The sequence below is a fragment of the Enterococcus sp. DIV0213h genome, assembly GCF_051711285.1.
GTDB classification, from domain to species: domain Bacteria; phylum Bacillota; class Bacilli; order Lactobacillales; family Enterococcaceae; genus Enterococcus_D; species Enterococcus_D casseliflavus.
The window spans coordinates 3,455,001-3,512,671 of record NZ_JBIOMH010000001.1 but is presented as its reverse complement, the minus strand read 5'-3'; the positions used below and the strand labels follow the sequence as shown (position 1 = coordinate 3,512,671).

The following is a 57,671-nucleotide window of genomic DNA, read 5'->3' as shown; positions in this document are numbered from 1 at the left end:
CAACTTTGGGGGGTGACGGAATGAAATTAGCAGTTGAAAAGCTCAATCTGACGATCGGGGATCAGCAGATACTAAAAGACATCTCCGTCCAAACCGCACAGGGGCAATTTGTCGGCTTGATTGGGTCCAATGGCAGCGGCAAATCTACATTGTTAAAAGCTATCTACAAAACGTTGAAACCTGACAGCGGCGACATTTATTTGGGTGAGATGAATATTTTGAAAAGTTCCGAAAAAAAAGTCGCCCAGCAAGTCAGCGTCGTCAGTCAATTCAATGAGTTGAGCTTTGATTTAACAGTAGAACAGATGGTGCTTTTAGGCCGCACGCCCCACAAGGGTTTGTTGGAACAAGACACCAAAGCCGATCATGAGCTGGTCACTGAAGCCTTAGCCAAAACAGGGTTAAGTGCCTATAGAAAACGCAGCTACCTCTCATTATCAGGAGGCGAAAAACAGCGGGTCGTCCTTGCTCGTGCCATCACCCAAGAACCGAAATTTATGATTCTCGATGAGCCGACCAATCATTTGGATATCCGTTACCAGCTGGAAATCTTAGAAACCGTCAAGCATCTGAAGATTGGCTTGTTGGCGGCGCTGCACAATTTGGAACAAGCAGCTAACTATTGCGACATCATCTATGCCTTAAAAGATGGTCGGGTCGTAGGGTATGGCGAACCAGAAACGTTGCTGACAGAAGAACTGATCGAAGAAATCTATGGCGTGAAATGCAGTATTTACCATCATCCGATCACAGGCGGATTAGGGTTTCATTATTATTTTGAAAAGGAGCAAACAGATGAATAAATGGGGAAAAATGATTGGGATAGGATTGGCAGTCTTTACATTAAGCGCTTGCGGCAATACGAAGGATGAAGGAACTTCGGCTTCTTCCTCACAGGCAGAAAGTACGTATCCCTTAACCATCAGCAACTACACCAAAGCAGAAGGCGGTACGCAGTGGACTGCCAAGGACCAAACCTTTAATGAGGCACCGAAAAAAGTCGTAGCCAACACACGACCAGCAGCGGAATTGCTGCTGCATCTCGGCCTTAAGGATCAGATTGCGGGTGTCGGTGCAACCTTTGGTGCCGCCGATGAGGAAGTTGCTGCTGATTATGCAGAACTAAACGACCTGGGCAGTGACTATATCAGTAAAGAAACGGCGCTCAGTGTGGATCCAGATTTTATTTTTGGTCGCGGGGGACTTTTCGATAACCAAGATTGGGGCGTCGGCACCGTTGATTCCTTGAACGAGATGGGTATTCCGACTTACGTCCAAGAAACCTCTGTCACTGGGGCGACATTTGATTCCGTTTATCAAGACATTGAAAACCTTGGTAAGCTCTTCAATGTCCCTGAGGCAGCCGCTACTTTTGAAAAAGAATTAAAGGATCGCCAGAGTGCCTTGGAAGAAAAAGTAGCAGACAAAGAAGAGCAAACCTTTGCCCATCTCTTTATGTCTGATCCAAGTGTGGTCAGTGTCTATGCCGCTCAAGACGAGTCTTTTTTCAACAGCAACTTTGATATGATCAAACTGAACAATGTGTTTCAAGACTATTCAGGAGAAGTCAGTGTCGAAACCTTGATCGAAACGGATCCCGATGTCTTGATCGTCGGCGACTGGTCAACGATCGAAGGCAGTGTTTCTGGTCAAGAAATCATTGAAGGCTTGTACAAAAATGACAAACTCTCCAGCATGAAAGCCATCAAAAACAAACAAGTCTACAGCATGGACTACAATTATCTCTTTGGCTACGGCTACCAAGCCTTGACTGGATTGGAAGAACTGGTAGAGCAAATGGCACAATAAGCACCTCCTATTGCATAAAAAGGAGAACCAACTTTTTATATAATAGAAGAAAACCAACGTTTCACTGGCCGATCGACCACAGAAACGTTGGTTTTTTGTATTTGGGAAAAGCAACCTTTGCCGCTGCCCGTTCCGCAACAAGTAACCCGTTAGCTGTTTTTTTCTGTCACGTGGTCCATTTGATAGCGAGACAATAGCTTCTCTTTGTGTTTTTGCATGATCGTCTCTAGAGAAATATCGTAGTTATCAGCGAGAATAAATAAGTTATCCAGTACATCGCCCAATTCTTCCGTCAGGTTTGCCAGTTTTTCTTCTGGCAAGCCTTCTTGTTCATCGGGACGGTCACGACCGATCTCCAATGTTCGAATGGCACGGCTCACTTCCCCGACTTCTTCTGCTAAAAAATTCGCCCGAATAAACGGATCGTACTGATACCAATTGCGGGCTTTGTAGAAGTCACTGATAAATCGTTGATACTCCTCAATGTTCATAAATTTTTTTCCATCCTTTCCCAGAACCTTTATCAGAATCATGATATACTATTTCAAAATGATTGAGAAGGATGATGGAGAGTTTTATGAAAATTGCAGTCTATTGTGGTGCCAGTGTCGGTAATGAACCTAGTTTTGCAACAGCCGCTCAAGAATTGGGGCAGTGGATCGCTTCACGGAAAAATACGCTGGTCTATGGCGGCGGAAAAGCGGGCTTGATGGGCGTGCTGGCAGATGCTGTCTTAGAAAATGGCGGTCAGGTGATCGGGGTGATCCCAACCTTTTTGAAAGATCGGGAACTAGCACATCCTGGATTGACCGAACTCCATGTCGTCGAGACGATGTCAGAAAGAAAACGAAAAATGTTCGAATTGTCGCAGGCCTTTGTCGCACTGCCAGGTGGTCCGGGTACGCTGGAAGAAATCACGGAGATGATCTCGTGGTCAAGAATCGGTCAAAACCCGAATCCTTGTGCTTTTTATGATGTGAACAACTTTTACCGCGCAACGAGAGCCTTGTATGACAACATGGTGGAAAATGAGTTCTTGACGCAAGCCGATCGCGAAAAAATCGGCTTTGCGCAAACAACTCAGGAGCTTGAAGCTTTTATTCAAGCCTACGAACCGCCAGTTATTCGGCAATATTAAGCGTCTGTTGCAAAAGAGCAAGGCGAAGCACCGGCGGGTGTCGTCTTGCTCTTTTGCTTCTTTGACGCATTCTTAGTATAATGGGGTTTGTTTTGCAAGTGGGGGTCATAAAAGAAGATCCTTGGACAAAGAAATGGAGCGTAAATCATGACAACAAATTTTTGGGCTGAATTGCCGAAGCCTTTTTTTATCCTAGCACCAATGGAAGATGTCACCGATGTCGTTTTTCGACATGTCGTTCAAGCTGCCGGCGCACCAGATGTTTTCTTTACGGAATTTACCAACTCCGATAGTTACTGCCATCCAGAAGGACGCGACAGTGTGCGGGGACGTTTAGTCTTCACCGAAGATGAGCAACCGATGGTGGCACACATTTGGGGCGATAAGCCAGAGTATTTCCGTGAGATGAGTATCGGCTTAGCGGAGATGGGCTTTAAAGGGATCGACTTAAATATGGGCTGCCCAGTGCCGAACGTTGCTGGACGAGGCAAAGGCAGCGGCTTGATCTTGCGACCAGAAGTTGCTGCTGAGCTGATCCAAGCAGCCAAAGCTGGCGGTCTGCCGGTCAGTGTCAAGACTCGTTTGGGCTATACCGAACTAGGAGAAATGGAAGCCTGGTTGACCCATGTCCTGCAACAGGATATCGCCAACCTTTCGATCCATTTGCGAACCCGCAAAGAAATGAGCAAGGTCGACGCCCATTGGGAATTGATTCCTGAAGTGGTTGCCTTGCGGGATAGAATCGCCCCACAAACGAAGCTGACGATCAACGGCGATATCCCTGATCGTACCAAAGGTTTAGAGCTAGCAGAAAAATATGGCGTGGACGGAATCATGATCGGTCGGGGTATTTTCAAGAATCCCTATGCCTTTGAAAAAGAACCGAAAGAGCATACCTCAGAAGAGCTATTAGGCTTGTTGCAGCTGCAATTAGACTTGCAGGACCATTACGCCAAAATGGTGCCGCGCTCGATCGCAGGATTGCATCGTTTCTTTAAAATCTATGTCAAAGGCTTCCCTGGAGCCAGTGATTTGCGGGCAAAATTGATGAATACGAAATCAACGGATGAAGTTCGGCAACTGCTGTCAGAGTTTGCTGAGAAAAAGAACCACGAGGAAAGTATTGAAGCGTAAGTTTCAATGCTTTTTTTGTTTTTGGTTGCTGTACCCGCTCTCATTGTCAATCCTTTCTTGACAATAGATAGGTACCTATGTAAAATGGAGAGCGGACTTTTAACTAGGTACCTATCTAAATAGTGAAGAGGCGAAAGGAGCTGAAGGTCGATGGTTTCCGAACAAGAAATCGTGGAACGATTGTTTGAAGTGTATAAATTAAATCGGCGGTATGCGGAACAAAAATATGGGCGTTTTATGCCAGGTCGGGGACAGTTCAATTGCCTACTGGTATTGGACGAAAAAGGGACGTTGACCCAAAAAGATCTCGCCGCGTATTTAGCGATCCGTTCGACATCCACTGGCGAACTACTAAAGAAACTGGCTGAAAAAGGGCTGATCCAAAAAGAAGTCGATCCGAAAGATAAACGCAGCCATCTGATTTCGCTGACGGAAGCAGGCAAGGAAGAGGCACAGCGAATGAAAGAAAAACGCAGCAAGGCGCACCAAGAAATGCTGACCTATTTGACGGCAGAAGAAAAACAAGCCTTTGGTCAAGCCTTAGCAAAAATCGAACAGTTTTATCTTGAGAAGGAGGCGGACGTTGATTGAGTGAAACAGTCCAACGAACGGAACGTCAGCGGACACTGATTTTTATTAATTTAATGATTACATGTATTGCCGTATCCATGTTGGCGACCGCCTTGACGACGGCTTTACCCGCCATCGTCACTGACCTGCAGATTTCCGTCACTACGGGACAATGGCTGACTAGCGGTTATTCCTTGGCGATGGCGATCGTTATGCCCTTGACGGCATATCTTATGAATCGTGTGCCAACCAAAAAGCTGTATCTCGCTGCCTTAGGAATTGCGTTGGTGGGCTTGCTGCTTTGTGCTGCAGCGCCCAATTTTCTAGTCATGATGCTTGCTCGTATTTTGCAGGCCGTAGGCAATGGAATCTTGACCGCAATGGCGCAAGTGATCCTCTTATCGATCTATCCGATCAATCGTATTGGTGTCGTGATGGGCTGGTATGGACTATCGATCACCGCGGCACCCGTGATCGCACCGACTCTTGCTGGGGTGATCGTGGACCGCTTGAACTGGCATGCGATTTTTTATATCGTTGCCGTGATTGTTTTGATTTCACTGATTTGGGCCATAAAGGTTTTTGATGATGTGTTGCCAGTAAGCAACAGCAAATTTGATCAGACCTCTTTTGTTTTGAGTGCCTTCGCCTTTGGTGGGATTACTTTAGGCTTTGGCAATATCGGCAGCTATGGCTTTTTCAGCTTACCCGTTTTAGGAACCTTAGGGCTCGGTTTGGTAGCAGGGATCTTCTTTGTCTTCCGTCAGTTAAGAGCGGAAACTCCATTTTTGGATCTGCGGGTCTTAAAAACAAAAGAGTATGCCATCAGTGTCTTTGGCAGTATCATGCTTTACTTGGTCTTGATGGGTTCGGCGATGCTGATGCCGCTATACGTGCAGTCGATTTTAGGCAAATCAGCGACGATCTCGGGATTAGTCGTTTTGCCAGGCTCTCTGGTCTCGGCTTTCTTAAGTCCCGTGGCTGGGCGAATCTATGACAAAGTCGGCATCCGTCTGTTGACGCTTTTTGGCGGCGGTTCACTGGTCTTGAGCAACATCGGCATGTATTTTATCCATATGCACACGGGTATTTGGGTAGCAGTGGTTTTGAACATGCTGCGCTGTGCCGCCACAGGTTGTTTGTTGATGCCCTTCGTGACATGGGGAAATAAAAATATTCCGCCGCAGCTGACGGCGCATGGAACAGCGTTATTGACTTCTTTGCGAACGGTGGCAGGCGCCATCGGGACAGCATTATTTGTCGGGATCATGAATAGTGTGGCGCAAAAAAGCACGACCTTAACAGGAACAAGTGCACTGCTTCATGGGATGAATGTTTCTTTCTTATTGATGACGATCGCTTCTGGACTGCTGTTTGCAACGGGGCTATTCTTGATTCGTGATCAGAAGCCAGAAGCCGTTTGGCTAGAAGGGGCAGAAGAACCACTGGAATAAAGTGGGGCACCTTTCTTTGAAGGGTGCTTTTCTTGATTTATTTCATGAAACTCTATGAAAAACCAAAAAATTCGATATAATAAGATAACTTATGGTTTAGGAGGAGTATTTTTTTTCATTAAAGACTTGTTTTAATGGAAAAAAATCAGGGAGAAAATGAAGAATAAAGGCGTTTATTTTGGGTTGTCTGCCTATGTCTTGTGGGGCTTGGTCACACTATATTGGAAAATAATCGTTGGGGTTTCGCCATTAGCAACGATGTGCTACCGAATCGTGTGGTCCTTTGTTTTTATGGTGTTGTTTATCGTGCTTTCTGGGAAGAAAACGCAATTTTTACAAGAAGCGCGTCTACTATGGAAGAACAAAGCATTTGCTGGACTGATCGTTTTAGCTTCTGTGCTGATCTCCATCAACTGGTTCACCTTTATCTTCGCGGTGAGTGCGGGCCACGTGATGCAAGCCAGCTTAGGCTATTATATCAATCCGCTTGTCAATGTCTTGTTAGCGACCGTTTTTTTGAAGGAACGTCTTAGTCGTACTGGCATGCTGGCGTGTCTGCTGGCAAGTATCGGGGTGATCTTATTATCGATCCAAACAGGAACGATTCCTTATGCCTCACTGATCATGGCCTTTTCCTTTAGTACGTATGGCTTGATCAAAAAAAGAATCCCCATTAGTTCGGTTACTGGGTTAACGATCGAAACGATGGTGATTTTCCCCTTTGCCCTCGTGTATATTTTAGGATTTTCAACCGTCGGCTTTATGAATTATCCCTGGCAAACCAATCTCTTATTGGTGGGTGCTGGGATCGTGACGGCTATTCCGCTGCTGCTGTTTGCGGAAGCTGCGAAAAATGTTTCTTACATTACGCTTGGGTTTATTCAATACGTCAACCCGACGATCATGCTTTTGTTAGCCATCTTTTTGTTTCACGAAACCTATTCACTGGCCCAATTTTCCGCCTTTGCGTTTATTTGGCTGGGGATCGCGGTCTTCACCTATGGTACGTTAGGAACGGCGATGAAAGAGCGGCGCATGGGACAGCAAAGAAAGCAACTTTGATACATCAGGAATGGCTGCAGCTGGGCCGTTCCTTTTTTTATTAAAAAACAAAGCATTTTAGGTAGTGAAGGATGTTGCAAGGAGAACGCTTCAATGGTATAACAAAGGAAAAACCCGTTGTAGAAATTCTGCTTGAAAAGGGTTGCATCTGCCACAGGGGTGTGTTATTATTCTTTCAGTTACAAGGATTGTTACTGTTCGGCAGGCAAAACCAGAATTGACCGCAGCGCGCTAACGGGGAGATTCTAGGTTTTTTTATTTTGGAGTGAGGGAAAGCGATGATTATTGGAAAAATTTTAAATAATAATGTCGTCATCTCGACCAATGATGCCGGTCAGGAAGTGATCTATATGGGTCGCGGCATTGCGTTTAAGAAAAAAGTCGGCGATCCAGTGGATGAAGCCTTTGTCGAAAAAGAATTTGTGTTAAAGGATACCTTTACTGCAAATCAGTTTCAGCAATTGTTTTCAGACATTCCTGTGGAAGAAGTCGAAGCCGTCAAGCAAGTGGTGGATGATGCAGAAGCATCCTTGGGGATCGAGCTGTCGCCAAATATTTATTTGACCCTGACCGACCATATCCATTATGCGCTGGTTCGGGCACGTGAAGGCATTGAGCTGCCGAATCCATTGTTGTTTGAGACCCGCAAGTTTTATCCGAAAGAGTATGCGGTTGCAGCAGATGCCGTTGCTTATTTTGAAAAAGTCTTCGGGATTACATTGCCAGAATCGGAGATCGGCTTTATCGCCTTTCATATTGTCAATAGCGAACAAGCCAATGGCACGATGGAAACCACGATGCAAGCGGTAGAAATCGTACGTGACGTACTGGCGATCATCAGTCGCTTTTATGGACGAGTCTTTAACCCAGATTCCTTGAATTATCAACGGATCACCACGCATTTGCAGTATTTTGCGCAGCGTTATTTAAGCGATGAACTTTCGGGGGAAAAAGATGAATTTTTATTTGCCCTTGTGCAATCGAAGTACCCTAAAGCGTTTCAAACGGTCCAACGGATCAACGAGTACTTGATCAAAACCTACGACAAATCGATCGGTGAATCAGAAATGATCTACTTAACGATCCACATCGAACGTGTCGTCAATGATCAAACCAATTAACATTCAATCATTAACGGATTGTTACTGTCAGGCAGGCAATACCCAGATTGAAAAGACAACAGTCAGCGAGGAAAAAACTCGTTAGACGGTCGTTTTTTCAATCTGGGTTTTTTTATTAAAAAAAGGAGTGTTGAAAAAATGAGTTCAAATAAAGAGATTGCCGTTCGCGTCCTTGATGCGGTGGGCGGCAAAGAAAATGTCAACAGCGTGGTGCATTGTGCGACCCGCTTGCGTTTCAAATTAAAAGATGAGCACAAAGCGGATACGGCACGCTTGAATCAAGACGACGATGTGATCCAAGTCGTTCAAAGCGGCGGACAATACCAAGTGGTGATCGGCAGTCATGTCAGTGACGTTTACCGTGAATTGAATGGAGTAGCGAACTTTGATGGCGAAGCAGACAGCAAAGGCGACAAAGGCAATTTGTTGAATCAACTGGTGGATATTATTTCGTCGATCTTTACGCCATTTTTAGGCGCAATGGCAGGTGCCGGGGTCTTAAAAGGATTCTTGACGCTGGCAGTCACCTTGAATTGGTTAGCGGCTGATTCTGGGGTCTACACCGTATTGTATGCGATTGCCGATGGGTTATTTACCTATTTACCAGTGATGTTGGCTTTTACTGCAGCGAAGAAGTTTCGTACCAATGAATTTCTAGCGGTTTCCTTAGCGATGGCGTTGGTTCATCCAGACATCACCGCTTTAGCTGGGCAAACGTTGAGTTTCTTAGGCCTTCCGGTCATTATTGGTGCGAGTGCTTATACGTCTTCCGTCATTCCGATTATATTAGCGGTCTTTTTACAAAGCTATGTGGAGCGTTTCTTTAAAAAAGTCATTCCTAGCTTCTTACAGATCATCTGTGTGCCTTTAGCGGTCTTCTTGATCATGGCGCCATTGACCTTTATTGTCGTCGGTCCACTAGGAACGATTTTAGGAAACTTGTTAGGTAGTGCCTATGACAGCATTTACCACTTCAGCCCACTGATCGCTGGCGCTGTCATGGGTGGTTTATGGCAAGTCTTTGTGATGTTTGGCATGCACTGGGGCTTTGTACCGATCATCATGTTGAATCTCAGCCAAACTGGTGTCGATACCATGGTACCAATGCTATTGCCAGCTGTCCTTTCTCAAGGGGGTGCAGCGCTAGCAGTGTTCTTTATGACAAAAAATGTGAAATTGAAAGGCTTGGCCCTTTCTTCAACAATCACCTCAATTTTTGGGATCACAGAACCGACGGTGTATGGGGTGACTTTGCCATTGAAAAAACCATTTATCGCCGCGTGTATCAGTGGTGCCCTCGGTGGTGCCTTCATTGGCTTCAGCCAAGTCGAAAACTATACCTTTGGGTTAGTCAGCTTACTAAGTCTGCCGTCCTTTATCCCACAAGATACGAAAGATTTAAGTGGTCTGATCGCAGCTTCGATCGGCACGGCTATCGCTTTTGGCGCAGCGTTTGTCTTGACCTTCTTCTTACGTTTTGAAGATCAGCCAGCAACTGATGCCAGTGTAGCACCAGCAAAAGAGCCAGCAGCACCCACAGAGAGTTCGTCTAAAGAACGAGTGATCCTCAGCAGTCCGTTAGAAGGCAAAGTGGTTCCCTTAGCAGAAGTCAAAGACCAAGTCTTTTCTTCTGGTGCATTAGGAAAAGGTATCGCTATCGAACCAACTGTCGGGGCTTTATATGCGCCAGCAGATGGCACCATCACGACGCTCTTTCCTACCGGCCATGCCGTTGGTTTGACCACCACGGATGGAGCCGAAGTTCTGATGCATATTGGTATGGATACTGTGGAACTAGATGGCAAAGGCTTTAAGGTCTTTGTTAAACAAGACGATCAAGTCAAACGTGGCGATTTGTTAGTGAAGTTTGATCTAGATACGATCAAAGCAGCTGGCTTATCTACGATCACACCGATCGTTGTGACGAACACCCCGCAATATTTAGATGTGATGGATATGAACCAAACCGATGTCTTGCAAGGAGAAGACTTCTTAGCCATCGTAAAATAAGCAAAAGAAACCCGATCCTCGACTGAATATCAGCAAGGACCGGGTTTTTTGTAAGAAAATAAGGCGCAGTTGCCCTTCTCGCTTGCCTTATTTGGTGGCAAACGCTTGTCACAGCGCGAGTTAAGGGCAAGACCAACATCAGGAACGCCTACTCAGGGAAAACCCGAACATTCTTGGGGACTGTTCCTTACACATGGCTTAAATTTTCGGCAAGCGACTCTAAAGCGGGGAAATCGAGAATTGCATAGCCCTGTTTTTGTTTTTCGATCAGCTTGTCTTCCCGAAAGCTGGTAAAGGTTCGCAGCAGGTGGCGATAGCTGACATTCAAGATTGCGGCACAGGTGGTCAACTGAAAGGAAAAGTGTTGATTTTCTTGATGCGCAAGAATAAATTTGGCCAACCGTGTCTCTACAGGTTCCGTCAATGAATTCGCTAAGTTGATCCCCGAATTCAAGCGGGAACTGAGCAACTGACAGATGGTTTGCAAAAAGCGGACGTCTTGTTGCAAGGTGTTGCGGTAGCGATTCAAAGGGATGCAGACACAGACGCAAGCAGAAGCGGCTTTGACACTGCTTTTCGGCAAGAGTTCCCATAAAGAGGAAGCTTCTCCTAATGGTGCAGCTGGCTTGGCGTAATCAATACAAATCGTTTGGGTATCCGAAGAGAAGGAATAGACCATTACGGTTCCTTCTACGAGAAAATACAAGTATTCAGAAGGCGTACCCGTTCGAATCAGGTGCTCTTCTTTTTCAAAGGAATGCAAAGTGGCCATCGCTAACAAATCATTGTCCATATAAGATTGCAGATCGTATGTGTCAATGTAATTACTGAGGCGTACGGTATCATCGATTTTTTTCATGGAAATCAGCCACTCCTGAATGGTTTTCTTTAAGTATAGCTTAGTTCCCCTTTTGACTCAACACGAACGATAAATAAAATCTAATGTAAATTGTATGTAAAAATAAGGTAAAATAGGACATGTGTCACTTCATTTTGACGGGATACTTGGTATGATTTGAATGTAAGAAAGCTTCAAACCATTAGGAGGAGAAAAAATGCCATTGAAACGAATTGTTAAAGGAATGTTAGGAATTGCGTTAGTTGCCGCATTGACCGGCTGTGGGAATGGGAGCAGCAGCAGCGACAGCAGTGCCGCAGCCGAAAAAGAAAAGCTGGTGGTACAATTCGTACCGACCAATAATGACGGCTCGATGCAAGCCAAAGCAAAACCGTTTGCTGAGTATTTATCAAAAAAATTAGACCGTGAAGTAGAAGTAACGTTAGCAACGGATTATTCGACGATCGTAGAAGCGATGGCTTCTGGACAAGTTGATTTAGGGATCATGCCGCCAGCCGCTTATGTTCAAGCCAAAGACATGGATGCAGCTGAAGCGATTTTGACTTCTCAATTAGGTGCTTATGATCCAGAGACGGGCTTGCCATTAGAAGGGGAAAAAACCAATACCTTCAAAGGGGAAATCTTGGTCCGTGCGGATAGCGACATGACAGAATTGACGGACTTAAAAGGGAAAAAAATCGCCACATTGAGTCCAAACTCTGCCAGCGGCTATATTTACCCAGTTGCCGAGTTGAAAGATGCAGGCGTTGATCCAACGACGGATGCTACATTAACGACGGTGAATGATATTCCAAGTGAAATCACTGCAGTCTTGAATGGTCAGATGGATGCCGCCTTTGTGTTTCAAGGGGCACGAAATGTCTTTGCGTCAAGCTTCCCAGACAACGACTTATTCAAAGACCTAAAAGTCCTTTACTTGACTGAAGGGGATATTCCAAATGACGCCATTGCCGTCCAACCGTCAATGGATGCTGAACTAAAAGAGCAGATCAAAGAAGTGTTCTTGAACATGGCAGATGATGAAGAGGGTGCCGAAGCAATGAGCTTGTGGGGACACCAAGGGTATGAAGAAGCAGCAGATTCTGCTTACGATACCATTCGCGATTATACACAACGAGCAGCAGAGTAAAAAATCAGGGATTGCGGTAGAAGGATAACGGGACACGGAGATGTGCAGCGATTTACTAGGGGAATAGGTGGAATACGCAGTACCAGTGCATTTTTTAGTGAAATAGACCGTGACCGATTGGGGAAACTTTGCCGCGGTCCCTACATAATGGAGAAAACAGATGATAACTTTTGAGAATGTATCCAAAGTCTACCCAAATGGGGTCAAAGGATTACAGAACATAGATGTGACGATTGAGCAAGGTGAATTTGTGGCCATCATTGGCTTGAGCGGTGCTGGTAAGAGTACCTTTTTACGCTCAATCAATCGCTTAGTGCCAATCACAGAAGGAGATATCCGGATAGACGGCAAATCAGTCACGAAAGCCAATAAAAAGGAATTGCGCTTGATTCGTCGACAAATCGGATTGATCTCGCAAAGCTTCAATTTGGTCAAACGCAGTACCGTTCAAAAAAATGTTTTGTCTGGGCGTTTGGGGTATTACGGGACCTGGAAAAGTATTTTAGGGTTGTTTACGAAAGAAGACTACGAAAGAACGAAAGAAGCGCTAGCGACGGTCGGCTTGTCAGACAAACTGCAAACGAGAAGTGACCAGTTGAGTGGGGGGCAACAGCAGCGGGTATCCATCGCCCGTGCCTTGGTCCAACAAGCGCCGGTGATTTTAGCAGATGAACCTGTGGCATCACTAGATCCCATCACGACAGAGAAAGTGATGGAGGATCTGAAGAAGATCAATCAAGAAATGGGCAAAACGATTGTCATCAATCTGCATTCGATTCCCTTGGCTCGTCAGTATGCGACAAGGATCATTGCCTTAAAAGCAGGTGCGATCGTTTTTGACGGCAACGCAGCCGCTTTGACAGATCAGCGTTTAGAACAAATCTATGGGAAAGCAATTTTTGAAGAAAAGGCAGGAGAAATCGATGAGACTGAAAGAAACAGTTCATTTTAATTGGTACAAGCACCTGCTGCTGGTTCTTTTATTGCTGCTCTTTTTTCAAAGTAGTGCCTGGATCACAGGGGCTGATTTTGCACAAGTGTGGTCGAATCGCAGCCAGATGACGGCTTTCATGGCTCGCTTTTTGCACCCAGACTTTAGTTATCTACCGCAACTGATGATGCCCTTGATCAAGACATTGCAGATGTCCTTTTTAGGCACCGTTTTAGGAGTAGTCGCAGCGATACCGGTGAGTCTGTTGGCGACAACAGTCGTGACAGAAAGCCGTTGGGTCTCGGTGCCAATGCGTTTTCTCTTAGGGCTGGTGCGGACGATCCCCAATCTATTGTTGGCGGCATTGTTCGTAGCGATTTTTGGGGTCGGTGAAGCCACTGGTGTTTTGACCATCGCGGTCTTTACCTTTGGTATGGTTTCACAGTTGATGTTCCAAGCGATCGAAACCATTGATTTTGCGCCGATCGAAGCAGCAGCGGCGGTAGGAGCGAATAAATTTCAAGTGACCGTTTGGGCGATCATTCCCCAAGTCATCAGCCAGTTTGCCAGCTATACTTTTTATGCCTTTGAAGTCAATGTTCGAGCTTCGACGGTGTTAGGGTATGTGGGTGCCGGCGGGATCGGGGTCATCTTGAACGCCTCATTGGCATTGTTGAATTATGAGCGGGTCTCGATCATTATCTTGACGATTTTGCTGACAGTAGCGATCGTTGATTTTCTCAGTGAGCGGGTAAGGAGGTCTTTCCTATGATGATCAGAGAAGTGAAGAAAACGACTTGGCTGTTATGGGGACTCTTTGCTGTTTTACTAGTTTTATCCGCTGCGACGCTGGATTATTCTGGATTAAGCACCTTTTCCTTAGCGATGGGAAGAGATGTCTTGCAAGGGCTGAGTCAGCCAGACTGGTCCTTCTTTTATGACGGCAGTGGGGAAGATCTGTGGAGCTTGTTGTTACTGACGATCGGGATCGCTTGTCTAGGAACGATGATCGCAACAGTCTGCGCGATTCCAGTGACCTTGCTGAGTGCCGCCAACCTATGGACCTCGACACCCTGGGTCGCAAAAATCGGCAAAATGATCTGCAATATCTTGCGGGCATTTCCCGAGCTGGTTTATGCGATTATTTTTGTCCGTGTGGTAGGTCCAGGACCTTTTGCTGGAGTTATGGCGATCGGTGTCCACCAGATCGGTATGCTGGGCAAGTTGTTTACCGAAGAAATGGAAGCCATGGATGAGCGCTTGACGGAAGAGATGCAAGCCGTCGGTGCCAATTTTTGGCAGACGATGTTTTTCGTGCGGGTCCCTTACTTAGCACCCATCTATAGTTCCTTTGCATTGAATCATTTTGAAATTGCGGTCCGCAGTGCGGCAACATTAGGGTTAGTCGGTGCTGGCGGGATCGGTGCACCATTGATTTTTGCTATTCAAACCAGAACCTGGAGCAAGGTAAGTATTATTTTGTTGGGCGTCGTTGTGACCGTCTTCTTATTAGACCAGTTGACTGGAATCATCAGAAAGAAATTGAGATAAACCTATGAATGTATTGCATATATCAGATATCCATTTTCGAGAAAGTTACCTGCCTTGTGAAGAAGGGTATCAAGGAATGCTGGCAGCCATGCAAAATCCTTTGATTCCTCTTGAAGAGTGTATCCAAGATGCCAAGGCGCGAGCAGCGATCGATTTGGTGGTGATCAGCGGCGATTTGACCGAAGATGGCGCGCCTGCCGATTATGCCTCTTTGAAGCAATATTTAGAAAAAGCCTTTGGCTCAGCGCCCATCGTAGTAACGCTAGGTAATCATGATATCAAACGGCATTTTCGCCAAGGCTGGCAAGGCAAGTCAGTAGAAACCGCCAGTGATACACCTTTTAATCAAGTCTATGAAACGGAGGCATTGGCGATCGTGACTTTCGATAATTCCTGCTATGGCTATGCCGACGGTATCGTAGATGAGCGACAGTTTGAATGGCTGCAAGCCACGCTGGCGCAGCTCAAAGAGAAAAAGATCGTTTTTGTGACGCACCATCATTTGTTGCCCGACCAAGCAAGCACGCCGGCATGGGCCGGTGCCAATCGTTTGGTGGCATTATTGCAGCAGTATCAAATCTCTTGTATTCTCAGTGGACATACCCATCATGCGTTTACGGGAACGATCGCAGGGATTCCTTACTATACTGTGGCAAGTATGTCGTTTGTCGGGGAAGATGAAGGCGATGGGATGGTCCGTTTTGAAGAACGCTATGGATACAATTTGTATCGTTTTGAGGAAGGTGCATTGGTTCATCAATCCTCAGAAAACTATCGACCGAACCGTGTATTGATGCGGGTCAACATGCAAGGATAAAAAACAGACGTTCCGTCAACGCTGCCTTTAGCAGCAGGAAAGGAACGTCTGTTTTTCTGTGAAAAAGGCTTAGCCTTGATTGCCAAAGGTTTTGACAACTTCAATCGTGCCGTCGATATGAAAAAACAAGGTATAATTTTCTTCGGTTTTGATACCGTCAAAACGTCGGGCATAATAGGTGACCGCGTCTTTGAAGGTTTGTGGGGGAACCCCTAAAAAATCAGCGCATGCCGCCAATGTTTTGCATCCTTCTTCAAAACAAGCGATGATATCATAGGGCGTGACCACGATCGCAGAACCAATGTCGCGGGCTTTGCGTTCTTGTTTGCGTTTTTCGTTGGTGTCTTGGGCGGTAATGTCGCCAGCACTGGTCAGATAATGACCGATTTCTTCACCGATGGTGCTCAAGAGGTCTTCTTGTGATTGGTCAGGGTTCAAGTAAATATGGTGATCGATGTACAATCCTTGCTGACCATCAGGCATATTTTTATCGAAAATAAAGTGCAAGTCTGGGTAGGCGGCCATCAGTTCTTCTACTTTATCCATTTCCATCATTCCTTTTGGGCGTGCCGCTGTTTTATAAATTCAATATAGCTGAGGATATCTTCCATCTGCTCATCGGTGACGTCATCATCAATATGGGCCGCAACGGTTTGAACTTTTGCAGAGGGCTGCGTAAAGCCTGCCGGGACTTGTCTGCCTAATAAAAAATCGGTGGATACTTGAAAAATCTCCGCGAGTTTGACGATGGTCTCGCCATCGGGTTCGTTACGATCATTTTCGAAATGAGAATACGCTGCGCGGGTGATTCCCAGCTGATCTGCGATCTGCTGTTGGGTTTGATTGGTTCGTAGTCTGAGTGTTCTTAGCCGTTCGCCAAGCATGAGTGATCGCCTCCTTTTTTGTAGTATAGCACGTTAGATATAATTTGTATCTATTTTTGTATTATTCGATATAAAAAATATCACATTAGTTGACGATACGAATCGTATCTTTTATACTGGAAACAGATGATATGAATCGTATCAAAAGAATGGGGGAGGATCATGGATACATCGATCGTAACAGTTGTCTTGCCGTCACTCATTACTGGTGTACTTACTTATTTGGCTACCCGAGTATCCAGCAAAGCGAATTTGGAACAAACGAATATCGAAAATGCCCAGAAGCTTTACCTAAAATATGAACAGATCAATCAAGAATTGACCCATAAAATCGATCAGTTAGAAGAAGAAGTCCAAAAGACCACTAAAACCTACCAAGAAGAAGTCTTAGTTTATCAAGGAAAGCTTGCTACTGCCCAAAGCGAACGGGATTTTTTGCGGGCAGAAAATCAGGTGCTGAAAGAATTGCAGCGAGTAAATCAAGTGCCTGACATGCGTGAAGAGAAGCAACATTCAGCCGTTGGCTAATAGAAAAAAACTGCTTATCCGTCAATAAGCAGTTTTTTCGATTAGTTGATCATTTGTTCATTGACATAGGCAGCATAAAGCGGGTGGTTGTTGATCAATTGTGCATGGGTACCTTGACCGGTAATGGTGCCTTTTTCTATAAAGTAGATTTGGTCGGCATCCACGATGGTCGATAAGCGATGAGCGATCACTAATGTCGTACGTCCTTCCATCAGATGATCCAACGCCCGCTGGACTTTTTCTTCTGACTGAGAATCTAGGCTGGCAGTCGCTTCATCCAGCATCAGCAGCTTGGGATCCCGCAAGAATGCTCGAGCGATGGCGATCCGTTGTTTTTGACCACCAGATAGTTTGACGCCGCGTTCACCGATTTGTGTTTCTAGTTTTTCGGGGAACTCTTGGACGAACTGATCGGCATAAGCCAATGCCAGTCCTTGCCACAATTCCTCCTCTGACAGCGTCCGGCCCAATCCGTATTGCAAGTTTTCCCGAATCGTACCAGCAAAGACCGCACTGTCTTGGGAAACATAGCCGATCTGTGCCCGCCAGTTTTGCAGATCAATGTCAGCTATCGGCTGATCTCCAATCAGCAAGCGCCCGCTGGTGGGCTCATAAAAGCGTTCCAGTAAAGCAAAAATCGTGGATTTTCCGCCGCCGCTTGGTCCTGCAAAAGCAATCACGGTGTTGGGTTTGGCTTCAAAAGAAATGTTTTGCAAAATCGGCCGTTTGGGATCGTAACTGAAATCGATTTGTTCTGCTCGTAAGACTGCGCCATCGATGGCGGCTTTGGGTGCTGCCTGGATCGGCTCCAGCGGCGTATCCAAAATTTCTTGGATCCGTTCCGTAGCACCCATCGCTTTTTGGACTTGTGAAAAGAACATCGCAAACGTCGTTACAGGCGCAATAATATTAAAGAGATACAGTAGAAAAGCGATCAATGCGCCGCTCGTCAAGGTGCCGGCTTGCACACGGATCGCGCCATAACCGAGGATTCCTACGAGTAAGCCCAGCATGGCCGTCGTCATGATTGGCTGCAAAATCGCACTGACTTTCGCATCCTTGACCCCGAGGGTAAAAATTACCCCAATGTTGCGCCGACCGTTTTCTTGTTCACTGGCTTCTCCGTTGCTGGCTTTGATCAAACGGATCTCTGAGAGCTTTTCGCTGGCATCCGCATTGAAATCGGCGGTCGCTGCTTGCAACTGGCGTCCCAGTTTTGACATGATCTTGCCGATTGGCCACATGATCAAGGTGATCAAAGGCACCGCACTGAACATGATCGCAGCCATCTTCCAGTCCATCAAAAACAAGATGATCATCGAACCGATCAATTGGATCAAGCCAGTGACAAAGCTGGGAAATTGCGAGGTGACTAGTTCTTTGATCACTGACGTATCATTGACGAGTCGCGAACTGCTTTCCCCCGACTTGTGGTCATCAAAATAGCTGACTGGCAAATGCAGCAGATGTTTCCAAAGACGTTCCCGCAACGTTTTCACAGCACTTTCTCCCACATAGCGCAAGAGAAAGCCGCCTAAAGTCCCTACGCCTAACTGCAGCACAAAGGCTAGGATCAAAACGACCAGCATGGAGGTGCTGAACGTGGGGGTGCCGCTGGCATCGACCAGTGTTTTCGTCAGCTGCGGCACGACCAAACTGGCGGCACTTGTGATCAGGCTAAAGAGCATCCCTAAAAGAAACAAGCCTTTCTTAGGATTGACACTGACGATCAGGTGGATAAAGTCTTTCATTTTAAATTTGTTTTTGTTCACTGTTGGTGTCGTTGTTTCCATTCGTTTTCCTCCGCAGCAAGCAAGATGGCTCACCGCTTTTTCTTTTTAATTAGGTGTTATTAGAAATCCTGCCAATCCTCCTCGGCTGCTTCGTCTTTAGAAGCGGAAGTCGGTCTTGCTTTGCGGTCTTGTCCAAACCCGTAGGCATCAAAAAAGTTGCCTTTTACCCATGTGTACCGTGGATCATTCGCCTCGCTATTATCAAACGGCCCAAACGGCTCAAATGGTCGATTGCCAACCATGCCGCGATGTCCAGGAAACGGCATTTGCCGCATGGCTTCCTTGATCTGTTTTTTCATTTTGCGTCGCTCATCAACGCCCATTTCTTGCCAAGTATCTTTCATTTGTTGCCTCATTTTTCGACGATCCTCATTCGACATTTCCTGCCAATTTCCGTCCCATTGCTTCATCATTTCTTCCCGAATCTCTTGCATGGCTTGCAAACGATCCATTGGGTCAATAAAGCGTTGTGCCTGCTGTTGGAAGTCCGTCTCCCACCCAGCGGCGATGTTTTCAAGCAGACGAGCAAATTCGGTTTGTTCCTCCTCTGAGAGCCCAGCAAAAAACGACTGACTGCTGGTGGCTTCTTTTTGTGCTAGTAATTTTTCCGCTTTTTTTCTTCCAGTTTCTGTCAGGTAGATTCGTTTGATCCGTTTGTCAGCAGCATCTTCTTTGCGATGAATATCGCCACTATTTTCCATTTTCTTCAATAGTTCCGCTAGAGAGCTTGGCCGTAGGTCTAAGACTTCTGCAAGATAACTTTGCACCAAGCCGTCTTCTAAATTTAAAACGGCCAGGACACGTTGCTGTCCCGAAAGGCGCTGGTTGTTTTGACTCATAAAGGCATTGCTGGCTTCGCTGATAAAACGAAGCTGTTTCATTAAGTGGTCGGTCATTGTACTCATGGTGTACACTCCTTTTGGTTTATCGTTCGGTACCTAACGATATCGATGAGTTGATTATAGTTCGGTACCGAACGAATGTCAATAAGAAGCAGCTGAGATTTTTTTCTAACAAAAAGTAAGCAGAATGATTGACTTACTAAAAGTAAGTTTGGTATGCTGAGTCCATCGTTAAAGAAACCACAACAAAAGGAGTACAAAAGAATGGTCTTTGGATTTGGGAAAAAAGAACAAATAATTGAAAAAGAAGTAATTAAAGAGGTGTATCGCACCCCTGAAAAGAAAAAAGCGCAAAAAATCGGGATCATCGTTGGCAGTACGAGAGAAGGCCGCGTGAGTCCGCAAGTAGCCAATTATGTTTTACAAACAGCACGCGCGCATAGCGACCGCTCGTTTGAAATTATTGATATCAAAGACTATGACTTGCCATTTATGGGGACAGGTGAAGTGAACCAAGCGTGGAACGAAAAAATCGCTGAGTTAGACGGCTACCTATTCATCGTACAAGAATACAATCATGGCATATCAGCTTCCTTGAAAAATGCGTTGGACAGCGCTCGAGAGGAATGGTTTAACAAAGCAGCAGCGATCGTCAGCTATGGTTCGGCAGGAGGGATTCGTGCCGCTGAGCAAGTTCGCTTGATTTTGGCGGAACAAAAAGTAGCCACGGTGCGCACCAATCCTGCCTTCAACTTATTTACTGATTTTGAAAACTTTGCCACCTTTACCCCTGGCGAGCATATGACTGCAGGAATGAACGACATGTTGACGGAATTATTGGACTGGGCAGACACATTTGCCAATCGTTAAAAAAACAAACGAAAACAATCTTAGGAGGAACCTATCATGAAATTTGGTATTATTTTAGGCAGTACAAGAGAAGGACGCGTAAGTCCGCAAGTCGGAGCATATATTCAAGAAATTGCTAATCAACGGTCAGAGCATCAGTTTGAGATCGTTGATGTAAAGGCATTTGATCTACCATTTATGGGAACGGCTGAGCCAAACCTGGCATGGAACAAAAAAATTTCTGAATTAGATGGCTATATCTTCATCGTGCAAGAATACAACCACGGTTTTGCAGCTTCCTTGAAAAATGCCGTAGATTCTGCTCGGGAAGAATGGTTTGATAAAGCAGCTGGGATCGTCAGCTACGGTTCTGGCGGTGGGATTCGGGCCGCTGAACAATTGCGCAACGTATTAGCTGAACAAAAAGTTGCCACCGTGCGGACCAACCCAGCCTTCAACTTATTTACTGATTTTGAAAGTTTCAGTACCTTCAAACCCGGTGCGCACATGGCTGCGGGTGTCAATGATATGCTAGATGAATTGTTGTTGTGGTCAAAAGCTTTTGCAACGATCCGCTGATCTGTTTTTAAGACACAATCATTTATAAGCGATCCTTTGCTGTTTCATCCCATGGATGGAACAGCTTTTTTGGCGTCTGCCAAGCAAGGGTTCGATTGGCAAGGGTGTTTCACTGAAAGAAAGACCAAAAATCGGGTATACTAGAAGAACAGAAGCTGCGTGCAACAGCAATCGATTTTTTTCCAAAAACCTGCACGCAGCCAGTAACAGAGGAGTGAACAAGAGCATGAATCTACTTTTTGCGATTGATGATCGATTCAGTGAACAATTAAAAACAACGTTATATTCAATCAAACGTCATACGACAGCAGCATCCTTTGATGTCTATGTCTTACAAGAAAAAGAATTGAGCCATGCTGCAGAGCTGGAGACTTTTTGTCAAAAGCTGGCGATGACCTATCATCCCATCATCATCGGTTCTGGCTCGATTTTTAAAACCGCGCCAGTTAGTGATCGCTACCCTGAGTCGATCTACTATCGATTATTGGCACAAAATTACTTGCCGCAGCAGGTGGAAAAAATCCTGTATCTGGATGCGGATATTTTGTGCATCAATGATTTACGCCCCTTGTATGAGCTGACGTTAGGGGATTTTCTGTATGCCGCCGCCAGCCATTCTAAGCTGACAGAAGTAACAACAGTCATCAATAAAGTCCGGTTACGCAATTATGAGTCGGAAGGCTACTATAATTCAGGTGTTTTGCTGATGAATGTGCACCAGCTGCGGCAAGAGGTCAAAGAAGCAGAGATCGCAGCGTTCATTGAGAAAAATCATTTGAACCTCTTTTTGCCAGATCAAGACATTTTGAATGGGTTGTACGGCGATCGGGTGCTGGCGATCCCTGATCAGCTCTACAACTATGACGTACGAAAAAACCGTACCTATGAAACGATCAGTTTAGGGGAATGGAGCTTGGATTGGGTCATTGAGCATACCGTTTTGTTACATTTTTGCGGCAAAGAGAAGCCATGGAAAAAAGGCTACCGCAGCCGCTACGGGGCGCTATACAAGTATGTGGAAAATGAACGACGGAAGTTTGAAGAGGGCAGATCAAGTCAAAGTGAAAAACACCAAAGATTATAGATGTAAAAAGTGATGGGCGTACTTGTTTCATCACTTTTTTGCGTCTCTTTTTTTCAGCATCGATAGTTTGCAGCGAAGAGTTCATAATTAGTCTGACTCTCGAAAATCGTCTTATTCGATCATCTCGTTTTCATTTGTCTGAGGAAAGCAGAAACTAGAAAAGGCGAAAAGATGATTTTTTCTTAACCGTTCATAGATACATGTGGTATAATTTTTGAAAAATGGTCATAAAAAGCATTTATAACCTTTTTTTATTTATTATTATGAACAATAAGGAGGAAGAAATGAAAAAGTTGGTTTTGGTATTGGTTGTAATGGTTAGCTTTTTAGGGCTAGCAGGGTGCGCTCAGAGCAATGTTGATATGATAGATTTTATTGATGTTGAATTTCAAGGATTAGATACACGAGGATTTGCTTCTTATTCAATCAACTATGATCGGTTACATACCTATTTATATGAAAATGACCTAGAAATTGAATTTGAGGACGATATGCACGTTTATGATAATGAGGAATTTGAAGATATACTTGAAATATCTTTTGATAATTCCTTGGATCTGTCAAACGGCGACACTGTCAAACTCTTGGTCTCTGTTGATTTGACTAAAGTGAAAAACCTGACAGGCGGAGAAAAAGAAGTGACGGTGGAAGGACTTGATGAACCGAAATGGCTGACAAGTGAGGAGGTTGAAAAACACCTCGTAGTCAACTTTAATGGGGTAAGCGGCCGCGGAGAAGCGCAAATCGACAACACGCTCCCTGATGAACTAGGTGGACTTCCTTTCCAATTAGTTGGAGATGGAGAATTTAAAAATGGCGATACTGCAAAAATCGAAGTATCCGCTGAATTGCAAGATCGGCTGGTTCAACATGGATACCTGTTAGAGGACAGTTTTGATCCAAGGTTTGAAGTAAAAGGACTTGCCGAAGTCGCTGAAAAGGCGGGAGATATTGCTAATTTAGAAGATATAAAGCGAATGATCGATGAAGAAACTACTCGCACGTATAAGGATTGGTGGGCTGATAAAGAAGTTGGAACTCGTTATGAGATCAAGGAAGAAAAATTGCTTTATCGCCAATTCACTAGAGAAGATAACGACAGTCAAAATTTATTTGGTTATCGTTCTATTACAAACAATGGTAATTTGATCAAGATTTTCAGTATAAAAGAGTACTCTGGAGGAACAGAAGGGAAACTTAAAAAAGAATACACTGCAATTATTGGTTTTTCAGATTTATATCTTGATGAAGAGAACCGAGTGAATGTCGCAGATTTGGTAACCATCAAAGACACGAAAGATTCCACCTATTCGTTAGAGTCAGTCATTCAATTATATGAGGGCTACGGCTATACGGAAGTTGAAGATTAGGAAGTCGAACTCGTTGTAGTTACGTGAAGCGGCCTTTTTGATCTACTTCCCATTCGCTCGTTCTTATGATGCAGGACTAGTCAAGCAAGAAGCCCAAGAAGGGGAGCAAGCAGCATAAATTGCAAGGAACAAGAAAGAAACGTCCACACGGGCGTTTCTTTTTTTAAGCGTTCTATTCTGCTTTTTTTCGATTCGATGGTACGATGAAATGAGAGCGTCATGAAAAAAAGAAGGAGTGGAGAACATGAAATTTTTGATTTGGCTGGTCTGTGTGATCGGCATCGAAGCAACAGGAATCATCTCGAGTTTGTTTGCAGGAGACATCGCTGGAACGTATGCGCAAATGGAAAAACCCTTTTTAGCCCCTCCTGGTGGGATCATTGGGATCGTTTGGACGATTTTGTATGCCTTTATGGGAACAGCGTTGTATCTGTTGATCGTAGCCAAAGTCAATCCAGCGCTTAAAAAGAATGCCTATATCTTCTTTGCGATCCAGCAAGTACTAAACTTCTTGTGGAGTATCGTTTTCTTTGGCTGGAATGCTTACTGGGCAGGAACGGTCATTATTGTCTTGTTAGTCCTATCAGTGATTATTTGTATGATCCTCTTTGCTCGCATCGACAAAAAAGCAATGTACTTGTTTATTCCTTATTTGATTTGGTGTCTGTACGCAGGCTACTTAACGATTGGCTTAACTTTATTGAATGCCTGATAGAAAAACCCTCTTCCAAGCGTCGTGTTGGAAGAGGGTTTTTTCTTTTAGATATAGTCTTCAGTCAATTCCATAAAGCTGGCAACATCTTTTAGGACCATGTCGATCCCTGCTTGCCAGAAGTCTGGTTTTGTTAAATCAACACCAAGGTGTTTTTGCGCCAGTTCTTCCGTCGTCATTGAAGCAGTATCTTGCAATAAAGCAATGTACTCTTCTTCAAAGCTAGACCCTTTTTCATTGGCATACGCATAGATCCCCATGCTAAAGAGGTAACCAAAGGTGTAAGGGAAGTTGTAAAATGGCACATCATCAATAAAGAAGTGCAATTTGGCTGCCCAGAAATGTGGATGATAAGTTGCTAACCCATCCGCATAGCTTTCTTTTTGCGCCGCTGTCATCATTTCCGTGATTTGCTCCGCTGAAACTAAGCCGTTTTGACGGGCTTGGTAAAAGCTATTTTCAAAAATAAAGCGTGCATGGATGTTCATGAACATCGCGATCGCATTTTGCATTTTGGCATCCAATAGATTGATTTTTTCTTCCTTCGTTGTCGCTTCTTTGAGGGTTGCATCAGCAACGATCAATTCAGCAAAGGTACTTGCTGTTTCGGCAACGTTCATGGCATAGTTGCGGTTTAATTCTGGTAGCTCCCAAAGAACGCTGCTGTGAAACGCGTGACCTAACTCATGGGCAAGCGTCGCTACTTCGTTGACTGAATTGCTGTAGGTCATGAAAATACGTGACTCTTTGGTTTCTGGCAAGCTGGTGCAATAGCCGCCAGGACGTTTGCCAGGACGATCTTCTGCTTCGATCCAGCTTTTTTCAAAAGCAACTTGGGCAAAGTCAGCCATTTTCGGACTGAACTTACGGAAGTTGGTCAAAATAAAGTCAGCTGCTTCATCAAAGGTGTAGGTTCTTTCTTCCATGTCACCAAGGATGATCGGCGCATCTTGATCTTGCCATTCCATTTTTTCTTTGCCGAAAAGCTGGGCTTTGCGGGTCAAGAAATCAACGATCGGCTGTTTGTTCTTTTGGATCGTGCCCCACATAGCATCCAATGTCGCTTTTTGCAGACGATTGTATTCTAATGGTTCCTTCAAGTAATCAGTGACCCCGTGAAGCTTGAAGGTAGAAAGGCGGAAGCCGTCTAAATGGTTCAAGGTATCTGCAAAGAGGTCTTCTTTTTCTGCCCAAGTCTTTTCCCAAGTGTCAAATAAACGTGCACGAACTTCTGGATCTGGATCACCCATCATTTTATTGAAGGCTTGACCAGCGGACAAGTTGATCGTCGTGCCGTCTTCTTGAAGGAAAGGAATTTCGATCGAGGCAACGATCGTATCGTAATGTTGGCTCCAAGCATTTAAGCCATCTAAATTTAACGTGTTGATGATGGTTTCTTCTGCTTCAGATAACAATTCTTTGCCGTCGCGACGAATCTCGCTTAGACGAAAAGCGATTGGTGCTAAGTTTTCCGCTGTAAGTAACGCAGTCCAATCATCCTCAGAAATTTCTGTCAATTTTTTCGAGAAAACGGTTTGTGCTGCTTGCAATGCTGGCAGTTTTGCGTAGAGGTCGCCTGTCAGGATTTTGGCTTTGCTGTCGTTGACATTCGCTGAAAGCAAGGCATTGATAAAGCTGCCACATTGTGAAAATCCCTGATTGATTGTGCCAGAAAGTTCGATTAATTCCTCTAATTTTGTCGCATTGTCTGTAGCGTTTGGTGCCCAAGCGTCAACTTTTTCACGGTAAGTTTTGATTTCTTCTTCCAGCTGGCTCATGCGTTCTTTTAATTGAACAGAATCACTGCCTCCTGGAAAAATTGTTTCTAGATCCCAATTGATTGAATAGGTCATTCCTATCAAACCCCTTTCTTTTCCTACGATCTTATTAAGTATAGCATAGCCACATTTAGTCGCAACCATCGGATTTTTTTAATCGAAAAAGGAAAGCTGTTGGTTGAAAAAGTTCTTTTCTTTCGTAAGCTTTGCCTGCATTGGTCGGGGACGTCAAAATCAAAGAAAAGAACAAAATCGATCATTTTTTCATTCTCATCAAATTCTTATTTAAAAATTGCTGAATAAATATTACATATAAAAAAATAACAACGAGTAAAAAAACGCTCGCAAGAAGATATTCACTCTTTATTGCATAATGACAAAATCTTTGCATAATGAAGGCGAAATACGTCGCTTGGTAAGCGCATACATTCTTGTACTATGTAGGCGTAATCAAAACAAAGGAGGATGTAAAGAAATGTCAAATGCTATTCATGTTTTTTCAGAAATCGGCCGCTTGAAGCAAGTCATGCTCCATCGCCCTGGTCGAGAATTAGAAAACCTCGTGCCCGATCATTTAAATCGCTTGTTATTTGATGATATTCCCTTTTTGGAACAAGCAAGGGCTGAACATGATCAATTTGCCGATGTATTGCGTAATAATAATGTGGAGGTGTTGTATTTAGAAGATTTAGCAGCAGAAGCGTTAACTAGTCAAGAAATCAAAGAGCAGTTTATCAAGGAATATTTAGAAGAAACAACGTTACAAAGCCCAGAAATCATTGCTGAAATTACCGATTATTTCTTATCTTTTGAAGATAACCGTCAATTCATCGATAAAACGATGGCAGGTCTAGCGAAAAATGAATTGAAATTGCCCCATAGTCAAAGCCTAGCTGGTGCTGTGGATGACCAGTATCCGTTTTTGATCGATCCAATGCCGAATTTGTATTTCACTCGCGATCCGTTTGCGACGATCGGTAACGGGGTTTCCTTGAATCGCATGTATTCAGAAACAAGACGTCGTGAAACGTTGTATGGCAAATACATTTTTGCTCATCATCCAATGTTCCAACAACAGCCACCGCACTTGCTTTATGACCGTGATCAGCCAACACGAATTGAAGGTGGCGATGAATTGGTTCTGTCAAAACGAGTGTTAGCGATCGGGATCTCCCAACGAACAGATGCCACTTCCATTGAACAGTTGGCTCGTAATGTGTTCCAACATGAACCAAGTTTTGAGTACGTCTTAGCTTTTGATATTGGTCAAGAACGCAAATTCATGCATTTAGATACGGTATTTACAATGGTTGATTATGACAAATTTACGATCCATCCAGAAATTGAAGGAGAACTGACCGTTTATTCAATCTCACGTGACGGGGATGGCGTAACCATCAAAGAAGAAAAAGATACGTTAGAAAACATTTTGTGCCGCTACTTAGAATTAGATGCAGTGGAATTGATTCGCTGTGGGGGGAACGATTTGGTCGCTGCAGCTCGGGAACAATGGAATGACGGTTCCAATACCTTGACGATCGCACCTGGTGAAGTCGTGGTCTATGACCGTAACACGATCACCAATCAAAAATTAACTGAAGCCGGCATCAAATTGCATAAAATCTCCGGCAGTGAATTGGTTCGCGGCCGTGGGGGCCCTCGCTGCATGAGCATGCCATTTATCAGAGAAGATATTTAATCTAGAGGAGGAATTACTAATGAAACAAGTATTTAAAGGAAGAAGCTTCTTAGCAGAAAAAGATTTTACGAAAGCCGAGTTAGAATACCTTATTGATTTTTCCATCTATTTGAAACAGTTGAAAAAGCAAAATATTTCTCATCGCTATTTGGAAGGCAAGAACATCGCCCTCTTATTTGAAAAAACGTCGACTCGGACACGGGCGGCATTTACGACGGCTGCCATCGATCTTGGTGCCCATCCAGAATTTTTAGGTGCGAATGATATCCAGCTAGGCAAAAAAGAATCCGTTGAAGATACCGCCAGAGTTTTAGGCAGTATGTTTGATGGCATTGAGTTCCGCGGGTTCAGCCAACAAGTCGTTGAAGATTTAGCCAAATTCTCTGGCGTTCCTGTTTGGAATGGCTTAACCGATGAATGGCATCCAACCCAAATGATCGCTGACTTCATGACGATCAAAGAAAACTTCGGTACATTAGAAAACATTACGTTAGTCTATGTGGGCGATGGCCGAAACAATATGGCGAATAGTTTGTTAGTGACGGGGGCGATTTTAGGTGTCAATGTTCGCATCTGTGCACCAAAAGAACTTTTCCCAGCTGAAGAAGTGACAGACTATGCCAACAAATTTGCCAAAGAATCTGGCAGTCAGCTGATGGTAACAGACGATATTCAAAAAGGCGTCAAAGATGCCGATGTTCTGTATACCGATGTTTGGGTTTCAATGGGGGAAGAAGACCAGTTTGAAGAACGGGTGAAGCTGTTGAAAGATTACCAAATCAACCGCGAAATGGTAATGGCGACTGGAAAACAAGACGATGGCTTGATCGTGCTTCACTGCTTGCCAGCGTTTCATGATACGAATACGACGTATGGAAAAATGATCGAAGAAAAATTCGGCATTTCTGAAATGGAGATCACAGACGACATTTTCCGCAGTCAATGGGGCCGTCAATTTGAAGAGGCTGAAAACCGAATGCACTCGATCAAAGCAATCATGGCAGTAACCTTAGGCGATCTCTTTATTCCTAGAGTGTAAGAAGGAGCAGTGAGCAGATGAGTGAAAAGAAACCAACGATCGTTGTCGCCCTTGGCGGCAACGCTATCCTAGCAGATGATGCCAGTGCCAAAGGGCAAAAAGAACGGCTTAAACAGACCGTCGAGTATTTAATTCCCCTGATCCAAAAAGACGTTCATTTGATCATTACCCATGGGAATGGGCCTCAAGTGGGAAATTTGGTTTTGCAGCAACAAGCCAGTGATTCTAGCAAAAACCCAGCGATGCCTTTAGATACCTGTGTGGCAATGACGCAAGGCAGTATTGGCTATTGGTTACAAAATGAGCTGAGAATCCAGTTGAAAGAAGCCCAAATGGCTAAGCCGGTAGTGACAGTGGTGACGGAAATTACAGTCGATGCCCAAGATCCAGCATTTGCCCATCCGACCAAACCGATCGGTCCTTTCTTAACGGAAACAGCTGCCAAAGAAGCCATGGCGGCAACAGATGCCATCTATCGTGAAGATGCTGGTCGTGGTTGGCGGAAAGTCGTTGCCAGTCCAGCGCCACAAGCGATTCAAGAAGTTGCCAGCATCAAGGCGCTGATTGAACAAAACACGATCGTTATTTGCGCAGGCGGCGGGGGCATTCCCGTGTTAGATAATGGGCTGGGGGTTGAAGCCGTGATCGATAAAGATTTTGCTTCTGAAAAATTGGCTCGTTTAGTCGATGCGGATCAGCTGATCATTTTGACGGGCGTGGAAAAAATCGCTTTGAACTTTGGCAAGGAAAATGAGCAGTGGTTGGATCATGTGACCGCCGCTGAATTGGAAACCTATGTCGATGAAGGACATTTTTCACCGGGAAGCATGTTACCGAAAGTACAAGCAGCTTTGAATTTTGTCAAAATGGGCACAGAGAAACGGGCAGTGATTACTTCCTTAGATAAGCTGGCAGAAATTGAAGACGCTGGTACACAGATCACCTGGAAATAAGCGAAGTAGCAAAGCAAGTCCAAAACATTGGAGTGAGAGAAATGATCGACTACCAAATAAAAGATCCATCAACAAGAGCGAATAGCTTTCAATGGCTGGAAGAAGAAAATCAACAGCGATTGAAGGAGCATATTTACTGCCGTACGTACAAAAAAGGCCAAGTGCTTTTTTATGAAGGCGACGTAAGAGATCGGATATTCCATGTGATCGAAGGTCTCGTACGGATCGAAAAAACCGACGGAACTGATTCCTATTGTTATGTAGATTTTGTTGGGCCTGATCAGTTATTTCCTTTGATTGGCTTGTTTGAAAGAGACAACTATGATGTATCGGCATTCGCTGCAACAGACATTGTCGTGCAGTTTGCAGCGATGTCGCTGTTTGAACCGCTGGTTGTTTCATCTACAAGTCAGTTGCTGTGGCTGAATCAGCAAATGAGCCAGCAGTTGGAGAAGCAAAGACGCCGAGTGGAGTACTGTGTCACCTCTAGCGCGCAGACAAGAGTCGTCAATACGATCGGTCTCTTGATGATCGAGCACGGACAGTCACAAGGAGAGCAGATTCGCATTCCTTTTCCAGTTTTTATCAATGATATTGCTAAATACAGTGGAACGACGCGAGAGACGGTCAGTCAAACCATCAAGGCGCTCGTGCATAAAAGAAAGATTTATTATCGTTACAAAGAACTCATTATTTATGACAAAGATTATTTTTCCCATGTTGCGAATTGACCACAGACAGACTAGCTGTTGGCAATTTGCACCTAAGATTGATTCAATAGAGGAGGAACGAAGATGAAAAAAAAGCAAAAAGAAAAAAAGTCGCTGACATCGTTCAGTATCTTATTTCTGATCATTATTGCGTTGACGGTCGCTTCTTGGCTACTAGCCGGTCAGCCCTTTGCACCTTCATTACCAGCAGGCCAAGAAGAGATGGTCAGCCAAGTCGTCGGTGCCAAGTTTTCTGATTTCTTTATGGCGCCTTTTAACGGATTTCGTGATGCGATCGAGATCTGTGTGTTTATTCTTTGTTTGGGTGGCTTTTTGAATATTGTCACACGAACAGGCGCTTTAGAAGCTGGTATTCAGCATTTGGTCAAAAAACTCAAAGGCAACGAGTTGATTTTGATCCCGATTTTGATGGTGTTGTTTTCAATTGGTGGCTCAACTTATGGAATGGCGGAAGAAACGATTCCGTTCTATTCCCTATTAGCAATCACAATGGTGGCATCGGGCTTTGATACGATCGTCGCAGCAGGAACCGTCATGTTGGGGGCGGGTGCCGGTGTGATCGGCTCCACCGTTAACCCTTTCGCTACTGGGGTGGCAATGGATGCCTTACGAAGCATCGATATTGCTCCGAATAATGGCACGATCCTAGTAGTTGGCGCATTGCTTTGGCTAGTCACGACCGCGTATTGTATCTTTGTGGTGATGTCTTATGCCAAAAAAGTTAAAGCCGACAAAGGCTCCACGATCTTATCGCTGCAAGAGCAAAAAGAAATGGAAGAGCATTTTGTCAAAGACACGAACGAAGCCTTGGCGTTTACGCAAAAGCATCGCCTGATTTTGACGATTTTTGGCTTATCCTTTGTGATCATGGTGGTTTCCTTGATTCCTTGGGGCGACTTTGATATCCATGTGTTTGACGGTTGGACCGCCTTTTTGACCGGGAATAGCTTCGGTGAATGGTATTTTGGTGATTTGGCTATGTGGTTCTTCTACGTCAGTATCATCATTGCATTGATTCAAGGATTCTCAGAAAAAGAAATCGTGACCAACTTTATCGATGGGGTCAAAGACATTTTATCCGTTGTCTTGATCATCGTTGTGGCACGGGGGGCTTCCTACATTATGCAAACGACGTACTTGGATCTATTTATTTTGGATCGGGCTTCCCATCTTTTAGAAGGGTTATCACCTGTCCTGTTCGTAATTGGCGCCTATATTTTGTATCTGCTCTTATCGTTCTTGATTCCATCGACTTCAGGACTGGCATATGTATCGATCCCTATCATGGGTGCCTTGGCGCAAAGCATCGGACTCAATCCGAACGTCATGGTCATGATCTTTACTGCTGGTTGCGGATTAGTGAATTTGATCACACCAACTTCTGGCGTCGTGATGGGCGGATTGGAGCTGGCTCGGGTCAACTATTCTACTTGGACTCGCTTTATGCGCAAACCGTTACTGGTTATCGGAATTTCCAATCTTGCCATTTTAATCTTCTCGATGTTGTTCTTGTAAGCTGCGTTTCAAGAAGTGAACGAGACGGATCAACTATTTCAGTAAGCGAGGCGACTTGAGAGGAGCGGATCAAGTAAATGAAAAAAAAAGAGCGACAAGCAATTATCAAAAAACTTTTTGTCCTACATCGGATTGAGTCTCAAGAAGAATTGATGAATTTATTAAAAAAAGAAAATGTTTCAGCTACCCAAGCCACGATTTCTAGAGACATGCGGGAAATGAACATCGCTAAAACGTATGCCAAAAATGGGCGACCGTATTATTCAATCTTTGAATCCAAAGAGCAGGATCTAGAAGACAGAATTGCGTTTTCGATGTATGAGTATCTAAAAAAGATTACGCAGATTGACTTTTTAGTTGTCGTTCATACGGCTGAAAATGGCGCCGATGTGATCGCCAATTATCTTGATGAAATGGAGCTGCCAGAAATTGTCGGCACGATTGCAGGGTTTGATATTTTATTGATCATCACGCCGTCACAAGAAGCGGCAGCAGAGGTCGTCGAGCGGTTGAATCATTATGTAGAAGGCTACGAGATGGGTTCGTCATTATTTACTGGAGAAAAAAACGCAAAACAGCCCTGAGAATCGTTGAGGAAGCTGAACGTCACAAGCCCAAAGATCTCACAACCAAACGGGGGACGGCTTTTCATACCGATGGCTATTTTTAAAAAGAAAGAGTGCTTCTAAACTTGACGGAAGCACTCTTTTTGTGTGTGCAATGTCTCCACGGTTTGCTGGAAAAACAGTTGCATCACCAAATGAAAATGGTAAGATAGGAAAATGAGGAGTGAAAACTATGAAAAAATTACTGAAAGAACCGAACTTTTACTTTTGTATCGCAATTGCGGTAATGGTCATCCTCTTTATCAGCTCTTCACAAACCTATGAGCAGCAATCTCAAATCGGGTTGCTTTCACGTATCTTAAAAAACGAACCATTGAAAGATTGGTTGGAGACGATCTCTTTTTCCTATGCTGGGTCGGAGATCAGTATTGCGGAAAAAGGCTATTTCTCATTTGTGGAATTTTTCATTCGCAAAGGTGCGCATTTCTTCACTTATTTTGTCTTAGGGGGCAGTTTGTTCTTAACGCTTGTTTTTCGAAAACAGCCCTATTGGCTAGCCGCTTTTTTTGCTTGGTTGGCAGCCACCGGCTACGCTGGGATCGATGAATACCATCAAATGCTGACGGGAGGACGGACGCCGCTTTTTCAAGATGTCATGCTGGATTCAGCGGGAGCACTGACCGCCGTTCTTTTGGGGTGGTTGATTTGTCAGCTATCGAAAAAGTCACCTAAACGCCGCAAAACATAACGAGTTGTCGGCGTTTTTTAAGCAGTAAGCTGTCAGAAAGTATAAAAACAAGAGGCGAAACCAATGGAAAAAAGTTTGAGCAGTGTCAAAAGCAAATCGGAGTTTGTCGTGCATGAAAGTTTACCGGTGGGGATTCTTCTTGCTATGGCGGGCGGTTTTTTAGATGCGTATACCTACTTGTTTCACGGGGAAGTGTTTGCAAGTATGCAGTCGGGGAATGTCATTTTGTTAGGGATCAATCTTTCAACGGGGCAGTTTGAACAAGCCTTTCGATATCTGCCACCAATCTTCATGTTTTTAGTGGGGATCGTAGTGACGAATTATCTGCAGCATCATTTTCCGACAGGGGGCTGGATCGTTTGGCAAAATGCCGCATTAATCTTTGAAGCGATCGGTATTTTGGTTCTGGGCTTTTTTGCTCGATCATTACCTAATGTCATGATCGATTCGGGGTTATCTTTTTTTGCAGCGATTCAATATGCCGCCTATCGTCGATTGGCAGGGATGCCCTATGCCACCACGATGACCACCGGCAACTTACGTTCACTGGCTGATTATGTGTACATGCGCTGGTTTAAGAAGGACCGATCAGTGACACCCAAGATCATTTCTATTTCCTTGATCATCGGCGGCTTCTTTTTTTGTGCAGTCTTAAGCAGCTTGCTAGGGATTTTCTTATTCCACCGCACCATCTGGGTGGTTTCAGGGATTTTAGCCTTGGTGTTGGGGATCACGATCCATCATCAAAATAAACAATAGAAAAAAGACATTCGCTGGAATGTCTTTTTTGTCTTACTTTTTGGTGCTTGTGCGTGAATCTTTGAGATACAGTGCCGTTTCTACGAGTAGCGCTGCTAGAAGATAGCTGCCAAAAACGGCTACTTGGTAAAAAGCCTCTGCGATCAGCTCGTTGTGATGCAATAAAACGACCCCGCCTAGAAAGAGCATCGCTAACAAGGAGAACCACTGCTGGGCAAAACACCAATTGCTGACACTGGCTGTACTGCGCTTGGTGCGAAAGCCGAATACATAATTGGGTTCTTCTCGGTAAAAGCACCAGAAGACGATGAAAAAAATACCCGTAAAAATCAACAACAAAAGTCCAATATCGATCGAGATCACTACCTTTCACGTGCGATTTGTTGGATAAGTAAGTGAAGCCACTAAAGAGGAGTACATACTTATTGTATCCGCTATGAACGCTTCTATGAAGGGGAACAATCGAAAAATACGTGCTTCTAGCAAAAAAACGGATGGCGATTTGCAGCGCCATCCGTTTTTTTATCCCCGTTGAAAAGGGCCTTTTGGTGCAATCAATTCAAGATTGGTGCCGTCTGGATCTGTAAAGTAGGCGACGCCTGTCCCAAAGCCGCTTTTCAAACCGTCTTGTGCTTCAAAAACGATGGGGGTGCCGTCAGGCTCAACGCCAATGGCTTTTAGACGAGCAACGGCTTCATCAATATTTTCGACTTCAAAACAAAGATGCATCGCGCTGATTTGCTCATTGGAATAGCTAGCTTTGTTGGATTTTGGTTCGACGTATTCTAAAAGATCGATGTTGAGATTGTCTAAATGAAGATTGGCATATTTGATCAGTGTATCTGCTAATCCTTGCGTTTGCGCCATGCGTTTGCCGCCGATCGTATCTTGATTGGCGATTTTCTTTCCCGTTAATGCTTCATAAAATTGGATGGAACGTTCGAGATTGCTGACGGTGATTCCCACGTGGTTAACCATTGAAAAGCCTGTGTTTGTGTTTGTCATTATACTTCCTCCTAAGGTTTTGTTTAGTATATCGTTTGGTTAATGAAAATCGAATGTGTCTGGATCTGGACCCACTCGCAAGTCTTCATTTAATGCGTTCAAGCGGGCCATGTCAGCTTCTGATAAATGGAAATCAAAAATCGCTGCATTAGCGATCATTCGCTCGGGGTGCGTCGATTTGACGTTGACTAAGATCCCTTGTTGAATAGCCCAGCGTAAAAGCACTTGTGCCGCTGATTTTTGCTGTGCATCGGCGATCGCCAAGACGGTGTCATCTTTCAGCAGTTTGCCTTGCATCAATGGCGACCAAGCTTGGATCGCAATTGCTTTTTCGCCACAAAAAGCCCGCAGGTCTTGCTGCGTCAGTTTGGGGTGCAGCTCGATCTGATTGATAACAGGAACGACCTTAGCAATGGCCAATAATTGCTCCAGATGATGGATCTGGAAGTTGCTGACCCCGATCGCTTTGATTTTTCCTGCCGCATAGAGGTCTTCCAAGGCACGCCAGGACTCTTGAAATGCTTGATTTCCTGGCCAATGGATCAAGTACAAGTCGAGATACTCGAGGTTTAAGCGGGCCAGACTTTCATTGAAGGCGTGGATCGTTTCATCATAAGTTAAATGATCGTTCCAAAGTTTGGAAGTGACAAAGAGTTCTTCACGAGCCAACCCCGTTTCTTGTAAGCCTTGTTTGATTCCTGCCCCTGTTCCTGTTTCATTGCCGTAAATCGCTGCTGTATCAATCAAGCGATAGCCATTGATAATCGCTTGCTTCACGACCTCTGCTGTGTCAGCTTCAGGGATTTGAAAGACACCTAACCCCAACCCGGGGATTTCACTGCCGTTGTTCAGGGTGACGGTATCTGATAATTTTTCGATCATAAAAACATCTCCTTTATTTTTTTTCTGGTATCATCATATAATGAGGTGGTAATACTGTATAGTACGTACTTTTTTGTTTGATACCCACCTTTTGGTAACCTTTGTGTGGTATCAAGCGTAATGAGGTGAAAAAAATGGCAGAAAAAATTTATAATATCGGTGTTGAAGCAACCATGGATGTCATCGGCGGGAAGTGGAAACCAATCATTCTTTGTAATTTACGCCATGGGGCATTACGTCCCAGTGATTTACGGCGGAAGATCCCTGGCATCAGTCAAAAAATGTTGACCCAGCAATTGCGGGAATTAGAAGAGTCTGACATCGTTACTCGCAAGTCCTATAATCAAGTACCACCTAAAGTTGAGTATTCCTTGAGTGAATATGGAGAAACCTTAGGCGGCTTATTGGATACTCTTTGCCAGTGGGGCACGATGCACGTTGCTGCACTGCAAGACAAAGGAGAGCAAGTTACTTTGTTAGAACAAGAAGAAGCGATTGTCTAACAAAGGGGAAGTGGCATGAGAAAAGGCGGCAGAAACCATTGGTTTCCGTCCGCCTTTTTAGGTTATGCATGTTGGATCAATTCTAGAATGGCTTCAGTATTCATCCCGCTGTAATGATTGACGGGAAACGAAAGGCGCTTGATGCGTGGTGGGATGGCCTGCTTGATCATCGGATCTGTTAAAGAAAGCAAGGGATCGACCAAAACGAGTTTTTCTTGCGCAAAACGATAATTCGCCAGACGTTCTGGTGTCACAACAGTTACACTGATTTGATCCTCGGACAGCAGCTGGATGTTGCGGGCGAAAATTTTGATCAGACTTCCAGCCAGAGTAGAACGATCAATAAAAACGACTTTTTCCAAAATGATTCTCCTTATTAATTAAAGTGGTTAATTAAGTATATTAATTAAACCGTTCTTTGTAAATAGGAACATTTGGGAGACAACAAAAAAGCCGCAAAAGATTTTTCTTTTGCAGCTTTTGGTTCGTCTATAAAAAGGTTTGATTCTTTTTTTGATTAAATCACGATCACGGGTGTACCGACTTCGGCTTTGCTGTACAATTCTTTCATCACGCCTGGCGGAGTATTGATACAGCCGTGAGAACCACGGGTTTTCCAAAGATCGCCACCGTATTCCGTCTGCCAATCAGAATCATGGATACCGACACCGGTCCAATCGATGGGCATCCAGTAATCAACAGGGGACGCATAATCTTCACCAGTCAAGGTTGCATCTTCTTCTTTGTTCCAGACATAGAAGACGCCAGTTGGTGTTGGTGTGGCTGGTTTCCCAGAGATAATTTTCGTATCCAACACTAACTCGCCATCTTTGTAATACCACATGTGTTGGTTTTTTAGATCAACTTCGATATAGGTGTTGCCAAACAGCGGGCTGCCTGCATCGGTGCTTCCTTGAGCGATCGGTGTGCGGGTGAAGTCTTCGCCTGCTTTTAACGCCTCGATCAATGCTTCTGTTTCCGCATCGGTTTGGATCGTCCAGCTAAGAGTACCAGCTGGGACTGTCACTTCACCTTGCTTGGTACTTTGGAAGGTCGAAGAATTGGTGCTAGTATTGTATTGTTCGCCGATCGATGTGACATAGCTTCGTACTTTGTCTTCGTCGATCGTTGTGTTGCCGTCTTTATAAGAGAGCCAATCCATGATCGTTTCTCTTGGGATTTGAAACGTATTTCCGTTGATCGTATAATTGCCGGTTACTTTGGCGATTTTATTCAACGAATCCATTTCTTTCGTTAAGTCTGGATCATCGGCGGTCACACTTGGTTTTGTGACATAATCAACGAGATTCAATTCCTTTTCGCCGCTGACGATGGCTTCTTGCAAGTCTGCCACTGCTTTGTCAACATCGATGGCATCGCCGTCAACTTCTGGTTTGATAGAAAAGCCGTCTTCGCCTTTTTCCAACGTGGCATCAGCCGATTTGGTACGATCTTCATTTAAGGTTTCGAGTTCTTTTTGGATCGTGTTGGTCTCGCTAGTCAAGGTGTCTTGGTCTACTGAGAGATTGTCTAGCTTCTTTTCTTCGGCAGCCGAAACGTAAGCCATTCCCCAGCTCCACTGATTTTGTTCATCTTTTAATGATTGCAGCTCATCGGTGAAATCCGTCTGCAAACCAAATTGAGCAAGGTTGACTGTTTTCCATTCGCTATCACCATCTTTGATGGTAAAGTCTTCTTGTGAATAGCGATCATGCAGCAGGGCGTTGGCCTCGGCAACGGTTTTGTTGCTGATGTCGATCCCATCGATTTCAGTCTTTGGTAGAAAACGGTTTGCATAATATGTACTTCGGTAGGTATAGCCGCCAGCGATCACGACAAGTAAAGCAGCCACAACGATCAGAACAATTTTCTTCGTATTATTCTTGGCGTCAGTATGTTTGTTTGAACGAGTCATTCAACTACTCCTTTTTTCTAATGGCATAATAGATAATAACGCTTAAATCATACCATATTCCCACGGGAAAGCGAATATGGCAAATGAAACTTCCATGAAAAATAGAAAATTCTTAAACTATCTTTAGGCAAGCTGTAGAAACGCATTTCTTACGATAAAAAAACTGAACGAATCGGCAGCAAGCCATCTTGATCAAAGGGTTCTGAAAAAGAGTGAGCTGGAGGATTCGTTCAGTCGCATAATTGACTAACTAAAATTGACTATTTAACACGGGGGAAAAGAAATTATTGATTGTCTTCCGCATCTAATTTTGCAAAAGCTTCATCAAGAATATCTTTTAATTGTTTTGCCGAAGCGGCCATCCGGTCTTTTTCACCGTCTGTTAATGGGATCTCAATTACTTTTTGGATCCCTTGGGCATTGATGACTGCAGGCGCACCGATGTACAAGTCGTTTAAGCCGTATTCGCCGTTCATGTACACAGATAATGGGAGAACAGCATTTTCATCGTCTAAGATTGCACGAGTGATCCGTGCTAAGGCTACCGCGATCCCGTAGAAGGTCGCACCTTTTTTCTCGATGATGGTGTAGGCTGCATCACGAACACTGAAGAAAATGTTGACCATTGCTTCTTCATCGATGTCTGGGTTGTTTTTGACCCATTCATAGATTTGTAGGCCAGCTACGTTGGCATGAGACCAAACAGGGAATTCTGAATCGCCGTGTTCCCCTAAGATATAGGCATGGACGTTACGGGCATCGACATCGACCAATTCAGCCAATGCTTGACGGAAACGGGCAGAGTCTAATGAGGTACCTGAACCGATAACGCGTTCTTTCGGGAAGCCTGAGAATTTCCAAGTAGAATAAGTCAAAATATCGACTGGGTTTGCTGCAACTAAGAAAATTCCGTTAAAGCCTGAATCAACGATTTGGGTAACTACTTCACGGTTGATTTTCAAGTTTTTATGAACTAAGTCTAAACGGGTTTCGCCTGGTTTTTGAGGCGCACCAGCAGTAATAACGACTAAATCAGCATCATGTGCATCTTCATAAGAAGCGGCATAGATTTTTTTAGGGGAAGTAAATGCCAAAGCATGGGACAAGTCAATTGCGTCGCCTTCTGTTTTTGCTGTATTTATATCAATGATTCCGACTTCTTGCGCAATGTTTTGGGTCACCAGCGCAAACGCGTAACTAGAACCAACCGCACCGTCTCCAACAAGAATTACCTTTTGGTGATCTTTTTTGTTCGTTTTTGCAGTCATCTGTGTATCATTCCTTCCGCATAATTGTTTTACTCGCTATCATCCTACCATTTTCAAGTATGTTTGTCATGTGATTTGCACAACAATATTACACAAAATATCGCTGTTTCAGTTGTAAATGCTTTCTTTGTTATTACGTCAAAAAGAAGATATATCAAGGTTTTATTAAGATTCGTTAAGAAAGATAAAAACTGAGCAAGAGGGTGCCACCATAACAGTCCATTTCGTGTTATAATTACCTAAGCAAAAGAACTGGGCGCATTTGTGTGCCCAGTATTTTGTGTTTGGATAAGAAAACCGATAAAATAGATGAAGAATCAGCTTGAAACTAGAAATAATGGAGCGTAAATAAAAAATGAAAATGATTGTAGGCTTGGGAAATCCTGGCAAAAAATATGAAAAAACCAAACATAATGTTGGCTTTATGGTAGTGGATGCGTTGGCACAAAAGTACCAAGCAACCTTTAAAAAGTCGGCTTTTGAAGCAGAGGTGGCAGAGTTTTTCTTGAAGGGTGAAAAAATCCTTTTGGTCAAACCACAAACTTTCATGAATGAATCCGGTCGTGCGGTAGGCCCGTTGATGACCTATTTTGGTATCTACCAAGAAGAACTAGTGGTGGTCTATGATGACCTCGATTTAGCGTTAGGGAAAATTCGTTTGCGCCAAAAAGGCAGTGCAGGTGGCCACAATGGGATCAAGAGTTTGATCGCTCATTTGGATTCAACAGTCTTTGACCGTATCAAAATCGGGATCGATCGTCCACGTCCAGGACAAACCGTGGTCAATCATGTCCTGAGTCCTTTTGCAAAAGACGATCTGCCCATCGTTTTACAAAGTATTGATAAAGCGGTCGAGGCAAGTAGTGATTACTTGACCAACGGCGACTTTCTTGCCACAATGAATCGATTTAACTAAGGAGGGCCGAGATGGATTTAATTGAATTAATAAATAAAGTGCCGACAGTGGCGGCTTGGCATACAGGTTTACGTGAACAGGCCCCCCGGCAATTACTGACCGGTCTAGCTGGATCGGCAAAAACATTAGCGATCACTGGTGTGTATCAGGCATTTCAAAAACAAGTGATCGTCGTGACACCTAATCTCTATTATACAAATCAACTAGCCGAAGATCTGCGCAATGTGACGGAAGATGTCTACGTTTTTCCAGTGGATGAAGTGTTGTCAGCCGAAATGGCTTTTTCTTCACCAGAAGCCAGAGAAGAACGCGTGGCAGCGCTGAATGCTGTTTCTCAAGGGAAAACGGGGATCTATGTGTTGCCGGTAGCGGCTTTGCGAAAGTATTTGCCTGAAAAGAAAACCTGGTTAGCCAATCAATTTCAGTGGCAGATCGGCGATGAGATCGATTTAGAGCGTTTGCCGCAACAATTGATCTTGATGGGTTACGAACGTCAGTCAATGATTGGCAAACCTGGCGAATTCAGTATTCGTGGGAGCATCCTCGATATTTATCCATTAAACGCCGAATATCCCGTACGGATCGAGTTATTCGATGTAGAAATCGACTCGATGCGTTCTTTCAACGTGGAAACGCAACGCTCAGTGGAAACGCTGCAGCAAGTGGCTATTTTACCCACTACCGAATTGGTTTTCTCAGCGGAAGATTTAGCTGCGGGGCAAAAGCAGCTGCAAGAATTATTGAACAAACGGTTGGCAGTCACCAAAGAAGCAACCGATCGCGCCTTTTTAGAAGATTATTTTGGCCAGTTGGCTTCTCAATGGCAAGCAGGGATTCCTGGTGAAAGTGCCCGTTACTACACGGATTTACTGTATCGTCAGCAAACGAGTGTCTTAGATTATTTTTCTGAAGATGCCTTTTTGATGATCGATGATTATGCTCGGATCATGGAGACCAATCGTGAGATCGAACGGGAAGAGGCGGAGTGGCATACCCAAAAATTAGCGGAGCTGCGGGTTTTTTCTGAACAGCAATTCGGGATCGATGTCCATCAGCTGCTGCAAAAAGAAACCTTTGTGACCAGCTTCTTTTCTTTATTCCAAAAAGGAATGGGGAACATTCGCTTCCAAGCGATCCATCAATTCCAATACCGGCCGATGCAGCAGTTTTTCAGCCAAATGGGTCTCTTGAAAGTTGAAATCGATCGCTGGGAGAAGCAGCAGCAGACGGTGATTTTTCTGGTCAGTGATCAAGAGCGGGCCAAGAAGTTAGAGCAAGATCTGCGAGATCATGATATCTATGCCGTGCAGACGCAACAAGACCGCCTGTTTACAGGACGCACCCAAATCGTGGTGGAACGTTTGCAAAGCGGCTTTGAAATGCCGCAAGACAAGCTAGTGGTGGTTACGGAAAAAGAAATTTTCCAAAAGATGAACAAAAAAAGAGCCCGCAGGCAAAATGTCACCAATGCGGAACGGCTCAAAAGCTACAATGAGTTAAAAGCGGGCGATTATGTCGTCCATGCGAATCATGGGATCGGGAAGTACATCGGCATGGAAACCTTAGAAGTCGATGGCGTCCACCAAGATTACATGACGATCTTGTACCAAAACGAAGACAAGCTCTTTATTCCAGTCACCCAATTGAATTTGATTCAAAAATATGTGGCTTCCGAATCGAAAACACCGAAAATCAATAAATTAGGTGGCAGCGAGTGGGCGAAGACCAAGCGCAAAGTGACGGCTAAAATTGAAGACATTGCAGATGATTTGATTTTATTGTATGCCAAACGCGAATCAGAAAAAGGCTATGCCTTTCAACCAGACGATGCCTATCAAAAAGAGTTTGAAGATGCCTTTCCGTATTCGGAAACCGATGATCAGCTGCGCAGCACGGCAGAGATCAAGCGGGATATGGAAAAAGAAAAGCCGATGGACCGTTTGTTAGTCGGGGATGTTGGTTTTGGGAAAACAGAAGTGGCGCTGCGGGCTGCTTTTAAAGCGATCAAAGAAAGCAAACAAGTGGCTTTCTTAGTACCGACAACGATCTTGGCGCAGCAGCACTATGAAACGATGGTCGATCGTTTTGAAGGATTCCCCGTCAATGTTGGGGTACTGAGTCGTTTTCGGACGAAAAAACAGCAGAATGAAACGATCGAGCAAGTGCGCAAAGGGCAAGTCGATATTTTGGTGGGGACCCACCGATTATTGTCAAAAGATGTCGAGTTTGCTGATTTGGGCTTGTTGGTGATCGATGAAGAACAACGGTTTGGGGTCAAACACAAAGAGCGCTTGAAACAACTGCGTTCGCAAGTCGATGTGTTGACGTTGACGGCAACGCCGATCCCACGAACATTGCATATGTCGATGCTGGGGGTACGGGACCTATCTGTGATCGAAACACCACCAGAAAATCGTTACCCGATCCAAACCTATGTGATGGAGATGAATCCAGGAGCAGTGCGAGAAGCGATCCAACGGGAGATGGCACGGGGAGGTCAAGTGTTTTATCTCTATAATCGTGTCGATACGATCGAGCGGAAAGTCGAAGAACTGCAGGCGTTAGTGCCAGACGCACGAATCGCGTATGCCCACGGGCAAATGACCGAGATTCAATTGGAAAATACCCTGTTTGACTTTATTGAAGGGCAATACGATGTGTTGGTGACGACGACGATCATTGAAACCGGTGTGGATATTCCCAATGCCAATACGTTGTTTGTGGAAAATGCCGATTACATGGGGCTTTCGACGTTGTATCAGCTGCGCGGCCGTGTCGGTCGGAGCAATCGGGTCGCCTATGCGTATTTCATGTATGAACAGCAAAAAGTGTTGAATGAAGTCAGTGAAAAACGGCTGCAAGCCATTAAGGACTTTACCGAGTTGGGGTCAGGTTTCAAAATCGCGATGCGAGATCTTTCGATTCGTGGAGCGGGAAATCTATTGGGGGCGCAGCAGCACGGCTTTATCGATGCAGTCGGGTTTGACATGTACTCGCAAATGCTGTCTGAAGCAGTCACTCGGAAACAAGGGAAAAATACCCAAACAGAAAAAACGACCGTCGAGATCGATCTGGGGATCGATGCCTACTTACCGACTTCGTATATTGAAGACGAACGGCAAAAAATCGAGATCTACAAACGAATTCGTGAGCTGGAATCCCAAGAAGCAGTTGATGAACTTCAAGATGATCTGTTAGACCGTTTCGGTGAATACCCTGTAGAAGTGGCACATCTCTTAACGGTGGGCGAGATCAAAATGAACGGCGATCGTGCCTTGTTAGAAACTATCCGCAAGCAGCAGCAGACGGTGTCGTTTACTTTGAGTAAAGTCGGCACGAAAAATTATTCGGTGGAGCAGCTGTTTGAAGCATTGAAAGCTACTAAATTAAAAGCCACGATGGGTGTCGATCATGAGCAAATGACCATCAAATTACAGATTCCGCCAGTGATGAAGGAAAGCACCTGGCTATTAGAAATCCAAGATTTTGTCAAAGCGTTACGGGAACAAAAATACGCCAGCCAAGGCTAGAAAGGAACCAGCGGGATGCCGAAATCACAATTGAAGCGTACGATGGAAGGGGCGTTTATTTTAACGATCGCTTCCTTTATCGCAAAAATCTTAAGTGCCGTTTATCGGGTCCCTTTTCAGAACCTGGTAGGGGACGAAGGGTTTTATGTGTATCAACAAGTCTATCCGATTTATGGATTGGCGATGACGTTAGCGTTGTCAGGGTTGCCACAGTTTATCTCCCGCATCGTCGCTGAAGAACCCGATCCTTTGAAAAGCAAGGAACGGCTGCAAGCGTTGACGCCTTTCGTGCTTTGGTCTGCGATCGGTTTATGGGCGGTGACCTTTTTATTTGCTGGTCCGATCGCACAAGTGATGGGGGACCACCAACTGGCGGGCTTGATTCGAGTCGTTTCTTTTACCTTCTTATTTGTCCCGCCTTTGACCTTTTATCGAGGAATGTTTCAAGGAAATTTGCAAATGGTGCCGACAGCAGTTTCCCAAGTCGTAGAGCAGCTGCTTAGAGTTGGTGTGATTTTAGGTGCTGCGGCAGCTTTCCAGCAATTGGGCTGGACGATTTATCAAACGGGGACTGTCGCCATGATGGGTGCCTTAGTCGGGGGCCTTGCGGCGTGGTGGATCTTAAGTTATTATAGCCGACAAATCAACGGCAAACGCCTATCGCTATGGCATAAACCAGTCACCAGTACAGGAGAAAATCCCGCTGTTTTATCCGCCTCGTTGAAGAAACGGTTCTTCTTAGAAGGCGGTCTGTTGACGATTTATAGCGGCTATTTGATCTTGTTCCAGTTAGCGGATTCGTTTTTATTGACCAATGCGCTAGAAGCGGGGGGGCTGACGGCACAAGCAGCCCGAATTTCAAAAGGGATCTATGATCGCGGACAACCCCTCGTCCAACTAGGTCTTGTGGTGGCGATGGCGTTAAGCTCGACGTTTTTGCCAACGTTGACCAAGTATTTGACGGTAAAAAATCAGCAGCTGTTTGAAAAGTCGGCAAAAATGTATTTGCGCCTGACGATCGGGATTGCTTCGGCTTCCGCCGTGGGCTTAGCGATTTTGCTGCCTTATATTAACTTTGCCTTATTCAAAGACGGTTCTGGCAATGCGGCGCTGGTATTGTTTGTCTTTTCTATCGCTCTGATGGCGACGATCCAAGCCTATCAAAGCATTCAACAAAGTCGCAATACCTATACCTTCGGCTTGCTGGCTGCGGGGATCGGTCTTTTGATCAAATGTCTATCGATGTGGCCGCTGACTGCTTCGTATGGGACTGCAGGAGCGAGTATCAGTACGCTGTTGGGGTTAGGCGCGACCTTATGCTGTTTTGTGGTTTCCGAACAGCGTCGAGCACAAAGCAGCATCAATCACTTTTGGCATGAAGGAAATTATGGAAAAAAACTATTTATTTGTTTAGGGATCATGGCAAGCGTGCTATTCTTATATTATAGCTTCGTTGCGATCTTATTGAACGGTCCTTTGACCCATCGACTACAGGCACTGCTTTTTTGCCTAGGCGGTGTCGGTCTGGGAGGCGCAGCCTTTATCGGGGCAGCGATCAAAATCAAATTGTTAACGATTCGCGAATGGCTGTTAGTTCCATTTGGAAAGAAACTATTAAGAAGAGGTGAAAAACATGAGATTAGATAAATTTCTTAAAATCTCCCGCATCATCAAGCGTCGCTCTGTGGCCAAAGAAGTGGCAGACAAGGGACGCATTCAGATCAACGGCAAATTAGCCAAGTCAAGCAGTGACGTCAAAGTAGGCGATACCATGCGCATTCAATTCGGGAATAAGGTCTTGGAAGTAAAAGTCAATGAATTGCATGAATCGACGAAAAAAGAAGACGCTGCAAAAATGTATGAGATCGTTTCAGAGGAAAGAATCTCAGAAAATGCTTGATTTTTACGGCATTTTCAGTTAGACAAGCTTTGCGGATGTTGGTATAATGTAAAAAACAAAGACAGCGACGGGAGCGAGTTCAGGTGGCAAGAGAATCAAATAAAAAAATAGAACTATTGCAGACCGATTATGCGAAAGAGCAATTTGCCAAGTTTGAAAAAGAGCGGCGGCAAGTCGTGTTTCGCCGACGTCGGCTGGTGGCGTTTTTCGTGGCGGCATTAGCGATATTTGCGATCGTAGGGATTCAAATGTTCAACGATCAAATGCGCCTGCAAAAGCTAAAGGAATATAAGGCGGAAACAGTCGCCGAACAAAAAGAGGCAGAACAAAAGGTGGCTTCACTGGAGCGAGACGTTGCCTTGTTGCAAGACGATGAGTATGTGGCAAAATTGGCCCGCAGCCGATTCTTCTACTCAAAAGATGGCGAAAAAATCTATCCAGTCTTGCCAGACGGGACGGATTCTCAAAACACCAATGAGCGTTCTTCGCAAAGCGGACAAGAATCATCATCCACAGAGTCACAAGATTAAGCAATGTCATACCTACTCAGCGCAGTAGTTTGAATTATTTTAAATGGGTAAAAATTAGGAGGAACATTTTTTATATGTCAATCGAAGTTGGAGCGAAACTAAAGGGCAAAGTGTCTGGTATTACAAATTTTGGTGCGTTCATTGATCTTGGTGAAGGGAAAACTGGTTTGGTGCATATCAGTGAAGTATCAAACGGATTCGTCAAAGACATTCACGACGTGTTGTCTGTTGGGGATGAAGTGACAGTACTTGTTACGGCAATCGGCAACGATGGAAAAATCGGCCTATCGATCCGCAAAGCAGAAGATAAACCGGAAGAAAAACGTGAATACCCGAAAAAAGAATTCAATCGACCAAATCCGAAAAAATCTTTTTCACGCAATCAAAATACGAATGTAAATAAACAAGACTTCGATTCATTGATGAGTTCTTTTCTAAAAGATAGTGATGATCGTCTTTCGTCATTACGTCGAAATACAGAAGGAAAACGCGGTGGCCGCGGCGGACGCCGTAACTAAACATGAATAGCAAGTTGGAAAAAGCTGGAACAAAACTGTTGGTTCGTTTTGTTTCAGCTTTCTTTCTTGTGGGATTACCAAATGAGAAGGAGGTCAAACGATGGTCATTCAAACCGTTCGAGGGCAACTCACTGCCATCGATCCTGAAAAAAAACGCCGCTTTTTGCTGGCGGTATCGACGGGCGTCGATTCGATGGTCTTGTTGCAGATCTTTTGTCAGTTGTTTCCTGAAATGCAAAAAGAGCCATGTTTTGGTGTGGCACATGTGAACCATCAATTGCGTCCAGCATCTGCCAAGGAAGCGGCTTTTTTACGGCAGTACTGCCAAGAACGCGGCATTCCTTTTTACGAGCGGTGCTGGGAAAATCCGCCAGAAACCGGCGTAGAAGCTAGCGCTCGAAACTTTCGCTATACGTTTTTTGCCGACGTCATGTCTCAAGAAGGCTATGATGTTTTGCTGACTGCTCACCACAGTGATGACCAAGTAGAAACGATGTTGATGAAGATGATGCGAGAAGGGCGCTTGCGATCGGCTGGCGGGATGAAACAGCAGCAGCCTTTTCACACAGGGATCTTGTTGCGTCCACTGCTTACTGTCAGCAAGGCAGCGATTTACGACTATGCGCAAGCACAGCAGATTCCCTACTTTGAAGACGAAAGCAATCACGAACCGCTGTATTTGCGAAACCGACTACGCCAGCAAGTAGTGCCAGCCTTAAAAGCGGAAAATCTGCAGCTGCTGCCGCATTTTCAACAGCTTTCTGAAGAAGTACAGTTCGCCAATCAGCTGATCCAACAAGAGCAGCAGCAATGGTTGTCTGCGTTCGTTCAACAGCAAGCTGCTCACTTAGTGATCGATCTGCAGCAGCTGCCGACGTTTTCGCCAGCGCAACGCTATTTTTTCTATGCGGGTTTTTTACAGCAAGCAGAGGCTTTTACGAAGCAGCCCCTCAATCAAAAACAGCTGCCGCAGTTATTGCGTCTGCTGGATGAAAAGAAAGGGCAATGGCAATTGGCGTTGCACAAACAGTGGCAGCTGCGGCGCAGTTATGACCAATTGTTATTGGAACCTGTTACTTTTCCCCAAAAGCCAGCAGCGCCGTTGACAGAAGTCAGTCAGCGACTGGTTTTAGGGGAGGGGATCTATCTTTCTGAAAAGGAATGGATTGGGTATTTTCCGATAAATGAACAGCATATTCCCAAAAAAATCACAAATTGGTCAGAGTTTTCCCAAGATTTACCGCTAAACTATTCCTCTGAGCTGGTGGTGCGTAAGCGCCAGCCGGGAGACCGAATCCGCTTGGCGCGTGGTCTGACCAAAAAGATCAGTCGTTTTTTTATCGATTCAAAAATTCCTAATGAAGTGCGAGAAAAAAGTTGGGTCGTCACAAACCTTGAAAAAGAGGTGATTGCCTTACTACCTCATACATTTTCCTATTTGAGTATTGCGCCAGAAACTGATAAAATACACTACATACTTCTTTATAAATATCAGAAGTAAGAGTTGGAAGGAGAACTTTATGCTAGATAAAGATATTGAGAAAATTTTGATTTCCCGTGACGAAATCAAAAATCGTTGTGTGGAACTTGGTCAAGAATTAACGGCGGCTTATGCGGATAAAAATCCTCTAGTCGTAGGTGTGCTGAAAGGTGCCGTTCCTTTCATGGCAGACATCGTTCGTGAGATGGATTGTTACTTGGAGTTAGACTTCATGGATGTCTCAAGTTATGGCAATGCCATGATTTCATCTGGGGAAGTCAAGATCATCAAAGATTTAGATACAAATGTTGAGGGCCGTGATCTCTTGATCGTTGAAGACATCATTGACAGCGGTCGCACATTGGCTTATCTGGTGGATCTATTCAAATACCGTAAAGCGAAATCAGTGAAAATCGTAACGTTATTAGATAAGCCAGAAGGTCGTGTCGTTGAGATCGATGCAGATTATGTCGGCTTCGATGTGCCAAATGAGTTTGTTGTTGGATATGGACTGGACTATGCAGAGCAATATCGAAACTTACCTTACGTTGGCGTCTTAAAACCTAGTGTTTATCAGTCAAATTAGTGACTGTTCTAAATCAATTGTGATACAATTAAATGGTCAGGATTGATAAAACAAAATAGCCAGGGAGGTACGCATGAATAAGAAAAATAACGGTATGGTAAAAAATACCTTATATTATGTACTTGTCTTGTTGGCGATGGTCATGGTCGTATATTTCATTTTTGGAAATGGCAATCAGCAGACCCCAACGATCGAGTACTCCACGTTTACAGAGCAACTGAAAGACGGGAAGATCAAACAGTTTACTGTTCAACCCGCTAACGGTGTGTATCGAATCGTGGGTGAATACAATGAAGAACAAACCGTCAGCAATGACAACAGCTTGTCTGTTTTAGGTAATACACAGGCGAGTTCGACCCGCTTTTCAACGATCATATTACCGAATGATTCCACACTAAGCGAAGTCACCAGTTTGGCCTCGGCAGAAGGGGTCAAAACCACGATCGAAGAAGAATCCAACAGCGGCATTTGGTTATCGCTTTTGGTTAGCTTCTTACCACTTGTGATCATCATTTTCTTCTTCTACATGATGATGAGCCAACAAGGTGGCGGCGGTGGCGGTGGCGGCCGTGTGATGAACTTTGGCAAATCAAAAGCCAAAGAAGCGGATAAAAAAGCCAACCGCGTGCGTTTTTCAGACGTAGCCGGTGCAGAAGAAGAAAAACAAGAGCTTGTCGAAGTCGTGGAATTCTTGAAAGATCCTCGACGCTTCGTTGAATTAGGTGCTCGTATCCCAGCAGGTGTCTTACTTGAGGGGCCTCCAGGAACCGGGAAAACGTTACTAGCCAAAGCCGTTGCTGGTGAAGCTGGCGTACCGTTTTACTCGATCTCTGGTTCAGATTTCGTTGAAATGTTTGTCGGTGTCGGTGCAAGCCGGGTGCGTGACTTATTTGAAACAGCGAAGAAAAATGCACCAGCTATCATCTTTATCGATGAAATCGATGCAGTCGGTCGCCAACGTGGTGCCGGTATGGGTGGCGGACATGATGAGCGGGAACAAACATTGAACCAGTTGTTGGTTGAAATGGATGGTTTTGATGGGAATGAAGGCGTGATCGTCATTGCCGCAACGAACCGTTCGGATGTTTTAGATCCAGCGTTGCTACGTCCAGGTCGTTTTGACCGTCAGATTTTGGTTGGTCGTCCAGACGTGAAAGGTCGTGAAGCGATCCTCCGTGTCCATGCCCGCAACAAACCTTTATCAGATGATGTTGATTTGAAAGTCGTTGCCCAACAAACACCAGGCTTTGCTGGTGCGGATCTGGAAAACGTCTTGAACGAAGCGGCATTAGTTGCTGCTCGTCGTAACAAGAAAAAAATCGATGCTTCAGATATCGATGAAGCAGAAGATCGCGTGATCGCTGGTCCAGCGAAGAAAGATCGGGTCATCAACAAACGCGAACGTGAAATGGTTGCTTACCATGAAGCAGGACATACCATTGTTGGGTTAGTCTTGAGTCGTGCCCGTGTGGTACACAAAGTAACGATCATTCCTCGGGGACGTGCGGGTGGTTACATGATCGCCTTGCCGAAAGAAGATCAATTCTTGATGACCAAAGAAGATATGTTTGAACAAATCGTTGGGTTGCTTGGTGGTCGTACGGCTGAAGAAATCATCTTCGGTGTACAATCAACGGGTGCTTCCAATGACTTTGAACAAGCAACTGCGCTTGCAAGAAGCATGGTGACAGAATATGGAATGAGTGACAAGTTAGGTCCAGTTCAATATGAAGGAAACCATCAAGTCTTTGTTGGTCGTGATTATGGTCAAACAAAAGCTTACTCTGAACAAGTTGCCTTTGAAATCGATCAAGAAGTTCGCAAGATTTTAATGGATGCTCATCAAAAAGCCCATGAAATCATTGAAGAACACCGTGCACAGCACAAATTGATCGCTGAAAAACTGCTTGAACATGAAACATTAGATGCCAAAGCAATCAAATCCTTGTTTGAAGAAGGCAAAATGCCTGAAGGAACCGAAAGCTCTGAGTATCCTAGTGAAAAAGCTCAAACGTTTGAAGAAGCGAAACGTGCGCTGGAAGAAAAAGATGCAGAGAAGCAAGCTGCAGAAAAACACAGCGAAGATGCACCATCAAACGATTTTGATCAACAATTGGAAGACGTTCGCCGCAATAGCGAAAGCCAACCGACTGATCAAGAAAACAAAGATGATAACGCCTAAAACAAGACGTATCAAGGCACCGAGGAAACTCGGTGCCTTTTTGTTTCTATTTAAGAAGACTTTCCTTAAATTCAAACACATTCAGTTGAAAAAAGCGGCGCTTCCTAGTATGATTCATTAATGAATAAAAAGGAGAATCAAGATGAAGGATTATTTAGTAAAAGCACTAGCATATGACGGCTTCGTCCGAGCATATGCAGTATCGGCAACAGAAACGATCGCCGAAGCACAACGACGCCATGAAACATGGAATACGGCATCCGCTGCTTTAGGGCGAGCGATGGTGGGAAGTTTGTTATTAGGCAGTACCTTAAAAGGGGAAGACAAATTGACCGTCAAAATTCAAGGAAATGGTCCTGCTGGGGCAATCGTCGTAGACAGCAATGGCCGTGGGGACGTAAAAGGATACATAAAAAATCCGCAGATCAGTCTGCCGTTGAACCCTCAAGGGAAATTGGACGTTCGGGGCGCAGTGGGTGACCAAGGGATCTTTACCGTGATCAAAGACTTAGGGCTAAAAGAACCCTTCTCTGGACAAACACCGATCGTCTCTGGGGAGCTTGGGGAAGACTTTACTTATTATTTAGCAGTGTCAGAACAGATTCCTTCTGCTGTTGGTCTGAGTGTATTAGTAGAAACCGATGATTCGATTCGGGCAGCCGGTGGGTTTATGCTGCAGATCATGCCTGGTGCCAGTGAAGAGATCATTGATGCCATCGAAAAACGTTTGGGAGAATTGCCTCGAGTATCAACCTTGATCGATGAAGGACAATCACCAGAAGAGATCTTAGAGACATTGTTGCCAGACACGACGATCGAAGTACTAGAAAAAATGCCAGTCCAGTTCCATTGTGATTGCACGAAAGAAAAATTTGCGACGGCGATCATTACCTTGGGGGCTGATGAGATCCAAGCGATGATCGATGAAGACCACGGGGCAGAGGCAGTCTGCTCGTTTTGTGGCAACAAGTATCATTTTGATGAAACGGAATTGGCGGCATTGAAGAAAGAGGCGGAAGCGTAAGTGAAAGATAGACAAACATGGCAGATCGGCTCGGTTGAGATTCCCAACCGCGTCGTCGTTGCGCCAATGGCAGGGATCACCAATTCTGCGTTTCGTGTGACAGTCAAAGAATTTGGCGCGGGTTTAGTCGTCTGTGAGATGATCAGTGATCGAGGGATTCAACTGCGGAACAAGAAGACCCTTGAGATGCTATTTATTGACGAGACCGAGCATCCTCTTAGTATTCAGATTTTTGGTGGGAATAAAGCATCCTTAGTAGAAGCAGCGCAATTTGTCGCAGAAAACACAACTGCTGATATCATTGATATCAACATGGGGTGTCCTGTAAACAAAATCATCAAAGCAGAAGCTGGTGCGAAGTGGCTTTTAGATCCCGACAAGGTTTATGAAATGGTCCATGCTGTTTCCAGTGCGATCGACAAGCCCGTTACCGTAAAAATGCGGATCGGCTGGGATGAGCAGCACATCTTTGCGGTTGAAAATGCCCAAGCCGCAGAAGCAGCGGGTGCCGCAGCGATCGGTATGCATGGCAGAACCCGTGTACAGATGTATGAAGGATCGGCTGATTGGGACGTGTTGAAACAAGTGAAGCAAAGTATCACGATTCCCTTTATGGGCAACGGCGATGTCAAAACCCCTGAAGATGCCAAGCGAATGTTGGAAGAAGTCGGTGCAGATGCAGTGATGATCGGACGGGCAGCGTTAGGCAATCCATGGATGATCCACCGCACCAAGCAATACTTGGAGACAGGCGAGTTATTGCCAGAACCAACACCGCGAGAAAAAATTTCGACAGCGAAACTTCATTTAGAACGTTTGGCTGATCTAAAAGGGGAAAAAATCGCTTCGCGAGAATTTCGTCAACATGCTGCGTACTACTTAAAAGGTATTTCGCGGGCAGCCAAAGTGAAGGCAGCTATCAACCAAGCGGAAGATAAGCAGACGATTTTTGATTTATTAGATGCATTTGTGGAAAAGACCGAAAAACAGCCGCTAGCAACTCTTAAGGAATAAGAAACAAATCAAGTCGATTCGAAAGTTCGGCTTGATTTTTTGCGTCATCATTGGCATTATAAGAAGGAAACCCAAGTTAAGAATGGAGGAAAACTCGTGACAGAGGAACGACAAACACAAGAAGAATTGAATGATCAAATGTTGGTTCGCCGTGAAAAGATGGAAAAACTACGGGAAGAAGGCATTGATCCTTTTGGCAAGCGATTCGAACGCACCCATAATTCTGCCGAGTTACATGAGTTATTTGATCAAAGAACCAAAGAAGAATTAGCCGAAATGAATCTTTCAGCAAGCATTGCAGGAAGAATCGTTACAAAACGTGGAAAAGGTAAGGCTGGTTTTGCACATTTACAAGACCGCGAAGGCCGTATTCAAATATATGTACGTAAAGACCAAGTAGGGGATGAACCTTACGAAGTATTCAAACACGCAGACTTAGGTGATTTCTTCGGCGTATCTGGTGAAATCATGAAGACCGATACCGGTGAAGTGACCATCAAAGCCAAAGAAATCGTGATCTTATCAAAAGCATTGCGTCCATTGCCTGACAAATACCATGGCTTGACGAACGTAGAACAACGCTACCGTCAACGTTACTTGGATTTGATCAGTAATAAAGAAAGCTTTGATCGTTTCATGAAACGAAGCCAAATCATCAGCGAAATTCGTCGTTACCTTGACGGTCATGGGTATATCGAAGTCGAAACGCCAGTATTGCATAATCAAGCAGGTGGTGCAGCGGCTCGTCCCTTCATTACCCACCACAATGCCTTAGACATGGATCTGTATTTACGGATCGCTCTTGAGCTTCACTTAAAACGATTGATCGTGGGCGGCATGGAAAAAGTCTATGAGATCGGCCGCGTTTTCCGAAATGAAGGGATCGATACGACCCATAATCCTGAGTTTACAATGCTAGAAGCGTATACGGCATATACAGATTTCAAAGATGTGATGGATCTGACCGAAGGCATTATCCGTAATGCTGCTGAAAAAGTTTTGCACACAGCAACGATCCAATACGATGGACAAGAAGTCGATCTAGCTAGCGACTTTGCGCGAATCCATATGGTCGATGCAATCAAAAATCAAACAGGTGTTGATTTCTGGCAACCAATGTCCGTTGAAGAAGCCCGCAGCTTAGCGAAAGAACATCATGTCGAAATCAATGATGCCATGACTGTTGGCCATATCATCAATGAATTCTTTGAGACATTTGTTGAAGAAACGTTACAGCAGCCAACCTTTGTCTTCGGTCATCCAGTGGAAGTTTCGCCATTAGCGAAAAAGAATCCAGAAGATGAACGCTTTACCGACCGCTTTGAATTATTTATCGTTGGTCGTGAATTTGCGAATGCCTTCACGGAACTAAATGATCCAATCGATCAAAGAGAACGTTTTGAAGGGCAAGAAAAAGAGCGCGAAGCAGGAAATGATGAAGCCCATGGGGTGGATGAAGATTTCTTAGAAGCACTTGAATACGGTATGCCGCCAACTGGTGGATTAGGGATCGGGATCGATCGCTTAGTGATGCTGTTGACAGATGCGCAATCGATTCGCGACGTTTTATTATTCCCAACAATGAGATAAAAAAACTCCGTCCACTCGCAAGAGATGGGCGGCTTTTTTTCTTGTCTGCTGGATCAGGGTGAAAAACAGCGAGGAATTAGAGGAAAAAACGCCACGATAGTTGCCAGAAAACGGATTAAATGCGAACGATAAAAGCTGGATCCAATGCGATTAGACGGGTTTGTAAAAATTGAAAAAAGCCATAGAAAATGATTGACCGCAAGGGATTTAGTTGGTATATTATTACATGTGCCAAATGACTAAATGAATTCCTAAAAAGAATTGAAAAAAGTAGTTGACGCACAGCTCGACAGATGATATTATAACGAAGTCGCAATTTTAAAATAGTTAATTGATGTTGATACATCAACAAAATTAATTGAAAAAAGTTGTTGACAAATAACAAATCATTTGTTATTCTAATTAAGTCGCTGAGACAGCCGCTACGAAGTTGAAAAACAACGAGCGAAAAAAACTTTTAAAAAAGAGTTGACAATTAAATGTCGCTCTGATATGATATAAAAGTTGCTAACACAGCACGGTAGACCTTTGAAAACTGAACAAAGCAAGCAAACGAACCAATGTGTAGGACGTTTCAATTTATTGAAACAAATACATGCAAGCAATAGCTAGCAAAGTTAATTTTTATGAGCTTAATGACCGTATGGTCATTCAAACAAATCATTATGAGAGTTTGATCCTGGCTCAGGACGAACGCTGGCGGCGTGCCTAATACATGCAAGTCGAACGCTTTTTCTTTCATCGGAGCTTGCTCCACCGAAAGAAAAAGAGTGGCGAACGGGTGAGTAACACGTGGGTAACCTGCCCATCAGAAGGGGATAACACTTGGAAACAGGTGCTAATACCGTATAACACTATTTTCCGCATGGAAGAAAGTTGAAAGGCGCTTTTGCGTCACTGATGGATGGACCCGCGGTGCATTAGCTAGTTGGTGAGGTAACGGCTCACCAAGGCAACGATGCATAGCCGACCTGAGAGGGTGATCGGCCACACTGGGACTGAGACACGGCCCAGACTCCTACGGGAGGCAGCAGTAGGGAATCTTCGGCAATGGACGAAAGTCTGACCGAGCAACGCCGCGTGAGTGAAGAAGGTTTTCGGATCGTAAAACTCTGTTGTTAGAGAAGAACAAGGATGAGAGTAAAATGTTCATCCCTTGACGGTATCTAACCAGAAAGCCACGGCTAACTACGTGCCAGCAGCCGCGGTAATACGTAGGTGGCAAGCGTTGTCCGGATTTATTGGGCGTAAAGCGAGCGCAGGCGGTTTCTTAAGTCTGATGTGAAAGCCCCCGGCTCAACCGGGGAGGGTCATTGGAAACTGGGAGACTTGAGTGCAGAAGAGGAGAGTGGAATTCCATGTGTAGCGGTGAAATGCGTAGATATATGGAGGAACACCAGTGGCGAAGGCGGCTCTCTGGTCTGTAACTGACGCTGAGGCTCGAAAGCGTGGGGAGCGAACAGGATTAGATACCCTGGTAGTCCACGCCGTAAACGATGAGTGCTAAGTGTTGGAGGGTTTCCGCCCTTCAGTGCTGCAGCAAACGCATTAAGCACTCCGCCTGGGGAGTACGACCGCAAGGTTGAAACTCAAAGGAATTGACGGGGGCCCGCACAAGCGGTGGAGCATGTGGTTTAATTCGAAGCAACGCGAAGAACCTTACCAGGTCTTGACATCCTTTGACCACTCTAGAGATAGAGTTTCCCCTTCGGGGGCAAAGTGACAGGTGGTGCATGGTTGTCGTCAGCTCGTGTCGTGAGATGTTGGGTTAAGTCCCGCAACGAGCGCAACCCTTATTGTTAGTTGCCATCATTTAGTTGGGCACTCTAGCGAGACTGCCGGTGACAAACCGGAGGAAGGTGGGGATGACGTCAAATCATCATGCCCCTTATGACCTGGGCTACACACGTGCTACAATGGGAAGTACAACGAGTTGCGAAGTCGCGAGGCTAAGCTAATCTCTTAAAGCTTCTCTCAGTTCGGATTGTAGGCTGCAACTCGCCTACATGAAGCCGGAATCGCTAGTAATCGCGGATCAGCACGCCGCGGTGAATACGTTCCCGGGCCTTGTACACACCGCCCGTCACACCACGAGAGTTTGTAACACCCGAAGTCGGTGAGGTAACCTTTTTGGAGCCAGCCGCCTAAGGTGGGATAGATGATTGGGGTGAAGTCGTAACAAGGTAGCCGTATCGGAAGGTGCGGCTGGATCACCTCCTTTCTAAGGAATATTTCGGAAGACTACACATCGTTTGCCTTTGTTCAGTTTTGAGAGGTCTACTCTCAAGTAAATACCCGGGGCCTTAGCTCAGCTGGGAGAGCGCCTGCTTTGCACGCAGGAGGTCAGCGGTTCGATCCCGCTAGGCTCCATTAACGACAATGGTCGTTAAGCTTTGTTCATTGAAAACTGGATATCGAAGAAATAATCAAAACAAGTAACACACACCGAGTTGAAATGTTAAAAGAGTTTTTTAATAAGTTCAACGCTTATTTTCTTGAGCAACCTTCTATCGCTAGAAGAAGTACTCAAAACCGACCGTAAGGTCAAAGGTTAAGTGAATAAGGGCGCACGGTGGATGCCTTGGCACTAGGAGCCGATGAAGGACGGGACTAACACCGATATGCTTTGGGGAGCTGTAAGTAAGCTATGATCCAGAGATTTCCGAATGGGGGAACCCAGCATCTTTTATAGGATGTTACGTCTGCGTGAATACATAGCGCAGTCGAGGTAGACGCAGAGAACTGAAACATCTAAGTACCTGCAGGAAGAGAAAGAAAATTCGATTCCCTGAGTAGCGGCGAGCGAAACGGGAA

General features: G+C 44.7%; 55 protein-coding genes, 1 tRNA gene and 2 rRNA genes (2 of these 58 cut by a window edge). 45 read left to right on the top strand and 13 right to left on the bottom strand.

Translation table 11 applies throughout. The features are described 5' to 3' along the window. The 3 genes in view from IGI77_RS16505 to IGI77_RS16495 are tightly spaced (at most 4 nt apart) and all read left to right on the top strand, a layout consistent with a single transcriptional unit that may run on beyond the window. Positions 1–16, top strand: the end of a protein-coding gene (locus IGI77_RS16505; protein WP_005233272.1) for a FecCD family ABC transporter permease. 1,058 nt of this gene lie to the left of the window's left edge; only the last 16 of its 1,074 coding nucleotides appear in the window; its start codon lies off the left edge, out of view; it ends in the stop codon at positions 14–16. A 4-nt stretch (positions 17–20) separates the two neighbouring features. Continuing rightward, positions 21–803, top strand: coding sequence for an ABC transporter ATP-binding protein (locus IGI77_RS16500; RefSeq protein ID WP_010748955.1), 783 nt, complete (start codon positions 21–23; stop codon positions 801–803). After that, a complete protein-coding gene (locus IGI77_RS16495; protein ID WP_438770359.1) occupies positions 796–1,809 on the top strand; it encodes an ABC transporter substrate-binding protein in 1,014 nt (337 codons plus the stop codon). Before IGI77_RS16500 ends, IGI77_RS16495 begins: the two co-directional genes overlap by 8 nt. A 149-nt stretch (positions 1,810–1,958) precedes the next feature. Here IGI77_RS16495 and IGI77_RS16490 read toward each other — a convergent pair whose 3' ends face one another. Then, positions 1,959–2,300 (bottom strand): MazG nucleotide pyrophosphohydrolase domain-containing protein, encoded by a 342-nt coding sequence (locus tag IGI77_RS16490; RefSeq protein ID WP_438770358.1) that lies wholly within the window; start codon positions 2,298–2,300, stop codon positions 1,959–1,961. 86 nt (positions 2,301–2,386) lie between these two features. Here IGI77_RS16490 and IGI77_RS16485 point away from each other — a divergent pair, with 86 nt between their 5' ends. From IGI77_RS16485 to IGI77_RS16455, 7 genes are all read left to right on the top strand, one after another. Further along, a complete protein-coding gene (locus IGI77_RS16485) occupies positions 2,387–2,947 on the top strand; it encodes a TIGR00730 family Rossman fold protein (RefSeq protein WP_167823289.1) in 561 nt (186 codons plus the stop codon). Between the two features lie 147 nt (positions 2,948–3,094). Continuing rightward, positions 3,095–4,081, top strand: coding sequence for a tRNA dihydrouridine synthase (locus IGI77_RS16480; protein ID WP_438770357.1), 987 nt, complete (start codon positions 3,095–3,097; stop codon positions 4,079–4,081). 150 nt (positions 4,082–4,231) lie between these two features. After that, the gene (locus tag IGI77_RS16475) at positions 4,232–4,672 is read left to right on the top strand and encodes a MarR family winged helix-turn-helix transcriptional regulator (protein ID WP_005230651.1); all 441 of its coding nucleotides are present in this window, start codon (positions 4,232–4,234) and stop codon (positions 4,670–4,672) included. Further along, the gene (locus IGI77_RS16470; protein ID WP_236550388.1) at positions 4,669–6,105 is read left to right on the top strand and encodes an MDR family MFS transporter; all 1,437 of its coding nucleotides are present in this window, start codon (positions 4,669–4,671) and stop codon (positions 6,103–6,105) included. The genes IGI77_RS16475 and IGI77_RS16470 overlap by 4 nt, the downstream gene beginning before the upstream one ends. A gap of 156 nt (positions 6,106–6,261) precedes the next feature. Then, positions 6,262–7,167, top strand: a complete 906-nt coding sequence (gene rarD, locus IGI77_RS16465) for an EamA family transporter RarD (RefSeq protein ID WP_081116434.1) — start codon at positions 6,262–6,264, stop codon at positions 7,165–7,167. A 278-nt stretch (positions 7,168–7,445) separates the two neighbouring features. Further along, entirely contained in the window at positions 7,446–8,288 is an 843-nt protein-coding gene (licT, locus tag IGI77_RS16460) for a BglG family transcription antiterminator LicT (protein ID WP_016608476.1), read from the top strand. A 138-nt stretch (positions 8,289–8,426) separates the two neighbouring features. Further along, positions 8,427–10,298: a beta-glucoside-specific PTS transporter subunit IIABC gene (locus tag IGI77_RS16455; RefSeq protein ID WP_438770356.1), complete on the top strand. Its 1,872-nt coding sequence runs from the start codon at positions 8,427–8,429 to the stop codon at positions 10,296–10,298. Between the two features lie 187 nt (positions 10,299–10,485). On the opposite strand, the gene IGI77_RS16450 is transcribed toward IGI77_RS16455, so the two are convergent. After that, entirely contained in the window at positions 10,486–11,157 is a 672-nt protein-coding gene (locus IGI77_RS16450; protein WP_159161453.1) for a cyclic nucleotide-binding domain-containing protein, read from the bottom strand. A gap of 196 nt (positions 11,158–11,353) precedes the next feature. Here IGI77_RS16450 and IGI77_RS16445 point away from each other — a divergent pair, with 196 nt between their 5' ends. The 5 genes from IGI77_RS16445 to IGI77_RS16425 all read left to right on the top strand — a co-directional run bounded on the left by IGI77_RS16445 (position 11,354) and on the right by IGI77_RS16425 (position 15,585). Beyond that, the gene (locus IGI77_RS16445; protein WP_005230658.1) at positions 11,354–12,286 is read left to right on the top strand and encodes a phosphate/phosphite/phosphonate ABC transporter substrate-binding protein; all 933 of its coding nucleotides are present in this window, start codon (positions 11,354–11,356) and stop codon (positions 12,284–12,286) included. Between the two features lie 160 nt (positions 12,287–12,446). Further along, positions 12,447–13,238, top strand: a complete 792-nt coding sequence (gene phnC, locus IGI77_RS16440; protein ID WP_010748970.1) for a phosphonate ABC transporter ATP-binding protein — start codon at positions 12,447–12,449, stop codon at positions 13,236–13,238. After that, positions 13,210–13,989 carry a phosphonate ABC transporter, permease protein PhnE gene (phnE, locus tag IGI77_RS16435; RefSeq protein ID WP_438770355.1) on the top strand — a complete coding sequence of 260 codons (780 nt, stop codon included), beginning with the start codon at positions 13,210–13,212 and terminating at the stop codon, positions 13,987–13,989. The genes phnC and phnE (IGI77_RS16435) overlap by 29 nt, the downstream gene beginning before the upstream one ends. Beyond that, the gene (gene phnE, locus IGI77_RS16430) at positions 13,986–14,768 is read left to right on the top strand and encodes a phosphonate ABC transporter, permease protein PhnE (protein WP_010748972.1); all 783 of its coding nucleotides are present in this window, start codon (positions 13,986–13,988) and stop codon (positions 14,766–14,768) included. The genes phnE (IGI77_RS16435) and phnE (IGI77_RS16430) overlap by 4 nt, the downstream gene beginning before the upstream one ends. 4 nt (positions 14,769–14,772) lie before the next feature. Then, positions 14,773–15,585 carry a metallophosphoesterase family protein gene (locus IGI77_RS16425; protein ID WP_438770354.1) on the top strand — a complete coding sequence of 271 codons (813 nt, stop codon included), beginning with the start codon at positions 14,773–14,775 and terminating at the stop codon, positions 15,583–15,585. 69 nt (positions 15,586–15,654) lie between these two features. Here the strand turns inward: IGI77_RS16425 and IGI77_RS16420 are convergent, their stop codons facing one another. Beyond that, positions 15,655–16,131 carry an ImmA/IrrE family metallo-endopeptidase gene (locus IGI77_RS16420; RefSeq protein WP_034858679.1) on the bottom strand — a complete coding sequence of 159 codons (477 nt, stop codon included), beginning with the start codon at positions 16,129–16,131 and terminating at the stop codon, positions 15,655–15,657. A 5-nt stretch (positions 16,132–16,136) separates the two neighbouring features. Then, positions 16,137–16,469, bottom strand: a complete 333-nt coding sequence (locus IGI77_RS16415; RefSeq protein WP_015510522.1) for a helix-turn-helix domain-containing protein — start codon at positions 16,467–16,469, stop codon at positions 16,137–16,139. Between the two features lie 162 nt (positions 16,470–16,631). Between IGI77_RS16415 and IGI77_RS16410 the strand changes: the two genes are divergently transcribed. Further along, on the top strand, positions 16,632–16,997 hold the full coding sequence (locus IGI77_RS16410; protein ID WP_438770353.1) for a hypothetical protein: 366 nt from the start codon (positions 16,632–16,634) through the stop codon (positions 16,995–16,997). A 41-nt stretch (positions 16,998–17,038) separates the two neighbouring features. On the opposite strand, the gene IGI77_RS16405 is transcribed toward IGI77_RS16410, so the two are convergent. Both IGI77_RS16405 and IGI77_RS16400 read right to left on the bottom strand, forming a co-directional pair. After that, positions 17,039–18,790 carry an ABC transporter ATP-binding protein gene (locus IGI77_RS16405; protein WP_438770352.1) on the bottom strand — a complete coding sequence of 584 codons (1,752 nt, stop codon included), beginning with the start codon at positions 18,788–18,790 and terminating at the stop codon, positions 17,039–17,041. Positions 18,791–18,849: 59 nt separating this feature from the next. Next, complete coding sequence (locus IGI77_RS16400; protein ID WP_225001155.1) at positions 18,850–19,695, bottom strand: MarR family transcriptional regulator; 846 nt, start codon at positions 19,693–19,695, stop codon at positions 18,850–18,852. A gap of 201 nt (positions 19,696–19,896) precedes the next feature. Here IGI77_RS16400 and IGI77_RS16395 point away from each other — a divergent pair, with 201 nt between their 5' ends. The 5 genes from IGI77_RS16395 (at position 19,897) to IGI77_RS16375 (ending at position 24,226) form a co-directional block, all read left to right on the top strand. Further along, positions 19,897–20,502 carry an NADPH-dependent FMN reductase gene (locus tag IGI77_RS16395; RefSeq protein WP_010748988.1) on the top strand — a complete coding sequence of 202 codons (606 nt, stop codon included), beginning with the start codon at positions 19,897–19,899 and terminating at the stop codon, positions 20,500–20,502. A gap of 36 nt (positions 20,503–20,538) precedes the next feature. Next, a complete protein-coding gene (locus IGI77_RS16390) occupies positions 20,539–21,060 on the top strand; it encodes an NADPH-dependent FMN reductase (protein ID WP_010748987.1) in 522 nt (173 codons plus the stop codon). Positions 21,061–21,286: 226 nt separating this feature from the next. Beyond that, the gene (locus IGI77_RS16385; protein ID WP_413129602.1) at positions 21,287–22,144 is read left to right on the top strand and encodes a glycosyltransferase family 8 protein; all 858 of its coding nucleotides are present in this window, start codon (positions 21,287–21,289) and stop codon (positions 22,142–22,144) included. A gap of 284 nt (positions 22,145–22,428) precedes the next feature. Then, positions 22,429–23,514: a hypothetical protein gene (locus tag IGI77_RS16380; RefSeq protein WP_438770351.1), complete on the top strand. Its 1,086-nt coding sequence runs from the start codon at positions 22,429–22,431 to the stop codon at positions 23,512–23,514. A 244-nt stretch (positions 23,515–23,758) separates the two neighbouring features. Further along, complete coding sequence (locus IGI77_RS16375) at positions 23,759–24,226, top strand: TspO/MBR family protein (RefSeq protein WP_010748985.1); 468 nt, start codon at positions 23,759–23,761, stop codon at positions 24,224–24,226. A gap of 47 nt (positions 24,227–24,273) precedes the next feature. Here IGI77_RS16375 and IGI77_RS16370 read toward each other — a convergent pair whose 3' ends face one another. Further along, the gene (locus IGI77_RS16370; RefSeq protein WP_010748984.1) at positions 24,274–26,079 is read right to left on the bottom strand and encodes a M3 family oligoendopeptidase; all 1,806 of its coding nucleotides are present in this window, start codon (positions 26,077–26,079) and stop codon (positions 24,274–24,276) included. A 400-nt stretch (positions 26,080–26,479) separates the two neighbouring features. On the opposite strand from IGI77_RS16370, the gene arcA reads away from it, so the two are divergent. From arcA to IGI77_RS16330, 8 genes are all read left to right on the top strand, one after another. Beyond that, complete coding sequence (gene arcA, locus IGI77_RS16365; protein ID WP_010748983.1) at positions 26,480–27,703, top strand: arginine deiminase; 1,224 nt, start codon at positions 26,480–26,482, stop codon at positions 27,701–27,703. Positions 27,704–27,722: 19 nt separating this feature from the next. After that, positions 27,723–28,742: an ornithine carbamoyltransferase gene (gene argF, locus IGI77_RS16360; protein ID WP_016608459.1), complete on the top strand. Its 1,020-nt coding sequence runs from the start codon at positions 27,723–27,725 to the stop codon at positions 28,740–28,742. A 17-nt stretch (positions 28,743–28,759) separates the two neighbouring features. Next, complete coding sequence (gene arcC, locus IGI77_RS16355; protein ID WP_005230702.1) at positions 28,760–29,695, top strand: carbamate kinase; 936 nt, start codon at positions 28,760–28,762, stop codon at positions 29,693–29,695. A 41-nt stretch (positions 29,696–29,736) separates the two neighbouring features. Next, positions 29,737–30,426 carry a Crp/Fnr family transcriptional regulator gene (locus IGI77_RS16350; RefSeq protein ID WP_005230704.1) on the top strand — a complete coding sequence of 230 codons (690 nt, stop codon included), beginning with the start codon at positions 29,737–29,739 and terminating at the stop codon, positions 30,424–30,426. 63 nt (positions 30,427–30,489) lie between these two features. Continuing rightward, positions 30,490–31,941, top strand: coding sequence for a YfcC family protein (locus tag IGI77_RS16345; protein WP_010748979.1), 1,452 nt, complete (start codon positions 30,490–30,492; stop codon positions 31,939–31,941). A gap of 77 nt (positions 31,942–32,018) precedes the next feature. Further along, a complete protein-coding gene (locus tag IGI77_RS16340) occupies positions 32,019–32,525 on the top strand; it encodes an arginine repressor (RefSeq protein WP_005230706.1) in 507 nt (168 codons plus the stop codon). A gap of 214 nt (positions 32,526–32,739) precedes the next feature. Beyond that, complete coding sequence (locus tag IGI77_RS16335) at positions 32,740–33,255, top strand: VanZ family protein (RefSeq protein ID WP_074536487.1); 516 nt, start codon at positions 32,740–32,742, stop codon at positions 33,253–33,255. Positions 33,256–33,318: 63 nt separating this feature from the next. Continuing rightward, positions 33,319–34,014: a YoaK family protein gene (locus IGI77_RS16330; protein ID WP_438770350.1), complete on the top strand. Its 696-nt coding sequence runs from the start codon at positions 33,319–33,321 to the stop codon at positions 34,012–34,014. Between the two features lie 33 nt (positions 34,015–34,047). Here the strand turns inward: IGI77_RS16330 and IGI77_RS16325 are convergent, their stop codons facing one another. The 3 genes from IGI77_RS16325 to IGI77_RS16315 form a co-directional block, all read right to left on the bottom strand. Next, positions 34,048–34,377 carry an SdpI family protein gene (locus IGI77_RS16325; RefSeq protein WP_438770349.1) on the bottom strand — a complete coding sequence of 110 codons (330 nt, stop codon included), beginning with the start codon at positions 34,375–34,377 and terminating at the stop codon, positions 34,048–34,050. Positions 34,378–34,536: 159 nt separating this feature from the next. Continuing rightward, on the bottom strand, positions 34,537–35,019 hold the full coding sequence (locus IGI77_RS16320; RefSeq protein WP_438770348.1) for a VOC family protein: 483 nt from the start codon (positions 35,017–35,019) through the stop codon (positions 34,537–34,539). 39 nt (positions 35,020–35,058) lie between these two features. Further along, positions 35,059–35,901 carry an aldo/keto reductase gene (locus IGI77_RS16315; RefSeq protein WP_311903630.1) on the bottom strand — a complete coding sequence of 281 codons (843 nt, stop codon included), beginning with the start codon at positions 35,899–35,901 and terminating at the stop codon, positions 35,059–35,061. A gap of 134 nt (positions 35,902–36,035) precedes the next feature. Between IGI77_RS16315 and IGI77_RS16310 the strand changes: the two genes are divergently transcribed. Next, entirely contained in the window at positions 36,036–36,404 is a 369-nt protein-coding gene (locus IGI77_RS16310) for a winged helix-turn-helix transcriptional regulator (RefSeq protein ID WP_016608452.1), read from the top strand. A gap of 62 nt (positions 36,405–36,466) precedes the next feature. Here IGI77_RS16310 and IGI77_RS16305 read toward each other — a convergent pair whose 3' ends face one another. The 3 genes from IGI77_RS16305 to IGI77_RS16295 form a co-directional block, all read right to left on the bottom strand. Continuing rightward, on the bottom strand, positions 36,467–36,766 hold the full coding sequence (locus tag IGI77_RS16305) for a hypothetical protein (protein ID WP_438770347.1): 300 nt from the start codon (positions 36,764–36,766) through the stop codon (positions 36,467–36,469). A gap of 155 nt (positions 36,767–36,921) precedes the next feature. Next, entirely contained in the window at positions 36,922–38,319 is a 1,398-nt protein-coding gene (locus tag IGI77_RS16300; RefSeq protein WP_167822285.1) for a L,D-transpeptidase family protein, read from the bottom strand. 284 nt (positions 38,320–38,603) lie between these two features. Further along, positions 38,604–39,587: an L-lactate dehydrogenase gene (locus IGI77_RS16295; protein WP_005230720.1), complete on the bottom strand. Its 984-nt coding sequence runs from the start codon at positions 39,585–39,587 to the stop codon at positions 38,604–38,606. Positions 39,588–39,942: 355 nt separating this feature from the next. On the opposite strand from IGI77_RS16295, the gene pth reads away from it, so the two are divergent. From pth to IGI77_RS16220, 15 genes are all read left to right on the top strand, one after another. Beyond that, positions 39,943–40,503, top strand: coding sequence for an aminoacyl-tRNA hydrolase (pth, locus tag IGI77_RS16290; protein ID WP_015510502.1), 561 nt, complete (start codon positions 39,943–39,945; stop codon positions 40,501–40,503). 11 nt (positions 40,504–40,514) lie between these two features. Then, positions 40,515–44,033, top strand: coding sequence for a transcription-repair coupling factor (gene mfd / locus IGI77_RS16285; RefSeq protein WP_016608449.1), 3,519 nt, complete (start codon positions 40,515–40,517; stop codon positions 44,031–44,033). Between the two features lie 15 nt (positions 44,034–44,048). After that, entirely contained in the window at positions 44,049–45,680 is a 1,632-nt protein-coding gene (locus IGI77_RS16280) for a polysaccharide biosynthesis protein (RefSeq protein ID WP_438770346.1), read from the top strand. After that, positions 45,667–45,933, top strand: a complete 267-nt coding sequence (locus IGI77_RS16275; RefSeq protein ID WP_005230745.1) for an RNA-binding S4 domain-containing protein — start codon at positions 45,667–45,669, stop codon at positions 45,931–45,933. The genes IGI77_RS16280 and IGI77_RS16275 overlap by 14 nt, the downstream gene beginning before the upstream one ends. An 83-nt stretch (positions 45,934–46,016) precedes the next feature. Further along, positions 46,017–46,463 carry an FtsB family cell division protein gene (locus tag IGI77_RS16270; RefSeq protein ID WP_438770345.1) on the top strand — a complete coding sequence of 149 codons (447 nt, stop codon included), beginning with the start codon at positions 46,017–46,019 and terminating at the stop codon, positions 46,461–46,463. Positions 46,464–46,537: 74 nt separating this feature from the next. After that, complete coding sequence (locus tag IGI77_RS16265; protein ID WP_010748998.1) at positions 46,538–46,981, top strand: S1 domain-containing RNA-binding protein; 444 nt, start codon at positions 46,538–46,540, stop codon at positions 46,979–46,981. Between the two features lie 100 nt (positions 46,982–47,081). Then, a complete protein-coding gene (tilS, locus tag IGI77_RS16260; protein WP_438770344.1) occupies positions 47,082–48,482 on the top strand; it encodes a tRNA lysidine(34) synthetase TilS in 1,401 nt (466 codons plus the stop codon). A gap of 19 nt (positions 48,483–48,501) precedes the next feature. Beyond that, positions 48,502–49,047: a hypoxanthine phosphoribosyltransferase gene (hpt, locus tag IGI77_RS16255; RefSeq protein WP_005230750.1), complete on the top strand. Its 546-nt coding sequence runs from the start codon at positions 48,502–48,504 to the stop codon at positions 49,045–49,047. Positions 49,048–49,120: 73 nt separating this feature from the next. Continuing rightward, on the top strand, positions 49,121–51,229 hold the full coding sequence (gene ftsH / locus IGI77_RS16250; protein ID WP_010749000.1) for an ATP-dependent zinc metalloprotease FtsH: 2,109 nt from the start codon (positions 49,121–49,123) through the stop codon (positions 51,227–51,229). Positions 51,230–51,371: 142 nt separating this feature from the next. After that, positions 51,372–52,253: an Hsp33 family molecular chaperone HslO gene (hslO, locus tag IGI77_RS16245; RefSeq protein ID WP_060791888.1), complete on the top strand. Its 882-nt coding sequence runs from the start codon at positions 51,372–51,374 to the stop codon at positions 52,251–52,253. Then, complete coding sequence (gene dusB, locus IGI77_RS16240) at positions 52,254–53,267, top strand: tRNA dihydrouridine synthase DusB (protein ID WP_060791889.1); 1,014 nt, start codon at positions 52,254–52,256, stop codon at positions 53,265–53,267. Between the two features lie 96 nt (positions 53,268–53,363). Next, entirely contained in the window at positions 53,364–54,857 is a 1,494-nt protein-coding gene (gene lysS, locus IGI77_RS16235) for a lysine--tRNA ligase (protein ID WP_034858661.1), read from the top strand. Between the two features lie 661 nt (positions 54,858–55,518). Further along, positions 55,519–57,078, top strand: a 16S ribosomal RNA gene (locus tag IGI77_RS16230). A gap of 76 nt (positions 57,079–57,154) precedes the next feature. Then, a tRNA-Ala gene (locus tag IGI77_RS16225) sits at positions 57,155–57,227 on the top strand. A 179-nt stretch (positions 57,228–57,406) separates the two neighbouring features. Next, a 23S ribosomal RNA gene (locus tag IGI77_RS16220) occupies positions 57,407–57,671 on the top strand (it continues 2,650 nt past the right edge of the window). The 16S and 23S rRNA genes sit together here with 1 tRNA gene alongside, the layout of an rRNA operon.

What these genes read in the sequence shown, in the direction of transcription:
- IGI77_RS16480 (WP_438770357.1), top strand. Translation starts at nt 3,095, where the DNA reads ATGACAACAAATTTTTGGGCTGAATTGCCGAAGCCTTTTTTTATCCTA.
- IGI77_RS16400 (WP_225001155.1), bottom strand. Translation starts at nt 19,695, where the DNA reads ATGAGTACAATGACCGACCACTTAATGAAACAGCTTCGTTTTATCAGC.
- IGI77_RS16380 (WP_438770351.1), top strand. Translation starts at nt 22,429, where the DNA reads ATGAAAAAGTTGGTTTTGGTATTGGTTGTAATGGTTAGCTTTTTAGGG.
- IGI77_RS16320 (WP_438770348.1), bottom strand. Translation starts at nt 35,019, where the DNA reads ATGACAAACACAAACACAGGCTTTTCAATGGTTAACCACGTGGGAATC.
- IGI77_RS16500 (WP_010748955.1), top strand. Translation starts at nt 21, where the DNA reads ATGAAATTAGCAGTTGAAAAGCTCAATCTGACGATCGGGGATCAGCAG.
- mfd (WP_016608449.1), top strand. Translation starts at nt 40,515, where the DNA reads ATGGATTTAATTGAATTAATAAATAAAGTGCCGACAGTGGCGGCTTGG.
- IGI77_RS16415 (WP_015510522.1), bottom strand. Translation starts at nt 16,469, where the DNA reads ATGCTTGGCGAACGGCTAAGAACACTCAGACTACGAACCAATCAAACC.
- IGI77_RS16425 (WP_438770354.1), top strand. Translation starts at nt 14,773, where the DNA reads ATGAATGTATTGCATATATCAGATATCCATTTTCGAGAAAGTTACCTG.
- IGI77_RS16330 (WP_438770350.1), top strand. Translation starts at nt 33,319, where the DNA reads ATGGAAAAAAGTTTGAGCAGTGTCAAAAGCAAATCGGAGTTTGTCGTG.
- IGI77_RS16315 (WP_311903630.1), bottom strand. Translation starts at nt 35,901, where the DNA reads ATGATCGAAAAATTATCAGATACCGTCACCCTGAACAACGGCAGTGAA.
- hpt (WP_005230750.1), top strand. Translation starts at nt 48,502, where the DNA reads ATGCTAGATAAAGATATTGAGAAAATTTTGATTTCCCGTGACGAAATC.
- IGI77_RS16455 (WP_438770356.1), top strand. Translation starts at nt 8,427, where the DNA reads ATGAGTTCAAATAAAGAGATTGCCGTTCGCGTCCTTGATGCGGTGGGC.
- IGI77_RS16300 (WP_167822285.1), bottom strand. Translation starts at nt 38,319, where the DNA reads ATGACTCGTTCAAACAAACATACTGACGCCAAGAATAATACGAAGAAA.
- IGI77_RS16420 (WP_034858679.1), bottom strand. Translation starts at nt 16,131, where the DNA reads ATGGATAAAGTAGAAGAACTGATGGCCGCCTACCCAGACTTGCACTTT.
- IGI77_RS16370 (WP_010748984.1), bottom strand. Translation starts at nt 26,079, where the DNA reads ATGACCTATTCAATCAATTGGGATCTAGAAACAATTTTTCCAGGAGGC.
- licT (WP_016608476.1), top strand. Translation starts at nt 7,446, where the DNA reads ATGATTATTGGAAAAATTTTAAATAATAATGTCGTCATCTCGACCAAT.
- IGI77_RS16375 (WP_010748985.1), top strand. Translation starts at nt 23,759, where the DNA reads ATGAAATTTTTGATTTGGCTGGTCTGTGTGATCGGCATCGAAGCAACA.
- IGI77_RS16405 (WP_438770352.1), bottom strand. Translation starts at nt 18,790, where the DNA reads ATGGAAACAACGACACCAACAGTGAACAAAAACAAATTTAAAATGAAA.
- IGI77_RS16495 (WP_438770359.1), top strand. Translation starts at nt 796, where the DNA reads ATGAATAAATGGGGAAAAATGATTGGGATAGGATTGGCAGTCTTTACA.
- IGI77_RS16345 (WP_010748979.1), top strand. Translation starts at nt 30,490, where the DNA reads ATGAAAAAAAAGCAAAAAGAAAAAAAGTCGCTGACATCGTTCAGTATC.
- phnE (WP_438770355.1), top strand. Translation starts at nt 13,210, where the DNA reads ATGAGACTGAAAGAAACAGTTCATTTTAATTGGTACAAGCACCTGCTG.
- IGI77_RS16350 (WP_005230704.1), top strand. Translation starts at nt 29,737, where the DNA reads ATGATCGACTACCAAATAAAAGATCCATCAACAAGAGCGAATAGCTTT.
- IGI77_RS16490 (WP_438770358.1), bottom strand. Translation starts at nt 2,300, where the DNA reads ATGAACATTGAGGAGTATCAACGATTTATCAGTGACTTCTACAAAGCC.
- IGI77_RS16340 (WP_005230706.1), top strand. Translation starts at nt 32,019, where the DNA reads ATGAAAAAAAAAGAGCGACAAGCAATTATCAAAAAACTTTTTGTCCTA.
- arcC (WP_005230702.1), top strand. Translation starts at nt 28,760, where the DNA reads ATGAGTGAAAAGAAACCAACGATCGTTGTCGCCCTTGGCGGCAACGCT.
- IGI77_RS16275 (WP_005230745.1), top strand. Translation starts at nt 45,667, where the DNA reads ATGAGATTAGATAAATTTCTTAAAATCTCCCGCATCATCAAGCGTCGC.
- arcA (WP_010748983.1), top strand. Translation starts at nt 26,480, where the DNA reads ATGTCAAATGCTATTCATGTTTTTTCAGAAATCGGCCGCTTGAAGCAA.
- rarD (WP_081116434.1), top strand. Translation starts at nt 6,262, where the DNA reads ATGAAGAATAAAGGCGTTTATTTTGGGTTGTCTGCCTATGTCTTGTGG.
- IGI77_RS16485 (WP_167823289.1), top strand. Translation starts at nt 2,387, where the DNA reads ATGAAAATTGCAGTCTATTGTGGTGCCAGTGTCGGTAATGAACCTAGT.
- IGI77_RS16450 (WP_159161453.1), bottom strand. Translation starts at nt 11,157, where the DNA reads ATGAAAAAAATCGATGATACCGTACGCCTCAGTAATTACATTGACACA.
- IGI77_RS16295 (WP_005230720.1), bottom strand. Translation starts at nt 39,587, where the DNA reads ATGACTGCAAAAACGAACAAAAAAGATCACCAAAAGGTAATTCTTGTT.
- IGI77_RS16395 (WP_010748988.1), top strand. Translation starts at nt 19,897, where the DNA reads ATGGTCTTTGGATTTGGGAAAAAAGAACAAATAATTGAAAAAGAAGTA.
- IGI77_RS16390 (WP_010748987.1), top strand. Translation starts at nt 20,539, where the DNA reads ATGAAATTTGGTATTATTTTAGGCAGTACAAGAGAAGGACGCGTAAGT.
- IGI77_RS16445 (WP_005230658.1), top strand. Translation starts at nt 11,354, where the DNA reads ATGCCATTGAAACGAATTGTTAAAGGAATGTTAGGAATTGCGTTAGTT.
- IGI77_RS16335 (WP_074536487.1), top strand. Translation starts at nt 32,740, where the DNA reads ATGAAAAAATTACTGAAAGAACCGAACTTTTACTTTTGTATCGCAATT.
- phnE (WP_010748972.1), top strand. Translation starts at nt 13,986, where the DNA reads ATGATGATCAGAGAAGTGAAGAAAACGACTTGGCTGTTATGGGGACTC.
- IGI77_RS16385 (WP_413129602.1), top strand. Translation starts at nt 21,287, where the DNA reads ATGAATCTACTTTTTGCGATTGATGATCGATTCAGTGAACAATTAAAA.
- phnC (WP_010748970.1), top strand. Translation starts at nt 12,447, where the DNA reads ATGATAACTTTTGAGAATGTATCCAAAGTCTACCCAAATGGGGTCAAA.
- tilS (WP_438770344.1), top strand. Translation starts at nt 47,082, where the DNA reads ATGGTCATTCAAACCGTTCGAGGGCAACTCACTGCCATCGATCCTGAA.
- IGI77_RS16410 (WP_438770353.1), top strand. Translation starts at nt 16,632, where the DNA reads ATGGATACATCGATCGTAACAGTTGTCTTGCCGTCACTCATTACTGGT.
- IGI77_RS16265 (WP_010748998.1), top strand. Translation starts at nt 46,538, where the DNA reads ATGTCAATCGAAGTTGGAGCGAAACTAAAGGGCAAAGTGTCTGGTATT.
- IGI77_RS16475 (WP_005230651.1), top strand. Translation starts at nt 4,232, where the DNA reads ATGGTTTCCGAACAAGAAATCGTGGAACGATTGTTTGAAGTGTATAAA.
- ftsH (WP_010749000.1), top strand. Translation starts at nt 49,121, where the DNA reads ATGAATAAGAAAAATAACGGTATGGTAAAAAATACCTTATATTATGTA.
- argF (WP_016608459.1), top strand. Translation starts at nt 27,723, where the DNA reads ATGAAACAAGTATTTAAAGGAAGAAGCTTCTTAGCAGAAAAAGATTTT.
- IGI77_RS16280 (WP_438770346.1), top strand. Translation starts at nt 44,049, where the DNA reads ATGCCGAAATCACAATTGAAGCGTACGATGGAAGGGGCGTTTATTTTA.
- IGI77_RS16310 (WP_016608452.1), top strand. Translation starts at nt 36,036, where the DNA reads ATGGCAGAAAAAATTTATAATATCGGTGTTGAAGCAACCATGGATGTC.
- pth (WP_015510502.1), top strand. Translation starts at nt 39,943, where the DNA reads ATGAAAATGATTGTAGGCTTGGGAAATCCTGGCAAAAAATATGAAAAA.
- hslO (WP_060791888.1), top strand. Translation starts at nt 51,372, where the DNA reads ATGAAGGATTATTTAGTAAAAGCACTAGCATATGACGGCTTCGTCCGA.